This window comes from Serratia sp. Sp408, from assembly GCF_057180665.1.
Map to the genome: position 1 here is coordinate 1 of NZ_JBXUFT010000004.1, position 57,325 is coordinate 57,325.

Consider the following 57,325-nt stretch of genomic DNA (forward strand, 5'->3'; position numbering starts at 1 on the left):
CAGCTGTTCGCGGGTGGCGGCCACTTCGGCCTCGCCCAGCGGTGCGCCGTGGGAATCGTGGGTGCCGGCCTTGTTCGGCGAACCGAAGCCAATCACGGTTTTGCACATCAGCAGCGACGGTTTGTCGCTAACGCGGCGGGCTTCTTCAATCGCCGCCTTGATGGCGTCGCTGTCGTGACCGTCGACGCCGCGCACCACGTGCCAGCCGTAGGCTTCAAAGCGCTTGGCGGTGTCGTCGGTGAACCAGCCCTCGACGTGGCCGTCGATGGAGATGCCGTTGTCATCGTAGAAAGCGGTCAGCTTGCCGAGCTTCATGGTGCCGGCCAGCGAACAGACTTCGTGGGAGATGCCTTCCATCATGCAGCCGTCGCCCATGAAGGCGTAGGTGTGGTGGTCAACGATATCGTGGCCCGGTCGGTTGAACTGCGCCGCCAGGGTGCGTTCGGCGATGGCGAAGCCGACGGCGTTGGCAATGCCCTGGCCGAGCGGGCCGGTGGTGGTTTCGACGCCAGGGGTATAGCCGTATTCAGGGTGACCCGGGGTTTTGGAGTGCAGTTGGCGGAAGTTTTCCAGCTCGCTCATCGGCAGGTCATAGCCGGTGAGGTGCAGCAGGCTGTAAATCAACATGGAGCCATGGCCGTTGGACAGCACGAAACGGTCGCGGTCAGCCCAGTGCGGGTTGGTCGGGTTGTGGTTGAGGTAGTCACGCCACAGGACTTCGGCGATATCCGCCATTCCCATAGGGGCACCCGGGTGGCCGGATTTTGCTTTTTGCACGGCGTCCATGCTGAGTGCGCGGATGGCGTTGGCAAGTTCTTTACGCGAAGACATAACAAAGTGCTCCCAAAAAATTACAGTTCAGCGGCCAGCATGTCTTCCAGCTTCTGCTGGTCAACGGCGAACAGGCGAATGCCCTCGGCCAGTTTTTCTACCGCCATGGCATCCTGGTTGTGTAACCAGCGGAATTCCGCTTCTGCCAGCGGGGCAGGTTGGTGGAAGCCTTCGGTAGACGGCGTCAGCATGCGTTCGATCGGCTGGTCGCTGTTTTTCAATTGCTCCAGCAGGTTCGGTGCGATGGTCAGACGATCGCAGCCAGCCAGCGCCAGAATCTGCTCAACCTTGCGGAAGCTGGCGCCCATGATCACGGTCTGATAACGGTGTTGTTTGTAGTATTCATAAATGGTGCGCACGGATTTCACACCAGGATCCTGCTCGGCGTCATAGTCGCTGGCCGGTTGTTTGGCCTGGTACCAATCGTAAATACGGCCAACAAACGGCGAGATCAGGTATACGCCGGCTTCGGCACAGGCACGCGCCTGGGCAAAGGAGAACAGCAGCGTCAGGTTGGTATTGATCCCTTCCTTTTCCAGCTCTTCCGCTGCCTTGATGCCTTCCCAGGTGGAGGCCAGCTTGATCAGAATGCGGGATTTGTCGACGCCCTGTTCCTGATACATGGCAATCAGTTTGCGCGCTTTGGCGACGCACATACCGCGGTCGAACGACAGACGCGCATCCACTTCGGTAGAAATGCGGCCCGGCACGCTTTTCAGGATCTCCACGCCGATATTTACCGCCAGCTTGTCGCAGGCGTTGATCAGTTGCGTTTCTTTATTGCCACCCTGTTGGCGGGCATATTCCAGTGCTTCGGTAATCAGTGGCTTATATTGAGGCAGCGCAGCGGCTTTCAGGATCAGCGAAGGGTTGGTGGTGGCATCTTCCGGTTCGAACTGGCGAATGGATTCGATATCGCCACTGTCGGCAACCACCACGGTCAGCTGCTTGAGTGCGTCTAATTGGTTCATGTATAGCTCCTTGATTTACCCTGCATATTTCGCAACGTAGCGGCATTGGCTACCCGCAGTTCCGAGTCACTGACCGTGTCCGGAAGGCGCTGGTTAGCGTCTTTGCCGTGCCTTGAAAGGTCGGGAGAACCCTGCTTTTCCTGGTCACGGCGTGCCTTGGCGTTATCTGTCGGTTTCCGGTGGGACTTCGCTGGCTGCCTGACTACGTTTCGACGTCATAAGATAGAAATGAGAACGTTTGTCATCATAGGGTGAACACACTGCATCATACGACAGGCAAATAAAATGCGCTTTTTCTGATTGTTGCGATGGATAAGAACAATGAATCCCGAGCAAAGGCAGGCAGGGCGCGGTGGTGCTACACCGGCCTGCATGCCGACAGCGCTTTCAGCGCGAACTGTTTACCTGTTCGTAGTCACCGATTTTAGCCACTTTGGGGGCGGAGCCGCCACCTTCAAATTCTGAATTCAGCCAGGCGTCGACGATACTTTTTGCCAGTTCTACGCCGATCACCCGTGCACCCAACGTGATGATCTGGGCCTCGTTGCTTTTACGCGCGCGCTGCGCGGAATAGGTGTCGTGGCACCGTGGCGCTGGTCGGAATCGGCGATATGAACGAAAACAGCTATATGGTCAAGCTGGGGTGGTTTACGCCACACGAAATTATCGACGCCAGCCTGAACCAGGGCGTGATCGGCGATATTGTCGGTTATGATTTCTTCAATGCGCAGGGGCAGCACGTTGACACGGTAATGAACGATCGGGTGATTGGCCTGAGCATCGACGAACTGCGTAAAATCCCCTGTGTGATTGCCATTGCTGCCGAAAATACCAAAGCGTTGGCAATGCTCGGCGCACTGCGCACCGGCGCAATTGATATCATTGCCAGCAGCGCGCTCAACGTCCGCACCATCCTGAACATGTCGCAATAAGCGGCACGTCCCTGCATAAAAAAAGGGTTCAGCGTCATGCTGAACCCGTCGCCTTTCCAACCGATTATTTGCTCAGATTGACGTCAATCGCCTGATAAAACGCGTTGCCGGTGTCGGCTACGTCCCACACGGCAAGGATGACGTGCGAACCGGTGCGATCTGCAGGTATGTTGCACTGGTGAGTCACCTTGGCCGCCGGGATCGCGCCGCCGTCGTTGAATTGACAGAACGGCGTCAGATCAAACGCGGCACGGGTAAGGGGTTGTGATGCATCCCACCCCTGGCGGGTAATAAAGTAACGCCAGCTGGTGGTGCTGTGGCGTGCGGTCAGATTCCAGGTGAAGGAGTTCGGGCCGCTGTGGAGGTTCAGCTTGTTCCAGCGGGTTGGCGTTTGCTGATCCAGTTCGAAGAAGGTGGATTTGTCGGCGCTGGCAATGTGGCCGTCTGCCGGCCCGCTCTGCGGGAAGCCTTTCAGACCTTCCACGCTCTGCGGTTCATATTGTACGCTGCCGCACTGGGTATTCAGCTGCAGCTTGCACTGATACGAACGGCTGGCTGGCGACTCGACATAACCGTGCGCGCTGGCCTGGTGGGAGGCGCCAAACATCGCTGCGCCAAGCAGGCCAACGGACAGTAGGGTACGGGAAGTTGCGTTCATAATGACTCCTGTTGGAATGTGTTTTAAATTGGGTTTATTTCCACCGGCGGTGTTTTTTGCCATGGACAAATTAAAAAGGCAGATAACTGGCCGGCTTGTTATATTTTTACCATTGGTTAAAAACGGCCAGAGAGGAATGTTTTATACGCTATCAACTGAATTTATTAAGGTGATTTTATTTGCTGGCTGCTTCAAGTTTATTTTATCGGCAAGGTGAGATGATTGGCGCCATGATGAAATTTGTTCACAGAAATAATGAATACTCTTTCAAATGGCGGGGTTGTTAGTGGGGTATATTTCTCGTGATGGTATTTTTGCTTTATTTGAACGATTTTTTGCATGCCAACGCCTTTGGGAATTTAGTGTCATTTTTCTTGTTATTATTTTAAAGAGGAATTTGTATGACTAGATTATCCCTGGATGCGATTAAAATAATCAGCACCATTAAAAGTACCGGTTCGTTCTCGATGGCGGCGGAAGCGTTGCATAAAACGCCGTCTGCCATCTCGTACCGCGTTGCCAATATTGAAAGTAAGCTATGCGTGAAGCTTTTTCATCGCAATGGCCCGATGGTGACGCTGACCGATGAAGGGGAGTTCCTGTTGCAAGAGGGCGGCTGGATATTAAACGCGGTGCAGGATCTGGAAAGTCGCGTCAGAAATATTCCGAAGCTGGACAGTCACATTCGCATCGTGGTGGACAAACTGTTCCCATTGGACACCATCACCCAGGATATCCGCGACTTTATTGGCCATTTTCCCGGCGCCAATATTTCACTGCAACGTGAGGCGCTGAACGGTACCTGGGACGCGCTGAAAGATAACCGCGCCGACCTGATCGTCGCCATTGGCCAAATCCCCGACAGCGTGCAGGCGAAAACGCTGATGCTCGGCAAGCTGAACTTTGTGCTGTGTGTTTCACCCTCGCATCCTTTTGCGGCACAGAAAAAACCGGTCAGCAAGAATCAGCGGCTCAATGATATTGTGGTCACCATCGCCGACAGTAGCCATCAATTGCCAAAACGCAACATCGGCATTTCGCCGTTGCAGCGACAATTGGCGGTGTGTGACGTGGAAAGCAAACTGGCGTTGCTCAAGCGTGGCATCGGGCATGGTTTCCTGCCGCCGACGCTGATCGAAAAAGAGCTGGCCAGCGGTGCATTGGTTGCGGTGCCGGTGGAGGTGCAAAAGGGCGACGAGATGATCTGGCTGGCCTGGCACCCGGCCAGTAAAGGGACCGGGTTCAACTGGTGGCATGAGCGGCTGACGCGTAACAGCGATATCTTCAGTCTGATTGGGCGCGAAGTGGTGCGCGATGGCGGTTACCCTTGGTGCCACAGCTAACCGCAGCGTCAAGATAACTGACCTGATTACGGGCAGGGCGCGGTAATCAATGGCGTTTTGCCCGAAAAGTTAATCGTCAATATCGTTGCGGCATTATTTACCATTATGCCAAGTTGATGTTTTTATACGTTGGTTGTTTTTTATTGTGATATTTTTCGCCAATTATGTCGTTATTAATTCATTTGCGTTGTAAGAGGTTTGTTTATTAGTTTTAACCTATTGGCGGTGGTCGGCGTGTAATAAAAACAGGAGGGGAGCAATGTCCAGCTTAGAGCCAGACGGGGTTAGCTTATTCATTTTACACGTGTGCGAATATTTGCAGCCGGCAATGAATGCCATATTGGCAGGCAGTATGGCGTTATTACAGGGGGCGTATAAAAACGTGGCTGTCCGCCGGCGTTTGTTAAACGCCGGGATGTGCGCATTGCTGGCATGGACGGTACGTGATGCATTGTCATTGGTGGGCTGGGAATTGCAATGGGCGAATATCGCCAGCGTATTAATCGGCTTTCTCGGTGCGGATTATATCAGCGGGTTAATTAAAAAACTGATTGGTAAAAAAACGGGGGTTAAAAATGTTAAGTGAAGCGCAACCGACGCGGTTTTCCGTCCGTAGCGAACAGCGGCTGCAAGATGTTCATGCCGATCTGATTCGCGTTATGCGATTGGCGCTCAATTACTCGCTGGTGCCGTTTGCCATTACCGAAGGGCGGCGCAACATCGAACGGCAGCGTGAGTTGGTGCGCACCGGTAAAAGCCAGACGCTGAACAGCCGCCATCTGACCGGGCATGCGGTGGATGTGGTGGCAATGCCGGCGGGCGTGGTGTCTTGGCAGTGGGACTATTATGCGCAGATCGCCGTGGCGGTACGCCGCGCCGCGCGCGAGTTGGGTATCCAGGTTGAATGGGGCGGCGCCTGGCAATCGCTGAGGGACGGGCCGCATTTCCAACTGGCAGTCAAGGATTATCCGGCATGAGCGGCGGGTGGCAAAAACTGCTGCCGGGTGCGTTGCTGACCCTGTTGTTGCTGGCCGCAGGCCTGTGGGGATACGGCTCGTTGCAGTCGCACCGGTTGGCGCTGGCGCAGCAGCGGTTGGCCGACCAGCGGAAAACCGTGGCGCAGCAGGCGTTGCTTATTACCACGCTGCAAACCCAGGAAGCGCAGAACCGCGCGTTGATGGCGAGGTTGCAGCAGCAGGAGCAGCAGTTGCGCCAGCAAAGCGATAATCATCGGAGGAAATACCGTGAAGCGATTAAACATGATGCCTGCGCTGGCCGCGCTATGCCTGACGCTGTGCTTGAGCTCCTGCGCCCAGCCAACGCCGCCATCCCCGGTGGTGCTGTTGCCCCCTGAGGCGGTGTTTACCCCATGCGAGCAACCGCAGCTGTCGGGCGACACCTGGGGAGAGGCGGTGGATTATACCCTGGCGTTGCAGGCGGCGCTGCGGCTCTGCGCCGGCCGGGTGGCGGCGCTCAATCTGTGGCGTACCGGATTGCCAGCACAATAACCACGGTTTTATTCTGTTTCGTCCTGTGTTACTTGTTTTTAGCCGTTAGAAGAGAATTTCGATCAAGGTTATGGCGCGCTTCAAAGTTTGTGACGATTCTCTCACTATACTGGTTTAGCCAAAAAGTCTTACCTCAACATAAAAGTAAAAAAGCAAAGGAACCCATAATGGACGAACAGCTCAAACAGAGTGCTCTTGATTTCCATCAGTTTCCGGTCCCAGGGAAGATCCAGGTATCGCCAACCAAACCCCTGGCAACGCAACGCGATCTGGCGCTGGCCTATTCGCCGGGCGTCGCCGCACCCTGCCTGGAAATCGCGGCCGATCCACTGGCGGCCTACAAATACACCGCGCGTGGCAATCTGGTGGCGGTGATCTCCAACGGGACGGCGGTGCTGGGGTTGGGCAATATCGGCGCGCTGGCCGGCAAGCCGGTGATGGAAGGCAAGGGCGTGCTGTTCAAGAAGTTTTCCGGCATTGACGTGTTTGACATTGAGGTCGATGAGCTCGATCCCGACAAGCTGATCGACGTGATTGCCGCGTTGGAGCCAACCTTCGGCGGTATTAATCTGGAAGATATCAAAGCGCCGGAATGCTTCTATATCGAGAAGAAACTGCGCGAGCGCATGAAGATCCCGGTCTTCCATGACGATCAGCACGGTACGGCGATCATTACCACCGCGGCGGTGCTTAACGGTTTGCGGGTGGTGAAGAAAAACATTTCCGACGTGCGGCTGGTGGTGTCTGGTGCCGGCGCCGCATCGATCGCCTGCCTCAACCTGCTGGTGGCGCTGGGTCTGCGTCAGCAGAACATCACGGTGTGCGACTCCAAGGGCGTGATTTACAAAGGTCGCGATGCCAAAATGGAAGAAACCAAAGCGGCATATGCGATTGACGACAACGGCCAGCGCACGCTGGCGGACGCTATCCCGAACGCCGACATCTTCCTTGGCTGTTCCGGCCCTGGCGTGCTGACGCAGGAAATGGTGAAGACCATGGCCAGGGATCCGCTGATCATGGCGCTGGCCAACCCGGAACCGGAGATCCTGCCGCCACTGGCCAAGGCGGTACGTCCGGACGCCATCATTTGTACCGGTCGTTCCGACTATCCCAACCAGGTCAATAACGTCCTGTGCTTCCCGTTCATTTTCCGCGGCGCGCTGGACGTTGGCGCGACGACCATCAACGAGGAAATGAAGTTGGCTTGCGTACACGCCATCGCCGATTTGGCGCTGGCTGAACAGAGCGACGTGGTAGCGTCGGCCTATGGCGATCAGGATCTGTCGTTCGGGCCGGAATACATCATTCCCAAACCGTTCGACCCGCGCCTGATCGTCAAGATTGCGCCGGCGGTGGCCAAGGCGGCGATGGAGTCCGGCGTGGCGATGCGGCCGATTGAGGACTTCGATGCCTACGTTGAGAAACTCAGCGAGTTCGTTTACAAAACCAACCTGTTCATGAAGCCGATTTTTTCGCAGGCGAAGAAAGAGGTGAAACGCGTGGTACTGGCGGAGGGCGAGGAAGAGCGCGTACTGCATGCCACCCAGGAGCTGATTTCGCAAGGGTTGGCGTTCCCAATTCTGGTTGGGCGCCCGAGCGTGATCGAAATGCGCTTGAAGAAACTGGGTCTGCAAATGATCCCGGGCAAGGATTTCGAAGTGGTCAACAACGAATCCGATCCGCGCTTCAAGGAATATTGGGGTGAGTACTACCAGATAATGAAACGCCGTGGCGTGTCGCAAGAGCAGGCGCGGCGGGCGGTGATCGGCAACCCGACGCTGATCGCCGCCATTATGCTGCATCGCGGTGAGGCTGACGCGATGATTTGCGGCACCATTGGCAGTTACCATGAACATTATGATGTGGTTAAAAACGTGTTCGGCTTCCGTGAAGGTGCGCACGTCGCCGGGGCGATGAACGCCTTGCTGCTGCCAAGCGGCAACACCTTTATCGCCGATACCTACGTCAATGACGATCCTACGCCGGAGCAGCTGGCGGAAATCACCCTGATGGCGGCAGAAACGGTACGCCGCTTCGGCATTGAACCGAAGGTGGCGCTGTTGTCGCACTCCAGTTTCGGTACCTCCGACTGCCCGGCGGCGCGCAAAATGCGTAAAACGCTGGAACTGGTCAACGCCATGGCGCCGGAGCTGGAAATCGACGGCGAGATGCACGGTGATGCTGCACTGGTGGAAAGCATTCGTCACGATCTGATGCCGGACAGCCCGTTAAAAGGAGCGGCCAATGTGCTGATCATGCCAAACATGGAAGCCGCGCGCATCAGCTACAACCTGCTGCGGGTGTCTTCTTCGGAAGGGGTGACCGTGGGGCCGGTGCTGATGGGGGTTGCCAAGCCGGTGCATATCCTGACGCCTATCGCCTCGGTGCGCCGCATCGTCAATATGGTGGCGCTGGCGGTGGTCGAGGCGCAAACCACGCCATTGTGATAGCACAACGGTGAAGATAACGACGGGGCGAACGGCGGTTTGCCCCGTTTTTTTTTAGCGGCTAGCCAGCTGTTCGGCAATCGCCCGGATATCTTTTGGCGTCGTACGGCAACAGCCGCCGATCAGGCGTGCGCCGATCTGCTGCCAGTCGCCAGCCTGTTCGCTCAGGCTACCGTGCTCGCCGCCACAGGCGTGCCAGGTTTTGCTCACCGCGTCATAATGTTCGCCGGAATTGGGATAGATCAGCAGCGGGAGTGAGGTCAAGGTCGCCAGCGTCTGCAGCGCAGGCGTGACGTTTTCCAGTGCGATGCAGTTGACACCAATCGCCAGTACCTGCGGGTTGTGGTTCAGCAGGGCGATAACCTCGGTCAGCGGCGTACCGTCGCTGAGGTGATGGCTATCGCGCAGCGTAAAGGAGAACCAGGCGCCGAGCGACGGGAAATCACGCAGCAGCGTCAGCAGCGCGTGCAGTTCATCGAACGACGGCAGCGTTTCGCACGCCAGCAGATCGACGCCGGCCTGGGCCAGCGCGGCAATGCGCGGCCGGTGGAAGGCGATCATCTCTGCCGCTGGCAAGCGGTAGTCACCGCGGTATTCCGAGCCGTCGGCAAGAAATGCGCCGTACGGCCCAACCGAACCGGCAATCAGCAGCGGTTCGGCCTGCGGCCGCTGTGCCAGATAATCGCGACGCGCCTGTTGCGCCAGCTGCACGCTTTTGGCAATCAGTGCCAATGATTGTTGTTCATCCAGCCCTCGGCGTAAAAATCCCTGCGGCGTAGCCTGATAGCTGGCGGTGATGGCGCACTGCGCGCCGGCGTTGAAATAGTCCAGATGAACCTGATAAATCAGCTCGGGATTCTCGATCAGCACCTTGGCAGACCACAGCGGATCGCTGAGATCGCAACCGCGGGTTTCCAGCTCGGTGGCCAGCGCGCCGTCTAAAATCAGCGAGCGGCCATCGGCCAGCAGTGGGGCGAGCGGGTTATTAACCGACATGTTCTTCTCCTGCATTCAGTAATGATTTTTTCCCGGCGGCGCGGCGGGTCAGATAGTACCCGCCGTAGCACACGGCGACAAACGGCAAGCCGCAATACAGTGCGATACGCTGCTCGGGGTCAAATGCCAAACCGATGCAGGCCAGCAGACACAGGGTAAAGCCGGCGATTGGCGTCAGCGGATAGCCGGGAGCGCGGTATTTCAGGCCGGAAATCGGTTTGCCGCTGCGTAAATACTCACGGCGGAAAGCGTAATGCGCAGCGCAGATGCTCAGCCAGACGGCCACCACCGCAAAGCCGGAAATGGCCGACAGGGCAACGAACACCGTGTCCGGCGCGATCACGCTGGTCAGCAACGCCAGCACGCCACCGAGCATGCTGAAAGTCAGGGCATTGAACGGAATGCCGCGCCGATTGACGCGTGAAAAATAGGCCGGCAGGGTGCGTTGATTGGCCAATGACCACAGCATGCGGCCAGAGGCGTATAGACCGGAGTTGGCGGCGGACAGGATGGCGGTCAGGATAACGAAGTTGAAAATATCGGCGGCGTAAGGCACGCCAATGCGTTCAAACACCAGCACGAACGGGCTCTTTGCCACGCCGGCCTGCTCCATCGGCAGCAGCGCAGCCAGCACAAATACCGTGCCGATAAAGAACACCATCAGGCGGATCACCGTAGTGCGGATTGCCCATGGCACCACCTTTTCCGGGTTTTCGGTTTCGCCCGCGGCGATGCCGATAAGTTCGGTACCGGAAAAGGCAAAGTTGACGGCCACCATGGTCATCAGGATCGGCAGCGTACCGTTGGGTAACCAGCCTGAGGCGGTCAGATTGTGCAGGAACGGCGCAGGGGTACCGTCCTTCATCGGGATAATGCCGAACAGCGCCGCCCCACCGAGTACGATGAATGCCAAAATAGTGATCACCTTGATCAGCGAAAACCAGAATTCACTTTCGGCAAAAAAGCGGGTCGTCACCACGTTCAGCAAGAAGATGGCAATACAGAATACCAGGCACCACAGCCAGACCGGCGATTGCGGGAACCAGTACTGCATGCAGAAGCCGGCGGCGGTCAGGCTGGAACCGAGTGCCACCGTCCAGGTCAGCCAATACAGCCACGCCACGGTGTAGCCGGTGCCCGGTCCCAGATAGCGGGAGGCGTAAACGTGGAACGCGCCGGTTTCCGGCATGGCAACGGATAGCTCACCGAGACACAGCATCACCAGATAAACCACCAACGCACCGATCATATAGGCCAATAGCGTGCCGAGCGCGCCGGTGGTGGAAATGATATAGCCGGTGTTGAAAAACAGCCCGGTGCCGATCACGCCGCCCAGCGACAGCATCACCAGATGCCGGGCTTTCATGGTGCGTTTGAACTGCCCTTCAGCAGGCGTAGGTGATTGCTTCATATTGTATCCGTATAGACGTCTAAGCAGCTAAATGGCTAATCGTTATACCCGCTCTGCGTAATGAAATCAATGCATAGTGCCCGGGCAAGGGCGGATAGTTGTTTGTAAATGATAATTGTTATCTATAATGGCCGGACGTTTTGCAAAAAGGTGACAAGATGAAATTGTGGGTTTTTGTTGCGGCGCTGATGCTGGCGGCCTGTAGCCATTCACCGGTGAACTCGCCTGCCAGGCCGATTGATGCAGCGGCGCTGCCGGGAAAAATAACCGATTTACACACCGGCCAGAGCTTGACGCCGGCACAGCTGCTGGAGCGGCTGGCGGCGGCGCCGCGATTGATCGTCGGCGAGAAGCACGACAATCCCGATCACCATCGCGTTGAGCTGTGGCTGATACAACGCCTGCCTCAGCAGCGGCCGCAGGGCAGTCTGTTATTGGAGATGATCAATCCCGACCAGCAGGCGCGGGTCGATGCGTTACAGCAGCAATGGCAAAACGGTAAAACGACGTCGCACGACGATTTGCCGGCTCAGTTGGGCTGGAAGGCAGGCTGGCCATGGTCGCAGTATGGCGCATTGGTAACCGCCGCGTTGGCGGCGCCGTATCCGCTGATGTCGGCCAATCTGGATTGCAGTGAAATCATGGCGTTTTATCAGCATCCTCAACTGCCGCCAGGGGTGGTTTCAACCTCGGCGGCAGTGCGCCAGGCGCTGGCGACCACCATCGAGCAGGCACATGGCGGCAAACTTGACGCGCCGCAGTTGCAGGCGATGGTCGCCATCCAGCAACAGCGCGATCGGCGGATGGCGCAACGGTTGCTGGCGGCGCCCACTCCGAGCCTGCTGATTGTCGGTGCCTATCATGCATCAAAAGTGGTGGGGGTGCCGCTGCACATTGAAGATATGCAGCCGGCGGTGAAACCGGCGGTATTGATGCTGGTCGAACCGGGCGCTGAGGTGAGCAAGGCCCACGCGGATTATCAGTGGGTGTTACCGGCTGCGCATTAGCGCCTGGCCTGTACCAGCCATTTATCCAGTTCGTTGGCGAACAGCTGGCGATCGCGCTGGCTCAGGGCATTCGGGCCACCGGTCTGAATGCCGCTGGCGCGCAGGGTATCCATAAAGTCGCGCATGTTAAGCCGCTCGCGAATGGTGTCCGGCGTATAGCGTTCCCCGCGCGGATTCAGCGCTACCGCGCCTTTTTCCACCACTTCAGCCGCCAGCGGGATATCGGCAGTGATCACCAGATCGCCGGCGGCGCAACGGCGGACGATTTCGTTGTCCGCTACGTCAAAACCGGCGGCGACCTGCAACGTGCGCAGGTATTTTGACGGCGGCGTGCGCAGCGGCTGGTTGGCCACCAGCGTGACCAGCGTGGCGGTACGATCGGCTGCACGGAACAGCACTTCTTTGATCACGTTCGGACAGGCGTCCGCATCAACCCAGATCTGCATGTTTATTGCTCCTCCAGCCAGTCGCGTACCGGCAGAAAATCACGGTACAGCGCCGCTTCCGGGCTCTCTTCCGCCGGTTGGTAGTTGTATTCCCAGCGTACCAGTGGCGGCATTGACATCAAAATGGATTCGGTACGGCCGCCGGTTTGCAGGCCAAACAGCGTGCCGCGGTCCCACACCAGATTGAATTCGACGTAACGGCCACGGCGATAGAGTTGGAACTGGCGCTCCTGCTCGCCCCAGGCCATAGACTTGCGTCTGGCGACGATCGGCAGGTAGGCGTCGAGGAAGCCGTCGCCGACCGCGCGGGTAAAGGCGAAACAGTGGTCGAAATCCGGCGTATTCAGATCGTCATAGAACAGTCCGCCGATGCCGCGCGCTTCATTCCGGTGCTTGATAAAGAAATAATCGTCGCACCATTTTTTGTATTGCGGATAAACCTGCTCGCCGAACGGAGCGCACAGCTGCTGGGCGGTGCGGTGCCAGTGCACCGCGTCCTCTTTGAAGCCGTAATAGGGCGTCAGGTCAAAACCGCCGCCAAACCACCAGACCGGCGCTTCGCCCGGCTTTTCGGCGATGAAAAAACGCACGTTGGCATGACTGGTGGGAATATAGGGGTTGAGCGGATGGATCACCAGCGACACGCCCATCGCCTGGAAGCTGCGGCCGGCCAGTTCGGGGCGATGCGCGGTGGCGGAAGCCGGCAACATTGCGCCGGAAACGTGTGAAAAGTTCACCCCGGCCTGTTCGAACACCGCACCGTTGGTCAGCACCCGGCTACGGCCGCCACCGCCTTCTGCCCGTGTCCAGCGGTCTTCAGTAAACTCGGCGCCGCCGTCGGCCTGCGCCAATTGCTGGCAAATGCGCTCTTGCAGTGCCAGCAGGAAGGATTTTACTTCAGCGATGTCAGGTAAACTCATAGGGGGTGTTCACAGCCTTATACCAATTCCGATAAGCCGCCAAGTATACCCGCAATTCGCCGCGCTGGCAGCGCCTAGCGAGGTTTAGGCTGGTGGGCGTCGTAATATTCGAAGAAATTGACGATGCCATCGGCAATGGCGCGGGCGATTTTTTCGCGGAATGCGTGGGTGCCCAGCAGACGCTCTTCCTCGGGATTGGTGATAAAGGAGGTTTCCACCAGGATCGACGGTATTGATGGCGATTTCAATACTGCAAACGCCGCCTGCTCGGTGCTTGGGCTGTGTAAATGGTGTACCGGGCGAATCTGCCCCAGCACATGGCGGCCAAGCGTCAGGCTGTTATTGATGGTATCGGTCTGTACCAGATCAAACAGCACCTGCTGTAGATAATTATCCTGTTGCCGATACTTGCCGCCGGCGACCTCATCGGCGGCGTTTTCGCGTTTCGACAGGTAGCGGGCCATTGCGCTGCTGGCGCCGCGGTTGGAGAGCGCAAACACCGAGGCACCGCTGGCGCTGGGGCTGGTGAAGCCGTCGGCATGGATGGAAATGAACAGGTCGGCCTGATGTTGATGGGCAATCTCCACCCGTTGATACAGCGGAATAAATTCATCCTCTTCCCGCGTCAGACGCGCGTCGAGCTGGCGATGCTGCAGGAAACGGCGTACGTGATTGGCTATCTCCAGCACCACGTGTTTTTCCTGCGAACCTTCGTGCCCCACCGCGCCGGAGTCAATGCCGCCGTGGCCGGGGTCGATCATCACCAGCCGTTTACTGCCGGGCGCTTTGGCTGCCGGTTTGCCGTGCGCATTGTGCCGCAGCGCAGCGGGGGAGCCCGCGGCTTGGCTGGCGTGAGGTTTAGCACCCACCAACGCCAGCGCCAAACCGGAAAGCAACAGTTGGCGGCGAGTCGGGGAAACGGCTAACGGTTTAAAATGCCGAAAAGGATTCATCCTATTTTTCATTACGTTGCGCTCCTTCGAAGGGATAGTTTTGCAACGTTATATCGTATTAAAATGCGTTTATCGACTTGATAACTATTTCCATTTATTAACATTGTTACCGCGAATTATCAGTTTGATATTGCGTAAGTGAATAATCACGCGATAATCAGATAAACATCTTAATTAACAGCGGCGAACAACGATGGAAATTCGCGTATTTCGACAAGACGACTTTGAAGAAGTCATCACTCTCTGGGAGCGGTGTGATTTGCTGCGGCCATGGAACGATCCGGAAATGGATATCGAGCGCAAGCTGCATCATGACGCCGACCTGTTTTTGGTGGCAGAAGTGGGCGGTGAAGTCGTGGGATCGGTGATGGGAGGGTATGACGGCCATCGTGGTTCTGCCTATTACCTCGGCGTGCATCCCGACTACCGTGGGCGCGGCATTGCCAATGCGCTGATCAACCGGTTGGAAAAGAAACTGATGGCGCGCGGTTGCCCGAAGATTCAGCTGATGGTGCGTGAAGATAACGATACCGTGATCGAAATGTACGAAAAGCTGGGCTATGAGATCCAGGGCATTACCAGCCTGGGTAAACGGCTGATTGAAGATCAGGAATATTGAGGGGATGCGGGCGGATTAGCCACCGCCCGCCGCAACGATTACCGTATTTTCTTCAGGCTTTTCACGTCGACTTCGACGTTGCTCCAGTCTTTGTCCACTTTCCCTTCCAACTGAACTTTATCTTGCGGGGTGATGGTTTGACCGTTCCAGCGTTTGTTGTCGATCTCGACAGTCAGCGTGCCGCTGGCATCGCGGAAGGTGTAGGTGTCGTCGCCGACGCGTTGTTCAATGTTGCCTTGCAACATCACCCAGGTGTCGTCGCTCATTGATTTCACTTTATCCACCGTGGTCAGCGCCGCGCTTGGGCCAGAAAAGCCGCCTTGCTGGCTGACCGTCGTCTGGGTTTGCTGTGCACCTGGGCCGCTGAAACCACCTTGTTGTGCCAGTACCGGGGTGCTGCACAGGGCGAACAATGCCGCCAGAGTCAGTTTTTTCATCGTTAAGCTTCCTTATCTTGGTCAGTGAATCATTAACCCCGAGCACCGGGGTTGCTTGCTTAGTGGGTTAATTAAAGCACATGGATATTAAGAGCTTCTTAAGCCTGCTCATTGAAAAGCTAAAACAGTGCACCCATCTGTGGAGAATAGACGTATTAACAAGGAAGCGGCAGTGAAGTCAGCCCCGATATTTTCCCCCGACGATTACGATCAGCACGGCCTGCTGCGGTTGCCGCTGTGGTTTTGGGGGGTGTTGATCCTGCAGGCACGTACCTGGCTGCTGTTTGTGATGGCTGGCGCGTCACGCCAGCAGGGAGAGAGCATGTTGCAACTGTTCTATCCCGACACCCAACGCTTTTGGTACGGCATCGCACTGGGGCTGCCGGCGGCGCTGGCATTTTTGCTGAGTGGGCGACGCGCGCAGTGGCCACGGCTGTGGCGTAGCTGGCGTTGGGTATTGATGGCGTCGTTGTTGGCAGCGCTGGGCGGCTCGCTGACAGGCGTCTGGCAGCAGGACGGTAATGCGCCGGGGCTGGACGGCATGCTGGCGTTGTTGGACGTGCTGGCGTTCGCCTACCTGCTGCTGAATGTTCGGTTGAAGGCCTGCTTCGCGCCTGGCGTTGAGCGCGACTGATCTATCGCTTTGCGGCACTTTTCGCATTTTACATACTCCAAGCTGGCAACCGATGGCGAAGTGCGAGCAGTTGTGAGAGGCTGATTGGCAGCACGACGCTTATAAATTGAACCGGCCTATGCCATTAAAGTTAAGGAATTATGAGATGAATATTCGCCCACTGATATTAGGGCTGCCGCTGATCCTGACCGGCTGTTCGACGATGTCCAATTTCTCATGGTCGAGCCTGTCGCCTCTTAACTGGTTTGGCAGCAGCCTTGAAGTGAGCGGCAAGGGCGTTGGCGAGATCAATGCCGGCACGCCGATGTCGGAAAGCGCAGTCAATGACGGCCTGAACGGCGACTATCGTCTGCGCAGCGGCATGGGAACCAGCAACGGGCAGATCGTCGCGTTCTATCAGGCAATGGACGGCGATGACATCAAACTGGTGATCAGCGGCGAACCGAAAGGGCACGTACAGCGCGTTGACATCATGGATCCTGAAGTTGCCACCGAATGGGGCAGCAAGCTCGGCACGCCGTTCAGCGATATGTACAGCAAGGCCTTCGGTGCCTGTAAACCTGCTACCGGGGATGACGCCGGCAACGTGGAGTGCGTCGCCAGCCAAAGCAAATACGTGACGTACATTTTCAGTGGTAAATGGGCCGGACCGCAGGACATCATCCCGCCTGATGACACCTTGAAAAGCTGGACGGTCAGCAAAATCATCTGGCACGCCAAAGCGCAATAATGCCACCCTGTCGCCCGCCGGGTAAGGCGGGCCTCGCCGATTTTCTTTGCGTTCGGGCAAGGTAATCGAGTCAGCTTACGGTATGATAACCGGGTGTATGTCCACCGTCGTTGCAGTTGCAGCCAGCAACGCAGTCATTCAGTAACCGGCATCTGCGCGTGGGGCGTAGCCGGGCACCCGATCAAGGAATAAGGAAAACAACATGACACAGGTTCAGAGCGGCATCCTGCTGGAACATTGCCGTTTTGCCATTTATATGGAAGCCATGGTTCAGGGCGAGTTCGCCGATTTGCGTCAGGGCTGCAAACAGTTTTGTCAGACGCTGAGCGAACTGCAACAGCAATTCCCCGACGCGCGCCTGGGGGCGGTAATCGCCTTTGGTTATGACGTTTGGCACGATCTTTCCAGCGGTCAGGGTGCGGCGGAACTGAAGCCTTTCACTGCGCTGGGCAAAGGCCTGGCACCGGCCACGCAGCGCGACCTGCTGATCCATATCCAGTCCCTGCGTCATGATGTCAACTTCACGCTGGCGCAGGCGGCGCTGGCGGCGTTCGGCAACACTATCCGGATCGAAGAAGAAACCCACGGTTTCCGCTGGGTTGAAGAACGCGATCTGAGCGGTTTTATCGACGGCACCGAAAACCCGCAGGGCGAACAGCGCGCCGAAGTAGCGGCAATCGCCGAAGGCGATCCGGACGCCGGCGGCAGCTACGTGCTGGTACAGCGTTACGAACACAATCTGCGCCAATGGTCGCGTTTCACCACCGAACAGCAACAACAGATCATCGGCCGCACCAAGCATGACAGCGAAGAGCTGCCGCCGGAGGCGCGCCCTGACACTTCGCACGTCAGTCGCGTCGATCTGAAAGAAGACGGCAAAGGCCTGAAAATCCTGCGCCAGAGCCTGCCATACGGTACCGCCAGCGGCAAACACGGCCTGTATTTCATCGCCTATTGCGCGCGCTTGCACAATATCGAAAAGCAGTTGCTGAGCATGTTCGGCGAACTGGACGGCAAGCGTGATGCGATGCTGCGTTTCAGCCGTGCGGTGACCGGCAGTTATTACTTTGCCCCTTCACTGACGCGTTTACTGTCACTTTAAGGCCGCTTCTCTGTTGATAGCCGCCGTCTCGCCGCGGGGCCGCATTTGCCGGCGACGTGGCGAACCCCGCCAGCGCGCCGCGCTGCCCCTGCCTTATAGCATTTGATGCTTGAAAATCACTAAACGGTATATAAAAGCGTTACAGGTCTGCACCAAGTTATAAATACACTGGTCATCATCAGGGCGAAGCCCGACGGAATGACTCAGTTAGCGAAGGTGCAGAATGAAACAAACGCGGGTTAAAAATCTCATGCTGAAAGGTTGGCTGGCCGCTGCGCTGTTGGCCAGCGGTACCGTTTCGGCCGCTGAATTACTCAACAGCTCCTATGACGTTTCCCGCGAACTGTTCACCGCGTTGAATCCTGGCTTCGAGCAGCTGTGGAACCAGCAGCATCCCAACGATAAACTGACCATCAAACAGTCGCATGCCGGCTCGTCCAAGCAGGCGCTGGCCATTCTGCAAGGCTTGCGCGCCGATGTGGTGACCTATAATCAGGTTACCGACGTGCAGATCCTGCACGATCGCGGCAAGTTGATCCCGGCCGACTGGCAGGCGCGTCTGCCGAACAACAGCTCTCCTTTCTATTCCACCATGGCGTTCCTGGTGCGCAAGGACAACCCAAAAGGTATCCACAGCTGGGACGACCTGGTGCGTGATGATGTCAAATTGGTGTTCCCGAATCCGAAAACCTCCGGCAATGGCCGCTATACCTATCTGGCCGCCTGGGGCGCTGCCAGCCAGGCTGACGGCAACGATCAGACCAAAACCCGTCAGTTTATGACCCGCTTTCTGAAAAATGTGGTGGTGTTCGATACCGGCGGCCGTGGCGCCACGACCACCTTCGTCGAACGCGGTCTGGGCGACGTGCTGATAAGCTTTGAATCCGAAGTTAACAATATCCGCCAACAGTACGGCGAAGATAAATATCAGGTGATCGTACCACCGGTGGATATTCTGGCCGAGTTCCCGGTGGCGTGGGTCGATAAAAACGTCGAGCGCAACGGCACGGCGCAGGCGGCCAAAGATTATCTGAACTACCTGTATAGCCCGGCCGCACAGCAGGTGATCACCAGTTTCTATTACCGGGTTTATGACCAGCAGGCGATGGATGCCGCCAAAGACAAGTTCCCGGCGACCAAACTGTTCCGCGTCGAAGATCAGTTCGGCGGCTGGCCACAGGTGATGAAAACGCACTTCTCGACCGGCGGTGAGCTGGATCGGCTATTAGCAGCAGGGCATAAGTAATGTTGTCGTCGTTGTCCAGTAAACGGGTACTGCCCGGATTTGGTTTGAGCCTGGGAAGCAGCCTGTTTTATACCTGTCTGATCCTGCTGCTGCCACTGAGCGCGCTGGTAATGCAACTGGCGCAGATGAGCCTGGCGCAATATTGGCAGGTGATCTCCAACCCGCAGGTAGTGGCGGCGTATAAGGTCACGCTGCTGGCGGCAGGCGTTGCCAGCGTATTCAACGCGGTGTTCGGCATGCTGATGGCCTGGATCCTGACCCGCTACCGTTTCCCTGGCCGCACGCTGCTGGACGGTCTGATCGACCTGCCGTTCGCCTTGCCGACGGCGGTGGCCGGCCTGACGTTGGCTGGGCTGTTTTCTACCACCGGTTGGTACGGACAGTGGCTGGCGCATTTTGATATCAAGGTGACGTTTACCTGGCTGGGTATCGCCGTTGCCATGGCCTTTACCAGCCTGCCATTCGTGGTGCGCACCGTGCAACCGGTGCTTGAGGAACTGGGACCAGAATACGAAGAGGCGGCTGAAACCCTTGGTGCAACCCGCTGGCAGAGCTTTCGCCGCGTGGTGTTGCCGGAAGTGGCGCCAGCGCTGTTGGCCGGTACGGCGATTTCCTTCACCCGCAGTCTGGGGGAGTTCGGTGCGGTGATCTTCATTGCCGGCAACATCGCGTGGAAAACCGAAGTGACCTCGCTGATGATCTTCGTCCGACTGCAAGAGTTCGATTACCCGGCGGCGAGCGCGATTGCCTCCGTGATTCTGGCGGCGTCGCTACTGTTGCTGTTTAGCATCAACACCGTGCAAAGCCGCTTTGGCAAACGCATTGGGGGGCACTAATGGCTGACATCTCTGCCTTCAACGGCGTTGAGCGCCCGCGGGTGAACTGGGGCAAGTGGACACTGATCGCCATCGGCGCACTGTTCTCGCTGCTGCTGTTGGTGATCCCGATGATTTCCATCTTTGCCAGCGCCTTTTCCGAGGGCTTTGGCGAAATGTGGCGCAATCTGGTCGAGCCGGACATGCTGCACGCCATTTGGCTGACGGTATTGATTGCGCTGATTACCGTGCCGGTAAACCTGATTTTTGGCACCTTGCTGGCCTGGCTGGTAACGCGTTTTACCTTCCCGGGCCGCCAGCTGTTATTGACGCTGATCGATATTCCGTTTGCCGTGTCACCGGTGGTGGCGGGGCTGATTTATCTGCTGTTTTACGGCAGCAATGGCCTGCTGGGTGGTTGGCTGGATGCGCACGATATCCAACTGATGTTTTCCTGGCCCGGCATGGTGCTGGTGACGGTGTTCGTGACCTGTCCGTTTGTGGTGCGCGAGCTGGTGCCGATGATGCTTAGCCAGGGCAGCCAGGAAGACGAAGCGGCGATCCTGCTTGGTGCTTCCGGCTGGCAGATGTTCCGCCGGGTGACGCTGCCGAACATTCGCTGGGCGCTACTGTACGGCGTGGTATTGACCAACGCTCGCGCCATCGGCGAATTTGGCGCGGTGTCGGTGGTATCTGGTTCGATTCGCGGTGAAACCTATAGCCTGCCGTTGCAGGTGGAATTACTGCAACAGGATTACAACACCGTCGGTTCTTTCACCGCCGCCGCGCTGTTGACCATCATGGCGATAGTGACCCTATTTTTGAAAAGCGCTCTGCAATGGCGTCTGGAACGACAGAACGCACGTCTTGAGCGGGAGGAAAATCATGAGCATTGAGATTAACAATATCAACAAGTATTTCGGGCGTACCAAGGTACTGAACGACATCTCGCTCGATATCCCTTCCGGTGAGATGGTGGCGCTGTTGGGGCCATCGGGCTCCGGCAAAACCACGTTACTGCGTATTATCGCCGGGCTGGAAAGTCAGAGCGGCGGGACGCTGGGTTTCCACGGCACCGATGTTAGCCGGGTACACGCCCGCGATCGTCGCGTCGGCTTTGTCTTCCAGCATTATGCGTTGTTCCGCCATATGACGGTATTCGACAACATCGCCTTTGGTCTGACGGTGCTGCCGCGCCGCGAGCGGCCCAACGCGGCGGTAATCAGGCAAAAAGTGGAACAGCTGCTGGAAATGGTGCAGTTGGCGCATCTGGCCAACCGTTATCCGTCGCAGCTGTCCGGCGGCCAGAAGCAACGCGTGGCGTTGGCGCGCGCGTTGGCCGTAGAGCCACAGATTTTACTGTTGGACGAACCGTTCGGCGCGCTGGACGCGCAGGTACGCAAAGAACTGCGTCGCTGGCTACGTCAATTGCATGAAGAGTTGAAGTTCACCAGCGTGTTCGTGACGCACGATCAGGAAGAGGCGATGGAAGTCGCCGATCGCATCGTGGTGATGAGCCAGGGTAATATCGAACAGGTCGGTTCGCCGGAACAAATCATGCGTGAACCGGCCAGCCGCTTTGTGCTGGAATTTATGGGCGAGGTCAATCGCCTGAATGGCGAGATCCGCGGTTCTCAGCTGTTTGTCGGCGCACACCAGTGGCCGTTGGCGTTCCAGCCGATGCATCAGGGCAGTGTCGAGCTGTTCTTGCGTCCGTGGGAAATGGAAGTCAGCAGCGAAAGCAGCGCCCGTTGCCCGCTGCCGGTGCAGGTGTTGGAAGTCAGCCCGCGTGGCCACTTCTGGCAATTGACGGTACAGCCGATTGGCTGGCATCAGGATCCGATTACCGTGGTACTGGCAGAAGGCAATGAAACCCCGGTGCGCGGCGGTCGTTACTATGTCGGTAGCCTGAATGCGCGTCTGTATGCCGGCGATCATCTGCTTCAGCCTGTTGCATTAGCCAAAAGCGCCTGATAATTTTTAGCAGCCAATAAATATTATCCAGAGGCAACCCACGGGTTGCCTTTTTACATTACGCAACGCACACCAACACACAGGCAACGATTGTGACAACGCTGGAACATTACATCGGCAATACCCCACTGGTAAAACTGCAACGTCTGGCCGCCGGGCTTGACAGCGAAATCTGGCTGAAGCTGGAAGGTAACAATCCGGCTGGCTCGGTCAAGGATCGCGCTGCGCTGGCGATGATCGAACAGGCAGAGCTGCGCGGCGAGATAGCACCGGGTGATACGCTGATTGAGGCGACCAGCGGCAACACCGGCATTGCGCTGGCGATGATCGCTGCCATGAAAGGCTATACGCTGAAGCTGCTGATGCCGGAAAACATGAGTCAGGAACGTCAGGCCGCGATGCGCGCCTACGGTGCCGAGCTGATCCTGGTCAGCCGTGAGCAGGGCATGGAGGGCGCGCGCGATCTGGCGCTGGCGATGCAGCAGCAGGGGCAGGGCAAGGTGCTGGACCAGTTCAATAATCTGGACAATCCGTATGCGCATTTTACCACCACCGGGCCGGAAATCTGGCGGCAGACCGAACAGCGCGTTACGCATTTTGTCTCCAGTATGGGCACCACTGGCACCATCACCGGCGTCGGTGGCTACCTGAAGAGTCAGGATCCGCAGATACAAATCATCGGCCTGCAACCGGCGGAAGGCAGCAGTATTCCGGGTATTCGTCGCTGGTCGCCAGCCTATCTGCCGGGGATCTACCGACCGGAACTGATCGATCAGGTATTGGACATCAGCCAGAGCGAGGCCGAAGACACCATGCGCCAGTTGGCGCAGCGTGAAGGTATTTTCTGCGGCGTCAGTTCCGGTGGTGCGGTTTCCGGCGCATTGCGCGTTGCCGCCGCCAACCCGGGTAGCGTGATCGTGGCAATCATCTGCGATCGCGGCGATCGTTACCTGTCGACTGGCGTTTTCAACTAAGCCGTCTCACGGCGCATTATTTGCCCTTTCCCTCCTGGCGCTGCCCTGCGCCGGGAAATCCGACTATTATCTCCATTATCCCGTCGCGATTAACCATCAGTCGTTGTGCTAACGCCTGTGCGCGCTGAATCAGTGCCTATGTCTCATTCGCCTGATGCCGACGGCGCAACTGTAAGGATTGAGTAAAACCGGCTGCGAAATGGACAAATAGGCGGGAAAATGGGGCAAATACCTGAAGGGGCGATAAATGAAGATTTTACTGGTCGATGATGACCTTGAACTTGGCACCATGCTGAGTGAATACCTGACGGCGGAAGGGTTCAACGCCTCGCTGGTGCTGACCGGCAAAGCCGGGGTCGAGGGCGCGCTGTCCGGCGAGTATACCGCGATGATCCTGGATATTATGCTGCCGGACATGAGCGGTATTGACGTGTTGCGCGATGTGCGTAAAAAAAGCCGCCTGCCGATCATCATGCTGACCGCCAAGGGCGACAACATTGACCGAGTGATTGGCCTGGAAATGGGCGCCGATGATTATGTGCCAAAACCGTGTTATCCGCGTGAGCTGGTGGCACGCCTGCGCGCGGTGCTGCGCCGTTTTGAAGAACAGCCGGCCGCGGTCGATGACGATGCGCCACTGGTGCTCGGTGAACTGGCGCTCAACCCGTCGACCCGCAGCAGCGAATGGCGTGGCCAGGGGTTCGATCTTACCGCCTCTGAATTCAATCTGCTTGAGCTGCTGTTGCGCGCGCCGGAACGGGTGGTGTCAAAGGACGAACTGTCGGAAAAAGGGCTGGGTCGGCCACGTGAGGCCTACGATCGTAGCGTAGACGTGCATATCAGCAATATCCGCCAAAAACTGGCCGCGCTGACGGGTAATACGCTCAGTATCGAAACGGTGCGCAGCATCGGCTATCGGATCCGCTGATGGTGATGCGCGGAAGGCTATTCTGGAAGATTCTGCTCGGCTATTGGCTGATTTTCATCTTTATGATGCAGGCGCTGTGGGTGTCATTTGCCCTCTACGGCAACCGCGAACCACCGGAAAATACCCTGGCCCGGCGGTTGGTTAACATGCAAATCACCTCGGCAGCCAGCCTGCTGCGCAATGGCGGTATTCAGGCATTGGACGCGATGAGCGAGAACTGGCCGGACGAAGACCGACGCTTTATGACGGTCACGCCTGCAGCCGCGCCGCCGAGTGGCCAATTGCACGGCGCTCTGCAGCCGGGTCGCATGCCGACTAAAATTGTCGAATGGGTGCAGGGCGCCGATGGACAGGGGTATGTACTGACCTATGACGTCGAGGGGTTGCGTGCACAGTATCGCATGGATAAGCGCTGGCATATTTTCCACATTCCGGCGCCGATGCTGTGGATTGGTGGATTGGGCGGATTGCTGTTCAGCGCGCTGCTGGCGTGGAACCTGACGCGGCCGATGCGTCAGCTGCGCGCAGGCTTCGATCGCGTGGCGCAGGGCGATCTGTCCATTCGCCTGTTCCCGACCATGCGGCGCCGGCATGATGAGCTGTCGGACGTGGCGCGTGACTTTGATACGATGGCCGAACGGCTCGACCTGCTGGTCAGCGCACGCGAGCAGCTGCTGCACGACGTTTCCCATGAGCTGCGCTCACCGTTGGCACGTTTGCAACTGGCGATAGGCCTGGCGCGGCAGAATCCGAATAACGTTGAAAATTCGCTGCAACGCATCGAGCATGAGGCAGGGCGGTTGGATAAGATGATTGGCGAGCTGCTGGCGCTATCGCGGGCGGAAAACAACGCTTTGCCGGACGAAGAGTACTTCGATCTTTATGGGCTGGTGGAGGCGGTAGTGAATGATGCGCGCTATGAAGCGCAGGTGCCTGGCGTCGAAATCGCCTTGCAGGCCAACAGCGAAGTGGAATACACGGTCAAGGGCAATGCCGAACTGATGCGTCGCGCGGTGGACAATATCGTGCGCAACGCGCTGCGATTTTCCAGCGCCGGTCAGCGCGTGACGGTCAGCTTGACGCCTGCCGATCAGCTGTTCCAGATTGTGGTCAGCGATCGGGGGCCGGGGGTAGAAGCGTCTAAACTGTCGAGCATTTTCGATCCGTTCGTGCGGGTGAAATCCCCGTTGTCCGGCAAGGGCTACGGGCTAGGGCTGGCGATCACGCGTAAAGTGGTGCTGGCGCACGGCGGCCAGGTGGAAGCGCGTAACGGCGAGCAGGGGGGGTTGGTGATTACCCTGCGTATCCCGCGTTGGCAATCATAGACTATCTTAGTTGCCATGTTGCACGAGGGCAGTGCTCTCCCTCGTCAGGTACTGCGTGTACGCTCCGAGGACTGCGCGCTGTCCATGTGCAAACTGCCTGCGCCGATAACGCCTATTACTCGCGGTGTAAGCAAAGGATTTTAAACCGCAGCTAGGCAGCAAGCGGGTGAAACTCGAGAGCTTACTCCGCAAGTGACGGGAGCGAGCACTGGCGGCATGAAAGACGATAGGATAAAGAAACGGCGCCGAGTGGCGCCGTTGTTGCTTGTTAGCGTGACGTGCGCATTACTTCTTGATGCGAATGATCGGTGTTTCACCGACGGTAACGCTGCCGGACAGTTTGATCAGCTCTTTGATCTCGTCCATGTTGGAGATAACGACCGGCGTCAGGGTAGACTTGGCCTTTTCTTCCAGCAGTGGCAGGTTGAATTCGATGACCACATCGCCTTTCTTGACGCGCTGGCCTTCTTCGGCGATGCGCTTGAAGCCTTCGCCTTTCAGTTCAACCGTATCGATACCGAAGTGGACGAACAGCTCGATGCCGCTGTCGGATTCGATCGAGAAAGCATGGTTGGTTTCGAAAATTTTACCGATAGTGCCGTCCACCGGGGCAACCATTTTGTTGCCGGCTGGCTTGATGGCAATACCGTCGCCAACGATTTTTTCAGCGAACACTACGTCCGGCACATCTTCGATATTGACGATTTCGCCAGAAAGCGGGGCGACGATTTCGATGGTGCCCGTGTCTTTCTTGTCATCAGAAACCAGAGATTTCAGTTTATCGAACAAACCCATGATCTTCTCCTAAGCATTAAATTGGGCGGCGTTCCAGTGTCGTGGAAGTTTAGCAGAGCGTTTTCTCTTCGATGAACTTATTAACGCAGTTCATCAGATCTTGTGCCGTTGGCTGAGCCAAGGCCTGCGCTGCCAACGCCTTCACATCTTCGAAATTGGTGTTGCGAATAATTTTCTTGATGCGTGGGATTGAAATCGCACTCATGCTGAACTCATCCAGCCCCATGCCCAATAACAACAGTGTAGCACGTTCATCGCCAGCCAGTTCACCGCACATGCCGGTCCACTTGCCTTCTGCGTGAGATGCATCAATAACCTGTTTAATCAGGCCAAGTACTGATGGGGACATCGGGTTATAGAGATGAGAAATCAGCTCGTTGCCGCGATCTACCGCCAGAGTATACTGGGTTAGATCGTTTGTCCCAATACTAAAGAAGTCGACTTCTTTTGCCAGGTGGTGAGCAATGACCGCCGCAGCCGGTGTTTCCACCATCACGCCTACTTCGATTGTTTCGTCAAACGCCTTGCCTTCTTCACGCAGCTGGGCCTTCAGGGTTTCCAGTTCGCCTTTCAGATCGCGCACTTCTTCTACCGAAATGATCATCGGGAACATGATGCGCAGTTTGCCGAAGGCGGAGGCACGCAGGATGGCGCGCAGCTGGGCGTGGAGAATTTCACGGCGATCCATCGCGATACGGATGGCGCGCCAGCCGAGGAACGGGTTTTCTTCCTTCGGCAGATTCATGTACGGCAGATCCTTGTCGCCGCCAATGTCCATGGTACGCACGATAACCGCCTGCGAGCCCATGGCTTCGGCCACGGCCTTGTAAGCCTGGAACTGCTCATCTTCGGTTGGCAGCGATTCGCGGTCCATGAACAGGAATTCGGTACGGTACAGGCCAACGCCTTCTGCGCCGTTGCGTTCGGCGCCTGCGACGTCGCGCACGGTGCCGATGTTGGCGCAGACCTCAACCTGATGCCCGTCGAGGGTAATCGCCGGCAGGTCTTTCAGTTTGGCCAGATCGTTTTTCTCGGTGATGTACTGGTTCTGAGCGGCCTTCAGCTGATCGATAACGTCAGCGGTCGGGTTAACGTAAATCTTGTTGTTAACCGCGTCCAGAATCAGGTAGTCGTCGTTTTTTACCTGCTTGGTCACGTCGGTAGTGCCAACGATGGCCGGCAGTTCAAGCGAACGCGCCATGATCGAGGTGTGGGACGTCCGGCCGCCGAGGTCGGTGATAAAGCCCAGCACCTTGTCCAGGTTAAGCTGCGCAGTCTCGGACGGCGTCAGATCGGAGGCAACCAGGATCACTTCGTCCTGGATCGAGCTCAGATCGACGATGGCCAGACCCAGAATGTTTTGCAGCAGGCGCTTGCCGATGTCGCGTACGTCGGCCGCGCGTTCTTTCAGGTATTCGTCGTCCAGCTCTTCCAGCGCTTTTGCCTGACCTTCGATCACGGTGTAGGCTGCGGCGTCTGCGGATGCCAGATCGTCTTTGATGAGGGCTATGATTTCCTGCTCAAGCTCTTCGTCTTCCAGCAGCATGATGTGGCCTTCGAAGATCGCTTCTTTCTCTTCACCGAAGGTTTCGCCTGCTTTGGTTTTGATCGCTTCCAGTTGCTCGGACGCTTTGGCGCGACCTTCCAGAAAACGCGAGACTTCCTGCTCTACAAGGTCTGCAGAGATTTTCTTCCGGTTGATGACAATCTCATCTTCTTTCAGTAGGAGAGCCTTACCAAAAGCGATACCCGGTGATACTAAAATGCCTGAAATCATAACCCTACCTTACTCTTGACTGGTGTTAACTAAAAAGACGGGCCGATTACTCAAGCTCTGCCATCAGTTTAACCAAGTGCTCAACGGCTTTCTGCTCGTCTTCACCTTCAGCAGAAATGGTTACTACGGTCCCTTGGGTCAGCCCCAGAGTTTGCAGCTTAAACAGGCTTTTGGCGCTGGCGCTTTTGCCGTTAGAGGTCACGGTGATTTCAGACGCGAAGCCTTTGGCTTCTTTAACGAACTGCGCGGCAGGGCGAGTGTGCAGACCATTCGGAGCGGTAATAGTAACTTCTTGCTGGAACATTGATGTTTCCCCAACTTATTGGATTGTTGTGGAGCTAAAGTTTAGCCTACCGGCGGCACTTTAGCTTGTCTGGTTAGCGCCTGACTATGGTACAGGGGCGAGCATTGATGCAACAGAAAACGACGTTTTAGCCATTTCAGATCAAAAAACCGTAGCCAAATGGCGTCGTTTCAATCAGCTCTCCATTATGCCGTGTTTTATGTCCGAGCGACAAATCAGTAAATCGATTCAGCTCAAACAAGGGGTGGAGGGCGATTAATTTTGCGCATCGAAATAATTGTCCGGTTAAATACTAAAGCCCGCAGCTAAAATCAATCTTTCACTGCTATAAACTTTGATCCAGACCACAAAAAAGCACCCCGCAAGGTGCTTTTTTAGCTTTTTGTGCACTGCCTGGCGCTACTGTTGCAATTCCTGTTCTGTAAACAGATCTGCAAACAGGGCAGTACTCAAATAGCGTTCACCGGAAGAAGGCAGGATAACCACTATCGTTTTGTCGGTAAAGTCGGGTTCCTGCGACAGCTTGACCGCCGCTTCGACCGCTGCGCCGGAGGAGATGCCGGCCAGAATGCCTTCTTCTTCCATCAGGCGGCGCGCCATGCTGATGGCCTCGTCGTTGGTGATTTGCACCACGCGGTCGACCAGATCCAGATCCAGGTTGCCGGGAATAAAGCCCGCGCCGATGCCTTGAATCTTGTGCGGACCCGGCTTCAGTTCTTCACCGGCCAATGCCTGGGTGATAACCGGCGAATCGGTAGGTTCAACCGCCACGCTGACGATGGCCTTGCCCTTGATTTTCTTGATGTAACGGCTGACGCCGGTCAGCGTACCGCCGGTACCTACGCCGGAGACAAACACGTCAACGTCGCCATCGGTGTCTTCCCAGATTTCCGGGCCGGTGGTTTTTTCGTGAATTTCCGGGTTGGACGGGTTGCTGAACTGCTGCAGGATAATATAGCGATTCGGATCGGTGGCGACGATTTCTTCCGCCTTGGCAATGGCGCCCTTCATGCCTTTGGCACCTTCGGTCAGCACCAGATTGGCGCCCAGCGCTTTCAGCAGTTTGCGCCGCTCGATGCTCATGGTTTCCGGCATGGTCAGCGTCAGCTTGTAACCGCGAGCTGCCGCCACGTAGGCCAACGCGATGCCGGTGTTGCCGCTGGTCGGTTCAACCAGTTCCTTGCCAGCGGTGAGGATACCGCGTTTTTCTGCGTCCCAAATCATATTGGCACCGATACGGCATTTGACGCTGAAGCTTGGGTTGCGTGATTCAACCTTGGCGAGAATACGTCCGTTGCCGATTCGATTCAGACGAACCAGCGGCGTATGGCCGATTGTTAATGAGTTGTCTTCATATATCTTGCTCATAGCCCGTCCTTTAACTCTATGAAAATGTAGGGAACATCGAAAGCATACGCTAACGGCCCCGGCAGGGAAGTAAGGAATTGGTATATCTATATGTTATTAGGAAATAAGTTTTAAGCACAACAACAAGGGCGCGAAATGCGCGCCCCGTCGAACAAAACAGCGAATATGACGCGATCAATGCTGTACAAACTGACCGCGATAGCGATCGACCCACATGGCGGTCGCGCCGCACACTGCCACCGGCAGAATCACCAGATTGAGGATCGGTATCATGGTAAACAGACTGACCAGCGCGCCGAATTGCAGATTATGGGTTTTGTGCTGACGCAGCGCGCGACGCATATCGGCAAAGCTGACCTTATGGTTGTCGAAAGGGTAGTCGCAATACTGAATCGCCAACATCCAGGCGCTGAACAGGAACCATAGCACCGGCGCGATGGTCTGGCCGACGCCCGGCACAAAATACAGCATAAACAGCACTATCGCTCGCGGCAGGTAATAGGCCAGTTTGCGCCATTCACGTGCCATGATGCGCGGTAGGTCTTTCACCACGCCGAAAATACCGGTGTCCGGCAGCGGTTTGCCGGTCAGGCTGCCTTCCAGCTGTTCGGCCAGCAGGCCGCAAAACGGCGCCGCGATCAGATTGGTGATGGTGCTGAACAGGTAGCCGGCCACCAGCACCACGGAAATAACGGTGATTGGCCACAGAATATAGCTGAGCCACTGCAGCCAGTCCGGTACGTATCCCATCATCAGCGGGATCCAGTCGCCGAGCTTGCTGAACAGCCACCAAAAGGCCGAACCCATCAGTAACACGTTTACCAGCAACGGCAATACCACGTAACGCTTGATCCCCGGGCGCGAAATCAGTCGCCACCCTTCGGCAAAATAGTGCACGCCGCTGGCGGGTCGAGAAGTTTGCTGCGAATAGGACATATCTTAAGTTATCTCTTTGTCAGAACAGGCATCGTTATCATATCGGGATGATTTTCTGCTGGCTAGCGTGCTGTTGGCTGAAAAAACGACAAAAAAAGGCAGTATAATCATCTTTATTGTCATAAAGTTCAGCACGGACTTGCACTTGTCTGCCTGGGCAAATAGAGTTAAAGAGTGAATGTTTGCCGCGGTGGCAATGTATTGGAACAACAGAGATAGCAATGATGCAGGATTTGCGTCTGATATTAATCGTTGTTGGCGCGATCGCCATAATAGCGTTGTTATTACATGGTCTTTGGACCAGTCGTAAAGAACGCTCTTCGCTTTTCCGCGATCGCCCAGCCAAACGTTCTAAAAAAGAACGTGAAACAACCCCGATCGACGATCTCGATGAAGGCGTGGGAGAAGTGCGTGTGCGCTCCGCTCACCCGCAGGACGAGCCGTCGTTTGGTCATCTTGATGCCGCTCGCGAAGAACCCGTGGTTGCGCCAACGCCTGCTCCGGCAGTCGAACCCGCGCCACGAGCCGTTCAACCGGCTGCTCATCAGCCGCCGCCGCTGTCTCAGCGTCCGGACTATGATGACATCCTGTTGGACAACTACGCGCAGGATCAGGAAGAGGAGCAGCCACAGCAACAGCCTGCGCCACGTCGTGAACCGCGCGTTGACGATCTGCCGCCGGTAGAGCCGACCTTCCAGCATGCAGAACCGGCCCCACAGCCGCAGACCACGCCGGAACCACAGCCTGAAGAACCTGTTCAGCCCGTTGCTGCCGAACCGGCCAGGTTGAAGGAAACCGTATTGGTACTGCACGTTGCGGCGCATCAGGGTGGCGTGATTGGCGGCGAAGTTCTGCTGCAAAGCGTGCTGCAAGCGGGCTTCCAGTTTGGTGAAATGGGCATCTTCCATCGCCATATCAGCCCTGCAGGCAGCGGCCCGGTGTTGTTCAGCCTGGCGAACATGGTCAAACCGGGGTCGTTCGATCCTGATACCATGTCCGATTTCTCCACCCCTGGCGTGTCGATGTTCATGATGGTGCCGTCCTACGGCGACGCCAATCAGAACTTCAAACTGATGCTGCAATCGGCCCAGCGTATCGCCGATGACGTGGGTGGTGTGGTGCTGGACGACGAGCGTCGTATGATGACTCCGCAAAAGCTGGAAACCTATAAAGCGCGCATCCGTGAAGTGTTGGAAAACAACGCCTGACGGTTATCGGTAGCGCTGACCGAATAGTCTCTCAAGACCCCCGCTTGCCGGGGGTTTTTCTCTTTGATGGTGAGCCATGGAACCAAACAACAAAAAAATCAATCAACTGCGTACCTCACTGCGCCATCATGAATACCTCTATCATGTGCTCGACGCACCCGAAATTCCGGATGCCGAATACGATCGTCTGATGCGCGAGCTGCGCACGCTCGAAGAGGCGCACCCGGAGCTGATCACCGCCGATTCCCCTACGCAGCGGGTAGGGGCGGCGCCGTTGACGGCCTTCGACCAGGTACGGCATGAAGTGCCGATGCTGTCACTGGACAACGTGTTCGACGAAGACAGCTACCTGGCGTTTTACAAACGGGTGCAGGACCGGCTGAAAAGCAGCGAGCCGCTGACGTTTTGTTGTGAACTGAAGCTGGATGGTTTGGCGGTCAGCCTGTTGTACGAAGACGGTGAACTGGTACGCGCGGCAACGCGCGGCGACGGTACCACCGGTGAAAACATCACCGCCAACGTGCGCACCATCCGCGCCATTCCGCTGCGCCTGATCGGCGACAATATCCCGCGTCGCGTCGAAGTGCGTGGTGAAGTGTTTATGCCGCAGGCCGGGTTTGAAAAAATGAACGACGAAGCGCGCCGCAAGGACGGCAAGGTATTCGCCAACCCGCGCAACGCCGCCGCCGGCTCGCTGCGTCAGCTCGATCCGCGCATTACGGCGAAACGCCCGCTGACCTTCTTCTGTTACGGCGTCGGTCTGCTGGAGGGCGGCGAACTGCCGCGCAGCCATTACCAACGTCTGATGCAGTTCAAAGCCTGGGGATTGCCGGTCAGCGATCGCGTCCGGTTATGCACCGGCAGTGACCAGGTGCTGGCTTTCTACCGGCAGGTGGAACAGGAGCGCAGCCAGCTTGGGTTTGATATTGACGGCGTAGTGGTGAAAATCGACGACATCGACCTGCAGGAGCGTTTGGGCTTTGTGGCGCGTGCGCCGCGTTGGGCCACCGCCTTCAAGTTCCCGGCACAAGAGCAAATCACCGTAGTGCGGGAGGTAGAGTTTCAGGTCGGCCGTACCGGGGCAATTACCCCGGTAGCACGACTGGAGCCGGTGCTGGTGGCTGGCGTAACCGTCAGCAACGCGACCTTGCATAACGCCGACGAGATCGAACGTCTTGGCCTGCGGATCGGCGATACGGTGATCGTGCGCCGTGCCGGTGATGTGATCCCGCAGGTGGTCGGGGTGGTGGAGGATCGCCGCCCGCCAGATGCGCGTGAAGTGGTGTTCCCGCAGCACTGCCCGGTGTGCGGTTCCGACGTGGAACGGGTTGAAGGCGAAGCGGTAGCACGCTGCACCGGCGGCCTGATCTGCGGTGCCCAGCGCAAAGAGGCGTTAAAGCATTTTGTTTCACGCCGGGCGATGGATGTCGACGGCATGGGCGACAAGATCATCGAACAGCTGGTAGAAAAAGAGTATGTCAAAAATCCGGCGGGTCTGTTCCGCCTGACCGCCGGCATGTTGACCGGGCTGGATCGCATGGGTCCGAAGTCGGCGCAGAATCTGGCCAGTGCGTTGGAAAAGGCTAAGCAGACGACCTTTGCCCGTTTCTTGTACGCGTTGGGCATCCGCGAGGTGGGTGAATCCACCGCCGCCAACCTGGCGGCGCATTTCGGCTCGCTGGACAAGCTGCGTGCAGCGGACGTCGAGGCGCTGAAACAGGTGCCGGACGTGGGGGAAGTGGTCGCCAAACACGTAGTGAACTTCTTCGCCGAAGCGCTAAACCAGCAGGTGATTGACGAACTGGTCAGCGATGATATCGGCATTCACTGGCCAGCGCCGGTGGTGGTGGCAGTCGAAGAGATCGACAGCCCGTTTGCCGGCAAGACCGTGGTGTTGACCGGCTCGCTGAGCCAGCTGTCGCGCGATGAAGCCAAAGATCGCCTGACGGCGCTGGGGGCAAAGGTCAGCGGCAGCGTGTCGAAGAAGACCGATCTGGTGATTGCCGGCGAAGCCGCCGGTTCCAAGCTGGTGAAGGCACAAGAACTGGGGATTGCGGTGATCGACGAGGCGGAAATGATCCGCCTGTTGGGGCAATGATGGAAAAGGAAAACCTGATCGAAATTGCCAACACCGTGATGCCGTTTGGCAAATACCAGGGCCGGGTGCTGATCGACTTGCCGGAAGAATATCTGCTGTGGTTCGCTCGTAAGGGGGAATTCCCCAACGGCAAATTGGGGATGCTGATGGAAATGACGCTGGCGATTAAAATCGAAGGGTTGGACTCGTTGGTCAAGCCGTTAAAGCGCAGTTGAACGCGGTGGGGTGGCCTCCACCGCTGGTCGCGTCAGGCGGTTTGCGCCTGCTGTAGCCGTTGCTGCTTTTTCTGATACCGGCGCGCCAGTACCGCGCAGGTCATCAACTGCACCTGATGGAACACCATCAGCGGCAGCACCATAATGCCCACCGTGGCCGCCGGGAACAGGATGTTGGCCATTGGAATGCCATTGGCCAGGCTCTTTTTCGAACCGCAGAATACGATCGTCACTTCATCCGCCTTGCTGAACCCCAGCCAGCGCGCCATGGCGATATTCATCACCAGCACCATGGTCAGCAGGATGATACTGACGGCGACGATAAATGCCAGCGAACCGATCCCCACCTGCTGCCATATGCCGTGCGTCACCGCCTCGCTGAAGGCGGCATATACCACCAGCAGGATCGAGGTTTGGTCAGTCTTGCCGATCAGCTTACGGTTGCGTTCAATCCACTTGCCAATCAGCGGCCGCGACAGATGGCCGACAACGAACGGCACCAGCAGCTGCAGCACAATGGTACCGACCTGTTGCAGGCTGCCGGTTTCACCATGTACGTTCATCAACAGGCCAACCAACAGCGGCGAAACGAAAATCCCCAACAGGCTGGAAGCCGATGCGCTGCACACCGCTGCCGCGACGTTGCCGCCGGCCAGTGAGGTGAAGGCGATGGCCGACTGCACGGTGGCCGGCAAGATGCACAGATAGATAAAGCCATCGTACAGTTGCGGGCTGACGTCGACCGGCGACCACCATTTGAACAGCACGCCGAGCAGCGGGAAGATAATGAAGGTGCTGAACATCACCCACAGATGCAAACGCCAGTTGCTGCTGCCGGCGAGGATCGCCTCGCGTGACAGCTTGGCCCCATGCATGAAAAACAACAGCGCAATGGCGGCAACCGTCAGGCTGTTCAACCAACCGACAAACTCGCCGCGAGCCGGCAGAAACGATGCCAGCAGCACGGTGGCGATCAGCGTTAGGGTAAAACGATCGGGTAAAAATCTCATCTCGGTGTTCTCGCGATAAATATCATGGGGGATATTCTCGCGCGGCGACATATAATAATAAAATTGATTTATTTAATTCATTTATGAATATTGCGCATGAATTATTCACTCAAGCAGCTCAAGGTATTTGTCGCCATTGCTCACCATCGCAGTTTTAGCCGTGCCGGGGAGGCGATCGGCCTGACGCAGTCGGCCGTCAGCCACAGCGTAAAAGAGCTCGAGGCGGAAATCGGTGTGCGCCTGCTCGATCGTACTACGCGGGAAGTGTTGTTGACCGACGCCGGGCAGCGCTTGGCGAACCGGGTTGAACGCCTGCTGGATGATTTGCAGGCGTCGCTGCTGGATGCGCGCAGTTTTGGTGTGCAGCGCAGCGGTACGGTGCGCGTGGCCTCGAGCCAAACCATTTCGGCGCACCTGATGCCACAATGCATCGCCGCCGGTGAACGGCAGTATCCGGAGATCCGCATTCTGTTGCGCGATCAGGCGCAGCAATCGGTATTGCACAGCGTGCGCAACGCCGAAGTGGATTTTGGCATCGTGGTTGATCCGCTACAGGCGGTGGATCTGCAGTGTGAGCCGATTCTGCACGAGCCATTTTTATTGCTGTGCCGTGACGATCATCCCTTTGCCGACTTGACGTCGGTGCCGTGGACGGCGTTAAACGGCTGCCGGCTGGTGTTGCAGGATTATGCTTCCGGCAGTCGACCGCTGATCGACAGTGCGCTCGCCAGCAAGGGATTGGCGTTGAGGTGGTGCAGGAAATTGGCCACCCGGCCACGCTGTTCCCGATGGTGGCGGCGGGGATTGGCATCAGTATTTTTCCCGCCCTGGCGTTACCGCTGCCGGAAGGCGGCCGGCTGCGGGTCAAGCGGATGGAGCCGGAGATCAATCGTGCGCTGATGCTGGTACGGCGCAAAAATCGTTCGCTGTCGCCGGCGGCCGATGCCATCTGGCAGGTAGTACATCAACAGGCGGCGTTGTTGCAACAGCTGCGCGGGGAGCCGGCCGGATAAAACATTGGCGACATGAGGGCGCAAGAACGGCCAACCCAGAGCAGGCTTAGTCAATCACCCGTAGCCGAGGCCACAGCTGCAGCCAGCGTTTGGCCGCCAGCCGCTGTTGAAACGCCGCGGCATCGCCGCTTTTGGCATTGAAGGTCACGCTGTCGCTGAACAATGCCTGCAGGCCAAAGGGGGCGATCAACGTGATGCTGTCATCGGCGTTTAGCCGTGCGCCAACCGCCGTTTCTATTTCGATCCAGAAGCTGATGGCGTCTTCGCTGTCGCGATACGGCGCCCGGCCGCAGCGCTGATGCATCCGCGCCTGATTTTTTACCGACCATGGTTGCGGCAGCCATTGCTGCAAGCGGGCCTCCAGCATTCTGTCGCGTTCCGCCTGCGGGCGCGCGGCGTCGAAATGAATCACGTCGATATCATTCAGCGGCGTGGCGGCGGCATGACTGTGTCGCCAGTCCCATACCAGATTGCGCACAAAACCGGCGCCCAGACACCAGTCGTTGAGGCCGAGACGGCGTACGGTGCGCAGTGCGGCCATACGTTGCACATCCTGTTGTAACCAATCGATAATCTGTTGTTGCTGGCTCATAGCGCCTCCTTTGCTGGCGCTACTCTACCACGTGATCGGCCTCAGGCTACTGTCCGATATTTTTGGGCAATAAAGAAATCAGCGCCGCCAGCTTGGCAGAGATTTTTGCCACCGGTCGCATCAGATAAATGGCCTGTTCCTCGCCACGCGGATCGCCCATCAGTGCCAGCAGGCGGTTGGCCTGCACGTCGTCGCCAACCACCCAGTTGGGCAGAAAGGCAATGCCCATCCCGCTGAGCGTCGCCTGACGCTGGGCGCTAAAATCATCGCAGCGCAGCACGATGTTGCACTGGTTCAGTAATGGCGCATCGAGAATCTGTGCCCAGCAGGCCGGTTGTTGCTTGTGGAAACGGCCAATCAGCCGATGTTGCGTCAACGCCGCCAGGCTGTCCGGCCGGCCGAAACGCGCGACGTAGTCCGCACTGGCGCACATCATCCAGCGCTGAGTGCCGATGCGGCTGGCGTACAGCGTGCTGTCCTTCTGTTCACCGATGCGTACGGCGGCGTCCAGCAGTTCGCGTTTCGGATCGGTCTGCCGTTCGGTGAGATCCAGTTCTACCGACAGTTTCGGATGGCGCTGGGTCAGCGTCGGCAGCAGTGGTAGCAGGGTGGTTTTGCCGAAGGTCGGTAAACAGCTGAGGCGTAGCACTCCCTGTGGCGCTGTGTTCAGTGACGTCAGTTCGGCCCGCACGGCAATAATGTCCGCCTGCAAGGCAATTGCGCGGTTTTTCAGCATGTCACCGGCGTCGGTCAATATCAGACCACGGGTGGAGCGGATAAACAGCACCACGCCGAGCTGCTGCTCCAGCGTATCGATATGCCGTACCAGCGACGAGGGCACCATACCCAGTTTGCGGGCGGCGGCAGAAAAGCTGCCTTGCTGAGCGATCTCAAGGAAAATCGGCAAGTGTTCGACGTATTGGGCATCATTCATCTTTGCATTATATGCAAAAGCGTTTCTTATGAATACCAGGTTCTCTGTTTAGCGCACTGGCGATACTCTTTGGCTTGCAAGCGGTCGTTTTGGCGATTGTCCTGCCGGGTGCACCGTGATGAAAATAGATAAATACCCTGTGCATCCAGTCATTTTTGACCCTGTGTCTTGCACACGGTCGTGATTGCTCCAACACCAGACATTGCGTTCGAATTGACGGTGGCGTGATAATAATGATTAGCCTTGCTAACTCATTGTTTCTTTTGCCACTGTCCCGGTCCTGATGACCGGTTTTTTGTTGCTATTAGCTGAATCGTTACAACACGAAACATCAACGGCAACATTTTTGCATGCGCGAAGGCAGTCAATTCGCGTTGGTGGAGGAGTATTGCATGAACCAGAACCAAGAGTGTGCCTGTGCGCAGCATCTGGCGCAGGGCTTTGCCAGACAGTCGGCGAGCGTCGGCGAGGGGGAAATTTACCAGATTTCACTGATGAGCGCGCTGATTGGCGGGGTGTACGAGGGAGACGTCACCATTGCCGAACTGTTGCGCCACGGTGATTTCGGCCTCGGTACCTTCAACCATCTGGACGGTGAACTGATCGCTTTCGATCGAGAAATTCACCAACTGCGCGCCGACGGCAGCGCTCGCCCAGCCAGCCCGGATCAAAAAACGCCGTTTGCGGTGGTGACCTTTTTCACTCCGAGCGTGACCCAACACTTCGACCGACCGATCAGCAAAGCCCAGCTACACCAGTGCATTGACGAACAGGTGGCATCGCCAAACCTGTTCTGTGCACTGCGCGTCGACGGCGAATTCAACCACCTGGAAACCCGCACCGTACCGCGTCAGCAGCGGCCTTACAAACCGATGCTCGAAGCCATTGAAGCGCAGCCGACCTTCGCCTTTCGGCGGCGTCGCGGCACGCTGGTCGGTTTTCGTTCGCCGGACTATATGCAGGGCATTGGCGTAGCCGGTTACCACGAGCACTTCGTCACCGACGATCGCAGCGGTGGCGGACATGTGCTGGACTACCAGCTCGACCACGGTCGCCTGCAATTTGGCGTTATCACGCGTCTCAATCTCCAATTGCCGCACGATGCGGATTTTCTGCGCACCAACCTCTGTCCCGAGGATCTGGATCGCGCCATTCGTTCTGCCGAAGGCTAAACAGGCCCGCCGCCGTGCTGGCGGTCGATTTTACGGTAGTCGATTTTTTTATTGATGAGGTGGAACCATGAGTAAGCTAAATACGGACGAGAACTGGCAATGCGGCGCCGATCTGGTGGTGAAAAATCTTGAGGCACAGGGGGTGAAACACGTTTTTGGCATCCCGGGTGCCAAAATTGACCGAGTGTTTGACTCGCTGGAAGACGCGCCGTCGATTCAGATCGTGGTGGTGCGGCATGAGGCCAACGCTGCGTTTATGGCGGCGGCGGTGGGGCGCCTGACCGGTAAGGCCGGAGTGGCGCTGGTCACTTCCGGGCCGGGCAGTTCCAACCTGATCACCGGGCTGGCGACCGCCACCTCCGAAGGCGATGCGGTGGTGGCATTCGGTGGCGCGGTCAAACGCGCCGATAACCTGAAGCAGACTCACCAGAGCATGGACACCGTCAGCATGTTCCGGCCGGTGACCAAATACTGCGCCGAAGTGCATGCCGGTTCGGCGATTTCAGAAGTGATTGCCAACGCGTTTCGTACCGCCGAATTTGGCCGTCCGGGGGCGGCGTTTGTCAGCCTGCCGATGGATATCGTCAATGAACCGGTCAGCGCGCCGGTATTGGCAGGCTGTCGGGTTCCCCACCTGGGGGCGGCAGCGAGTGACGACATTCAGGAGGCGGTAACGCTGATTCAGCAGGCCAAATGCCCGGTGCTGCTGCTTGGCCTGCAGGCCAGCCGGCCGGAAAACAGCGACGCGGTGCGCCAACTGCTGTCTCGCACCCGTATGCCGGTGGTCGGTACCTATCAGGCCGCCGGGGTGATCGACGTTAACCACTTTGCGCGTTTTGCCGGTCGTGTCGGGCTGTTCAACAACCAGCCGGCGGACCAGCTGTTGCAGCAGGCGGATTTGGTGATAAGTGTCGGCTATGGCCCGATTGAGTACGATCCCTGCATGTGGAACAGCCAGCGTCGGTTAAAACTGGTGCACATCGACGTGCAACCGGCGGATATCGATAGCTGTTATCGCCCCGACATCGAACTGATCGGCAACATCAGCGCCACCATTAATGCGATGACCGAAAGGTTTGCCGGCGCACTGTTGATTCCGCCGGCGGTAGAAACCATTCTGACCGATCTGGGGCGTCAGCGCACCGAGCTGGCGGAGCGCGCGGCGCGTCGGGACGGTATGCCGATCCATCCGCTGCGCATCGTCAAGGAGTTGCAGGATATCGTCAGCGACGACGTCACGCTGTGCGTCGATATGGGCAGTTTTCATATCTGGATCGCGCGTTATCTTTACAGCTTCCGCGCGCGACAGCTGCTGATTTCCAACGGTCAGCAAACGATGGGCGTCGCGTTACCATGGGCGATTGGCACCGCGCTGGTGCGGCCGGGCGATAAAGTGCTGTCGATTTCCGGTGACGGGGGGTTTATGCAGTCGAGCATGGAGCTGGAAACCGCGGTACGGCTTAATGCCAATATCGTGCACGTTATCTGGGTCGACAATGCCTATAACATGGTTGAAATGCAGGAGTTGAACAAGTATCGGCGCAAATCCGGCGTGGAATTTGGCCCGATCGATTTCAAAGCCTATGCGGAATCCTGTGGTGCGGTAGGCTTTGCGGTGCAGAAGGTTGAGGAACTGCGGCCGATGTTGCGTAAGGCAATGGAAATTCAGGGGCCGGTGGTGGTGGCGATCCCGGTGGATTATGCTGATAACTACCGGCTGATGGAACAAATGAACTTCAGTCAGCTGATATAACCCGCACGATGCCCTCTCCAGCGCGGTGAGGGCATTATCCCGTCTTTTTGCGCAGTTTTGCTTGCTCAATATTTATTCTTTACTTCGCTAACTCCCTGTTTTATTGGTATCCATTGGGATACCACTGGGGAAATGAGATGACGAGCATAAAAGTAAGATTTACCTTGGCTCTGTTGGCGCTGGCGACCGCCGGCAGCATACAGGCCAAAACGCTGGTGTTTTGTTCTGAAGGATCGCCGGAAGGTTTCAATCCGCAGTTGTTTACTTCTGGCACCACGGTAGACGCCAGTTCGGCGGCGATTTACAACCGGCTGGTGGACTTTAAAACCGGCACCGTGGAATTGCAGCCCAGCCTGGCAGAACGTTGGGAGGTCAGTGCTGACGGCAAAAACTACACCTTCCATCTGCGTCAGGGGGTCAAGTTCCACAGCAATAAGTACTTTACGCCGACCCGCGATTTCAACGCCGATGACGTGATCTTTTCGTTCATGCGGCAAAAAGATCCCCAACATCCTTATCACAAGGTATCCAACGGCGCTTACACCAACTTTGAATCGATGGAGTTTGGCAGTCTGATCAACGCGATCGTCAAGGTTGACGAGCATACGGTACGCTTTGAGCTTTCGCGCGCCGAAGCGCCGTTTATTGCCGATTTGGGCATGTATTTTGCCACCATTCTCTCCGCCGAATATGCCGATGCGATGCTAAAGGCCGGCACCCCGCAGCGGGTGGATAACGATCCCATCGGCACCGGGCCGTTCCAGTTGCAGCAATACCAGCATGACGCCAAAATCCTCTATAAAGCGTTTGACGGCTACTGGGAAGGCAGGCCGCAGATCGACCGGTTGGTGTTTTCGATCACCCCGGATGCGGCGGTGCGCTATGCCAAATTGCAGAAGAACGAATGCCAGGTGATGCCGTTCCCAAACCCGGCCGATCTGGCGCGCATGCGGGCGGATAACAACATTACGCTGATGGAAAAGTCAGGGTTGAACATCGGTTTTCTGGCATTTAACACCCAGAAAAAACCGCTGGATAACGTCAAGGTTCGCCAGGCGCTGGCGTTGGCGGTGAACAAACCGGCGATCCTCGAGGCGGTATTCCACGGTGCCGGCCAGCCGGCAAAAAACCTGCTGCCGCCGACCCAGTGGGGCAGCAATACCGCGCTTGAGGATTATCCTTACTCGCCGCAAAAGGCCAGACAACTCCTGCAGGAAGCCGGTTTGGGGCAGGGGTTCTCCATTGATTTATGGGCGATGCCGGTGCAGCGCCCCTACAATCCGAATGCCAAGCGCATGGCGGAGATGATCCAGTCAGACTGGGCGAAAATCGGCGTGCGTGCCACGATTGTGACCTTCGAATGGGGGGAGTATCTGCAGCGTATCAAGAATGGTGAACACCAGACCGCGTTGATGGGCTGGACCACCGCCAACGGTGACCCGGACAACTTCTTCGGCCCGCTGTTTACCTGCGTTTCCGCCAACGGCGGTTCAAACTCGGCCAAATGGTGTTACCCGCCGTTTGATCGGCTGATCTTGCAGGCGCGTAAAGAAACCGACCATGCCAAACGGCTAGCGATGTACCAGCAGGCGCAGGTAATGATGCATCAGCAGATGCCAGCGCTGATGATTGCGCATTCGACCATTTTTGAACCCGTGCGCAACGAGGTGAAAGGGTATGAAATCGATCCGTTCGGCAAGCATATTTTCAAGCAGGTATCGCTGGGGCAGTGAAGCCACCGCGGGTTGACGACGAGCTTGCCAATCGTTGCGCCGCAAGGGGGCACGCCGGTTGTCGGTTATCCTGATGGGGTGCATTAGCCCGTAAAAAAGCCGGTCGGAGGCCCGACCGGCTTTTACTTTTCACCCTTTTCAATCAACCGTCAGAAATGGGTATTGACGCTTAAATAGTAGGTGCGACCCGGTTCGTTATAGGTCGCGGCGCCGGCGCCGGCAATATTGATCGCGCCGGTGGTCGGGTTGCCGACGTTTTGCGCGTTGCCAGCACGGAACTGACGTTTGTCGAACAGGTTTTCGATGCCGGCGGTGACGTCAACGTTTTTGCTCAGCGTATAGGTGGCGCTGGCGCCAACGATGGCATACGGGCTGACCTCTCGGGTTTCCGTGCCGGTGGTCGGTTCCCCTTTATAGTTGTACTTCTTCGGCTTCTGGCGACCGTACCAGGTCAGGGTCGACTGCATCGACAGATCTTCCGTGGCCTGCCAGCTCAGGGTCGAGTTGATGGTGAACTTCGGGATCACCGACAGGTAATCACCGGTGGTTTTGTTCTCGTTCTCGATCATGTAAGTGGCGTTGTTGGTCCAGGCTATGGTATCGCTGACCGGGATGTTCAGCGTACCTTCCAACCCTTGAACTACCGCTTTGGGCACGTTTTCCCAGCGATAGATATCGGTTTTACCGTTGCTGGTCTGGCCGACCGGCGTGTAACCGGCTTCAATCTTGTTGCGGTAGTCGTTACGGAAGTAGGTCACGCCGGCCAGCCAGCCGCCGTTATGGAACTCCAGCCCGATCTCTTTGTTAACGCTGTTTTCCGCTTTCAGGTCATCGTTGCCGACCAGGTAGCAGCCGATGCCCGTGGAACTGTTGGCACAACCCTGACCCTTGCTGTACAACACGTAATTTTCATTGGTCTGGAACAGGTTAGGTGCTTTGTAAGCGCGCGCAATGCCCATTTTCAGCGTGAAGTACTCGCCCAATTCCTGCGACAGGTTGAGTGACGGGCTCCAGTTATCGCCGGAAACCGAGTGACGATCGTAGCGCATGCCTGGCGTCAGCATGGTGGTGTCGGTCAGTTCGATATTGTCTTCGGCAAACAGCGAGAAAATACGCGCAGAAGAGTAGGGGCTACGATCCGCACTGCTGATGCCGTCAATGTCGCCGCCTTGCAGCGCCTGGCTGACTACCGAGCTGCTCTTCATCTTCTGCTGGTTCCACTCGGCACCGAAGGTGGCGGTTTGTGGTACCCACATATCGAAAGGCAGGCTGATTTCACTGTGCAACAGCACATCATCCAGATCGCTGTTGCTATAACCGGCATCACTTTCATTGAAGATCCCCTCGGTACCGCCGGCCAGACCTTCGTTCAAGCGCGAATTACGGGTGTTCTCGTATTGTACGTAGTTGTTGGTGCTGACCCCGTTGTCCCAGGCCCCCTGATATTTCACGGAGTAGGTTTCACGGTACATGCGGTTGGTCTCTTCGCCGTACATGCTTTTTACCAAATTATTGCTATTGGTGTTCTGGGTATCGCCGGCGTACAGGTTGCCCTGACGACCATAGCCGTACTCAAACTCCAGCGATTGCAGGTAGGCGAAATCCCAGTGCAGCAGGGCGTCGATATTTTTGTCGATCACCCCTTCGCGGCCAGCTGGCAGGCTGTCGGAATAAATACCGACGCGCTCGGACTGGTGACCCTGGTTGATATCCCAGGCGTCGGCCTGCGTTTTGCTGTAGCCGCCGAACAGGCGAAAGCTCAGGGTGTCGCTCAGCGGGCCGGAGAGGCTAAAGTCGGTACGTTTGGTGGAACCTTCCTGCTTGTGTTGCGGCACGTTGAAATAGGCATTCAACGCACCGTGCAACTCCTGAGTCTGTTTCTTGGTGATGATGTTGACCACGCCACCCGCCGCGCCATTACCGTAACGCGCCGCCGCCGGGCCGCGCAGCACTTCGATGCGCTCGATCATTTCCGGCGGCACCCAGGCGGTGTCGCCACGGGTGTCACGCTCGCCGCGCCACCCCTGGCGTACCGAGTTGCGGCTTGAGGCCGGCTTGCCGTCGATCAGGATCAGGGTGTTTTCCGGTCCCATGCCGCGGATATCGATCTGGCGGTTGTTGCCGCGCTGCCCGCTGGTGGAGTTGCCGGTCAGGTTAACGCCCGGCATGGTGCGGATCAGTTCGTTGATGTCGCGCGCCGGGGGACGTTTTTTGATTTCGGCGGCGGTGATGGTGGAAACACCGGGGGCCTGCAGGTTCTGCTTGGCGGCGGTGACCAGAATGGTGTCTTCGGCGGGTTTTGCCTGATTATTGTTGCCGACGCTGGTGGCTTCCGCTTCGGCGCTGGGGCTGGTTTGCTGTGCGGCATGTGCAATTGCGGACGTGCCTAATCCCAACCCGATGACTGTGGCTAGGGAATAACGAGATAACTTGCGAGTCATTTTTAATTTCCTACCGTGTTGTCGCCCCCGTGCGCCAGCGCTGAAGCCGGCAGGGGGAGCCGGTTGTCGTTTTTATATCGTCATTAATGGTGTGGATCTGACTACGCCGGAGACGCGACCAGCAGCCGATCCGATGCGAATTCAGGTACCCGTCCCTGTTGAAGAATACCTGCCTTCTTTACGAGCCTTTACACACTATTGCAAATGAAAATAATTATCAATAGTATTCGTTCTACCGTTCGTTTGCATTCGGGAGAGCGTCAGCCGCTATCCGCTGCTGCCTCACCCGTTATGCCAACTACCAAGTGAGTGGGTGTCTTGAAAACTGAACAGCAGTCAGCAAGCAGTACGTTATTAGCAAGCAAACAAGCAGGGAGCCATGGCTGGTGGCTGGAGATTGCCCGACGCGGTACGCCGCTGGTTGAGCCGAGCGACAATGGCCGATGGAAGGTAACGTTTTTGTGGCGCGATCCCCAGGGATGCGAGATGACTTCAGCCCACCAGCGCGTCTGGATCAACATCAATTGCCTGACCGATCACCATCAGCCGAATCCGCCGCAGAGTCTGCAACGCCTGAGCGGCAGCGACGTATGGTACTGGCAAACCGAATTGAGCGCCGACTGGCGCGGCAGCTACTGTTTTATTCCCTGTCTGGATCATCGCCCGCTGCGGGCAGAGGGCGGCGATGCGTACGCCATGATGCACGCGATGCGCCACTGGTGGCATCAGGTATTTGCCAGTGCCACGCACGATCTGTTGAATCCCTACCGTTCCTGGTGCAGTGCCGGCGGCAATGTGGTTTCCGGGCTGCATATGCCGTCAGCGCCGCCGCAGTCGGCCTGGCACGATTTCGACAATTATGAGGTAGCCAGCGCCCGCTGCGTGCCGGCGCCGCCGGCGCGTCTGCAGCGTCATACCTGGCATAGCCAGCGTCTCGGCAATAGCCGTAACATCTGGGTCTACACCACCGGCGACAGCAACCCGGCGCAGCGGCCGCTGGCGATATTGCTCGACGGTCAGTTTTGGGCGCAGCAGATGCCGGTCTGGGATCCGCTGATGAAACTGACGCAGCAGGGCCAGTTGCCGGCCGCGGTATATGTGCTGATCGACATTATCGATTTGCCGCACCGCAGTCGCGAGCTTGGCTGCAATTCGCAGTTCTGGCTGGCGTTGCAGGAAGAGCTGATGCCGCAGTTGGCCGAATGGGCGCCGCACCGCGCGGATGCCGCCAGTACCGTGGTTGCCGGTCAGAGTTTTGGCGGTCTTGCTTCCCTGTATGCCGGGTTGAACTGGCCACAGCGTTTTGGTGCGGTGATCAGCCAGTCCGGTTCTTTCTGGTGGCCGCGACGCGATATGTTGCAACTGCCTACGCCGCCGGAAGACGCCTGCTGGCTGACTCGCCAGGTTGAAAGCGGCCTCGGCAATCATGGCGCGCTGAAGGTGTTTATGGAGGCTGGCGTGCATGAATCGCTGGTGCATCAGGTCAGCGGCCAGATGGCGACGCTGCTGAGCCAGGCTGGGCATCGGGTGCAGTATCGGGCGGTGGCCGGCGGCCACGACGCGCTGTGCTGGCGCGGCGGCCTGCTCGACGGTTTGCAGGCCCACTGGCGCGAGCCGTTTGTCACCGGCCATCAGGCCACACCAATTGCCACTTCTGGGATGATGCAAGGAGCCCGTGATGGAAACCCTCAACCCGTTCGATGATCCACAACAATGCTGCCTGATCGTGCGCAACGCCGAACAGCAATACAGCCTATGGCCGGATTTCTGCGCACTGCCGCCCGGCTGGAACAGCGTATTCGGCCCGGCACCGCGCGCGCAGTGCGTCAGCTGGCTGGAAGATAATTGGCAGGACATGCGGCCCGCATCACAGCGTCAGGCGTGACGGGCTGATGCCCGTCGTATCACGGGCTGCCTGCCGGCGTTGCCCCGTTCAGCGACAGTTTGCATCTGGATAAGGATGGCTTTCATTGCCGTCTCGATGCTGCCCGCAGTCGTCAGGGTATACCAACCATAGGAATCAGTACGGTGTCAGAAACATCAACTTTACCGGCCGACCACGCGCTGTGCGTCGACATGCCGTTGGTCGCGGCGCAACCGGGTATTTGGGTTGCCGATCAGATTTCACCGCATGGCAATGCCTATGCGGTAGCGCATTATATTGAGCTTAACGGCGAGCTGGACCCGAACTGTCTGCTGCGCGCCATCGCATTGGGATTGAACGAAGTGGACACCCTGCGACTGCGTTTTGACGAGTGCGACGGGGTACCGCGGCAATCGTTTGATGCGGGCATGGCGATTGACGCGCCGGAATATCTCGATCTGACCGCTTCGGCGGATCCCGCCGCCGCTGCCACAGCGCTGATGCAGCGCGATCTTGCCGGCGAACTGCGCGTCAGCAGTGGAAAACCACTGTATCGTCACCTGCTGATGCGGGTGGCAGAGCGCCGCTGGTACTGGTATCAGCGCTATCACCACCTGCTGGTGGATGGCTTTAGCTTTACCGCCATTGCCCGGCGCATCGCCAATATCTATAGCCGTTTGCGCCATGACCAACCGCTGGAACCTACGCCGTTTACGCCATTTGGTGATGTGGTGGCTGAATACCAGGCTTACCGTCAGTCTGCCGGCTGGCAGCGTGATGCCGATTTCTGGCGTAATAAGGCGCGCCAACTGCCGCCGGCGGCCACGCTGTGCGCGCAACCGCTGGCGGGGCAGGTGCCGACCACCCGCATTCATCGTCTGAGTCAGATCTGCACGGCGGCGGCGTTCGCGCCGCTGGTGGATGCCGGGCGCGAGCAACAGCTGAATGCGGCGGATATGGCGATCGCCCTGTTGGCGCTGTGGGTGTCGCGCCTTAGCGGTCAGCCGAGCTTCAGCGCTGGATTTATCTTTATGCGCCGTACCGGCTCGGCCGCGCTGTGCGCCACCGGGCCGGTGATTAACGTCTTGCCGATGGAACTGCACCTCGATCCGCAAGCCACCTTGGCGGATGCGGCGGCGAAAATCAGTCGCGAACTGAAAACGCTGCGTCGTCACCAGCGTTATGACGCGGAGCAGGTACAGCGCGATCTGGGGCACGTAGGCGATGCCCAGCCGCTGTATGGCACGGTGTTCAACTTTAAGATGTTCGATTACCAGCTCGACTTTGACGGTATTGCCGGCATCACCCACGATCTGGCTTCCGGGCCGGTACGCGATCTGGAAATTGCCCTGTTTATCGACCAGGACGGCCAATTGAAAGTGGAGTTGCTGGCGAATGCCGAACGTTACCAGCGCGATGAGTTGGCGGCGCATTTGCAGCGACTGCCGCTGCTGATGCGTCAGTTTGGCGAGCAGCCGCAGTTGCCGGTCGGCGAGGCGGATTTGCTGACCGCCGACGATCGTGCGCTGCTGAGCCGCGTCAACGATACCGCACATCCGCTACCGACACAGACGTTGAGCGGCCTGCTGGCGCAACAGGCGCGCCAGACGCCGGACGCACCAGCGCTGTCTGACGCACATTTCCGCTTCAATTACCGTGAAACCCGCCAACAGGTCAGCGCGCTGGCGCGCCAGTTGAGCGCACAGGGCGTGCGGCCGGGCGACATCGTTGCCGTGGCGTTGCCGCGTTCGGTGTTCCTGTCGCTGGCGCTGATGGCGATTGTCGAAGCCGGCGCCGCCTACCTGCCGCTGGATACCGGTTACCCGGACGAGCGTCTGCGCATGATGCTGGAAGACGCCGCGCCGCGGCTGATCGTCACTAATCCGGCACAGCAGGCGCGCTTTACCGGTCAGGGCGAGATCCTGCTGTACGATGCGCCGCTGGCGGCCGACCATGCGGCCGACGTGATGGTGAACGGGCCGACGCCACATCATCCGGCTTATATTATCTTTACCTCGGGGTCTACCGGGCGGCCGAAGGGGGTCTTGGTCGGTCATCAGGCTATCGTCAACCGCCTGTTGTGGATGCAAAACCACTATCCGTTGACGGCGGACGACGTGGTATTGCAGAAAACGCCGTGCAGTTTCGACGTGTCGGTATGGGAATTCTTCTGGCCGCTGATGGTGGGCGCGCAGTTAGTGATGGCGCCGCCGGAAGCGCACCGCGATCCACAACGCTTGCAGCAGTTGATTGCACGTCATGGCGTCACGACTCTGCATTTCGTACCGTCGATGCTGGCGGCGTTCGTCAGCGCGCTGGACAGTGACCAGGCGGTTGCCCAGTGCGCTCGGCTGCGCCAGGTATTTTGCAGCGGTGAGGCGCTGCCGGCCGAGCTGTGCCGTCTGTGGCAAAGTCGCACCGGCGTGCCGCTGCACAATCTGTATGGCCCGACCGAGGCGGCGGTGGACGTCAGTTGGCACCCGGCCTGGGGCGAGTCCCTGGCGGCGGTGAGCGGTGCCAACGTGCCGATTGGCCTGCCGGTGTGGAATACCGGTTTGCGCATCCTCGATGCGCGTCTGCGGCCGGTGCCACCGGGCGTGGCTGGCGATCTGTATCTGACCGGCGTGCAGTTGGCGCACGGCTATCTGGGGCGGCCTGAATTGACCGCCAGCCGTTTTGTCGCCGATCCGTTCGGTGATGGCGGTCGCATGTACCGCACCGGCGACGTGGCCCGCTGGCTGCCGAATGGCGCGGTGGAATATCTGGGCCGTAGCGATGACCAGTTGAAAATCCGCGGACAGCGCATCGAACTCAGCGAGATCGACCATGCGTTGCTGTCGCTGCCGGGGGTACGGCAGGCGGTCGCCCATGCGCTGGTGCTGGACGGTACGCCGACGGATACCGGCGGCGATGCGCGTCAGCTGGTAGGCTACCTGGTGGCGCAGCCGGGCGTTAGCCTGGCGCTGGATGCGTTGCGCAGCGCGTTGAGCGAGCGGTTACCCGCGCATATGGTACCGGTTGCGCTGGTAGAGCTGGCCGAATTGCCGCTGAGCGCCAACGGCAAGCTGGATCGCAAGGCGTTGCCACAGCCGCAAAGCGGTTGCCGCAGCGCCGGCCGTGACGCGGAACCGGGGTTGGAAAGCGCCATTGCCGCGGTCTTCGCTCGTTTGCTGCAACGCGAACAGGTTTTTGCCGATGATGATTTCTTCGCATTGGGCGGCCACTCGTTGCTGGCGATGCGTCTGGCGGCGGAATTGCGGCGCGATCTCGGCAAAGCGGTGTCGGTCGGCCAGGTGATGGTGGCGTCGAGAGTGGAACAGCTGGCGCAACTGCTGGCGGAAGAGCGCACGCAGGAAGAGGCCGACCGCTGTGGTTTCGAACGCGTGCTGCCCCTGCGCATTACCGATGGCCCGACGCTGTTCTGTCTGCATCCGGCCTCCGGTTTTTCCTGGCAGTTCAGCGTGCTGCCACGCTATATCGACCAGCACTGGTCACTGGTCGGCATTCAATCGCCACGGCCGGACGGCCCGCTGGCGGTGAGCGAAGACATGGATCAGGTTTGCGATGCGCATCTGGCCACGGTGTTGGCGGTGCAACCACATGGCCCGTACCACTTTATCGGTTATTCGCTGGGGGGCACGCTGGCGCAGGGTATTGCCGCGCGGCTGCAGGCGCGTGGCGAACAAGTGGCATTTCTCGGCCTGCTGGACACCTATCCGCCGGAAACCCAGAACTGGGATGTGATGCTGGACGACAATGTGCTGAAAGAAGTCCAGCGCGAACGCGAGCAGTTCCTGGCGGTATCGCAAGACACGCTGGATCCGGCGCTGGGGGACGCCCGGGTAGCGATGTTTGACAATATCGAGGCCAACTACGCGGATTCGGTGCGCCTGCTGTCCCATACCCATACCGCCAGTTTCAGCGGGCAGGCGACGCTGTTTGTCGCCAAGCGCACTTTGCAGCAGGGGATGGATGTGCAACAAACCTGGGCGCGCTACGTGGATGCGCTGCAGGTACACGAACTGGACTGCGCGCACGTCGACATCGTATCGCCGGCATCGTTCAAGGTGTTGGGGCCGTTGCTCAACCGCGTGCTACGGGCATTATAACGCCCGTACGCGCGGAGTGAAGCGGGTGCCCGCCGACCGGTAAAAAGGGCTGAAGTATATTCAGCCCTTTTTTGCGTCTGTGCTGGCTTATTTGCCCAACGGCACCACCAGCGGCGTGTGCGACACCGGATCGTCAATGATCATGCATTTCAGTCCGTACACGTCTTCGATCAGTTCCGGCGTGACAATGTCTTTTGGCGCGCCTTCTGCGATCACCTTGCCGCCGCGCATGGCAATCAAGTGCGTTGCATAGCGACAGGCGTGGTTCAAATCATGCAGCACGACCACCAGGGTATGGCCATTGTCGCGGTTCAAGCGACGCATCAATTCCAGCAGATCGATCTGATGCGCGATGTCCAGCCAGGTGGTCGGTTCGTCCAGCAACAGCAGTGGCGTCTGTTGGGCCAGCACCATGGCGATCCAGACGCGCTGGCGTTGGCCGCCAGACAGGGTATCGACCGCCAGTTCGGCCAGTTCGGCCACGCCGGTTGCCTGCATCGCCTCGGTGACCGCCTGCTGATCTTCCGCCCGCCAACGGCTGAACAGACGCTGGTGCGGATAACGGCCGCGCGCCACCAGATCGAACACCGTGATATCGCCAGGCGCGATCGAGCTTTGCGGCAGCAATCCCAACTGGCGGGCTACCTCTTTGGTGGCGTACTCGCCAATCAGTTTGCCGTTCAGCCATACAGCGCCAGCCTGTGGTTGCAACAGACGGCTGAGGGTACGCAGCAGCGTGGATTTCCCGCAGGCGTTTGGGCCGATAATCACCGTCAGTTCCCCCTGCGGGATGGACACTGAAAGGTTATGCGCCACGGTTTTTTTGTCATAGCCCAGCGTCAGGTTTTCGGCGCGCAGCGGCGCGGATAAAGGCGTTTCAGCATTCATTTTTTTCGCGACTCACGGATTAATAGCCAAATCAGATAGATGCCGCCGATGCTGACGGTCAGTGCGCCGACCGGCAGTTGATACGGCATAAACAGCCGCTGTGCGGTTACGTCGGCCGCCAGCAGCAGCAGCGCGCCGGTCAGCGCGGTTAACAGCAGCACCTGACGGTTGGCGCACAGGCGGCGGGCAATTTGCGGCGCCACCAGCGCAATAAAGGAGATCGGACCGGCGACGGCGGTGGCCGCAGCGGTCAGCAATACCGCAATCAGCAGCAGTAAAATGCGTGAACGTTCAACCGCCACGCCAAGCGCGCAGGCGGCGTCATCGCCCATTTCCAGCAGGCGCATGCGGCGTGACAACGCCATCAGCAGCAGTGCACAGACGGCGATCACCAACATCACCGGCTGGCTTTTGGCCCAGGTGACGCCGTTAAGCGAACCGGCGCTCCATAATCCGGCGGTCATCGCCGATTCCAGCGAGGCGGTGATAATCAACCAGGTATTGGCGCCCACCAGCAGCGCGCGCACCGCAATGCCGACGATAATCAGCCGGAAGGCCTCGATGCCATTGCGCCATGCCAACAGGTAAATCAGCGCCGCGGTTAACAGGCCACCGATCAACGCGCCGGAGGTGATGCCAAGTACGCCACCGTTGAACAGCACCACCGCTACCAGCACGCCGCTGTAGGCACCGGTATTGAAACCGATAACGTCCGGGCTGCCGAGCGGATTGCGCAGCAACGACTGGAAAATGGCGCCGCTGATGCCGAGTGCGGCGCCCAATATCAGCGCCATCGCTACGCGTGGCAAGCGCCATTGGCTGACGATCACCGTTAAATTGGCCGGTCCTTCGCCGCGCAGTGCGTCGATCACCTGTAACGCGCTGAGCGACAGGGTACCGGAACCGAGCGCGTAAATGGCCAGGCTGGCGCAAGCGAACAGCAGCGCCAGCGGGGTCAGCGTCGCGCGTGACAGGCGGGCAGGGTGCGACGGGCGCATCAGACGGGTAGCATGCAGCGACATCAGCAACTCCTGCGGAACATGTGGCGCTGGCGAACCAGGGCGATCAACACCGGGGCGCCGAGCAATGCGGTTACGATCGAGACCCGCAGTTCGCCGGCCACCAGGAAGCGACCGAGCAAGTCGGCGCCGAGAAGCAGAATGGGGGTCAGTACCAGCGTCCACGGCAGGATCCAGTGCAGTTCCGAACCGGCCAGACGGCGCGCGACGTGCGGCATCATCAGGCCGACGAAGGCGATTGGCCCGACGGCGGCGGTGGCGCTGCCGCACAGCAGGGTGATCGCCAGCAGGCCGAGCAATTGGGTGCGCACGATACCGGTGCCCAGCGCGGTGGCCAGTTCGCTACCCATGCTCAGGCTGTTGAGCGCCTTGGTCATCCACAGGGCGATCAGCGTACCGAGCACAATTGGCAGGGTGACGGTGCGTACCACCTGCATGTTCTGGATATCCAGCGAACCGGCCTGCCAGAAGCGCAGTTGATCGAACGTTTGAGGGTTGAGCAGCGCAATGCCGGAGGTCATGCCTTCCAGCACCGCGCCGAGCGCGACGCCTGCCAGCGTCAGGCGAATCGGGTTCAATGTACTACGCCCCAGCGCGCCGACCAGCGCCACCAAGAGCGTCGCGCCCAGCGCGCCGGCAAAGGCGAACCACAGGTATTGGTCGATGTCGGCGGCGCCAAACAGCGTAATGCCGAGCACCACGGCAAAGCCGGCACCGGCATTAACGCCGAGAATGCCAGGGTCGGCCAGCGGGTTGCGCGTCAGGGTTTGCATCAGCGCGCCGGCCAGCCCGAGCGCGATACCGGCCAACAGCCCCACCAGCGTGCGCGGCAGTCGTGCATTGGTGACGATCGTGCAGTCGACGCCGCTGCATTGGCCATTGAGGGCCTGCAGCACGGTAGTGAAGGGAATTGGCTTTGCGCCCAGCGACAGGCTGAGCGCCATCATCAGCAATAGCGTCAGTAATGCCAGTACCAGGCCGTACAGCCTGCGGCGGAAAGCGCGTGTGGTGCCGAATATCAGGCGCTCCTGCGAGGGATGTGAGGAGTGCGAACCATTGTGTGTAAGCCGGAACATGGCAACCCATTATTCAATTGAATATAAATGATATTTATTATCATTATTGATTGTATTCATCTATGGTAGCATGACTCGCTGGCGCAATGCAGCAGCAAGCACGCAATCCCTTTTAAAAGTTGTGGTGATAGACAAATGAGTAAGCCCTCGATTTTGCTTGATTTTGGTCTGCTCAAGACCAATCGGGCGTTCCGTGCCGTGTTCTGCGCACGTTTTATTTCCATTTTGGCGTTGGGATTGATGGCCATCGCGATACCGGTGCAGATTCAGGCGTTGACCGGCTCAACGCTGCTGGTCGGTCTGGCGGTTACCTTGGCCGGCAGCGGCATGTTTGCCGGGCTGTTGATGGGCGGTGTACTGGCGGATCGCTACGAACGCCGTCGCCTGATCCTGTTTGCGCGTTCAACCTGTGGCATCGGCTTTGTCGGCATGTGCATCAATGCCGCATTGCCAACCCCATCGCTGGTGGCGATCTATCTGTTATCGGTGTGGGATGGCTTCTTTGGCGCCGTCGGCGTGACGGCGCTGCTGGCTGCGACACCGGCGTTGGTTGGGCGGGAAAACATTGTCCAGGCCGGCGCCATCAGTATGCTGACGGTGCGTTTTGGATCGATCCTGTCGCCGGCGGTGGGCGGGTTGGTGATAGCCCATGCCGGCGTGGCGTGGAACTACGGTCTGGCAGCGTTGGGCACCTTGCTGACGCTGGTGCCACTGCTACGCCTGCCGCAGCTGATGCCGCCGCCACAGCCGCGCGAGCACCCGCTGAAAGCGCTGGCAGGTGGCTTTGCCTTTCTGTTCCAGAATAAAGTGATCGGTATGGTGGCGCTGATCGGCGCGCTGCTGACCATGGCCAGTGCGGTGCGTATCCTCTACCCGGCGCTGGCGGGCGACTGGCTGGTCGGCGCTTCCAGCCTGGGCCTGATGTATGCGGCGGTACCGCTCGGCGCGGCGATTGGCGCCTTTACCAGCGGTCGGGTGGCGCATCTGGCACGGCCTGGCTGGATGATGCTGATGACTGCGATAGCGGCGTTCGTCGCCATTGGTTTGTTTGGTTTGATGCCGTGGTACGGGGCGGCGCTGGCGTGCCTGGTGGCATTCGGTTACCTGAGCGCGGTGAATTCGCTGCTGCAATACGGGCTGATCCAGAGCCTGACGCCGGACGCCTTCCTCGGGCGCATCAATGGGCTGTGGACCGCGCAGAACGTGGTGGGTGATGCCCTGGGCGCGTTGCTGCTGGGGGCGATGGGAGCGTATATGTTGCCGGCGATGACCTCGACCAGCTTTGGCTTTGGCGCCGCGGTGCTCGGCGTGCTGCTGGTGTTCGCCATGCGTGGATTACGTCTGGTGACGCTCGACAAACCGCAGGTGACGCAAGCCTGATGTCAGCGAGCTCAAGCTGCGCCGGATAGCCCGAATCGCCTGACGGCAAGGCGATTCGGGCGCTACCCGCCAGTCTGGCTAACGTGAGTGGATGAACAGTTTTTCTAATCGCGTCAGCAAGTTGCTGGCGCTGTAGTAATCCAGACGAAAGGTATCATTGCCCAGCGCGTAGACCCGCTTGTTTTGCACCGCAGGCAGGTGCGTCAGGAAGGTATTTGCCATCAAGCGCTCGGCGTCGCCGTCATCGTTGGCGAACAGCAACAGCGTTTGGCCGTTAAGACTACCCGCGAGATTTTCCCCGCTCAGTTGAATAATGTCCTTGCGCACGCCCTGGCTGGTGCTGCCGTGGACGTTGGACGGTGGCTGTGCCAGCGTGAAGCCCAGTTGTTGCAGCATTTCACCCTGCGATGACTCGGCGGTCCACAGGTTGGCGGCCTTGCCGTCGTGGCGAAACACCAATGCGCTGACCGGCTGCGGCGGCAAGGTCATCCGCTGTTTCAGCGCTTGCTCGCGCGCGGCGAAATCGGCGGTCAGCTTGGCAGCCTCGGCGTCGCGCCCGGTGGCATAGCCCAGGTCTGTAGCCAGTTGCTGCCAGCTTTTGTCATCATAATTGACCACCAGCACCGGCGCGATGGCCGATAACTGATCGTATAAGCGCAGGGCGGAATCGCCGCCGGTGGCGGACATCACGATCAGATCCGGCGCTTCGCCGGCTATCGCTTCGGCGTTGGGTTCGCCGATATACAGGCGTTTGACACCGCGCTGTGCGGCGATATCCCCCCATTGCCGGAAGAAGCCTTGTTGGTCGGCCAGCTTACCGTTGGGGCTGGTGGCGCCACTGGCGATCACCGGCGCGCCAATCGCCAGCAGGGTACCGGTGACCGTAACGCTGGTCGAGACAATGCGCGTTGGTGCCTGTGAGAGAGTGACGACGCCATGGGCAGTGTCAATGGTGCGCGGCCACTGGGGAGAGGCGGCGTGCGCAGCGGTGAAGGCGAATAAGGCCAGCCCCAAAAGCAGGATATTCTTCATGTCGGCGTGTTCCTGTCGATTAAATACTAATGCTTATCATTTATCTAGCTAATGCCACACTGTTTATACCATGATTGTGATGGGAAAGAAGTGTTTACGTTTATTGACATAGTAAAATCCGGAGGGTAATTTAGCGCCCGTAAACATAAATGATAATCATTATTATATTGGTTATTATTAGCAAACAATAGAGGGCGTACCGATGGATACAGCCATGAATGGTGCCAAAAACATGCAATCGCACAGCAGTGAAGGGGGTTACCTACCGCCGGATCTCGCTGCCGGTTTCTTTTTCACTTCTCCTTTCCGCAGCCTGAGCACTCAGGGGTGTTTTGCCAAAGTCAGTTTGCCGGCGGTGGGTGGCGACGACGTGAACGGCGAATTTCAGCAGGTGGTGCGCCATGCCTTTGACGAAGCTCGGCTGGCGGGCATCAAGCAGCCGGTGCTGTGTGGCGCCATCCCGTTCGATACCCGACAGCCGTCGTCGTTGTTTATCCCTCGCCAAACCCGCTGGTTCGATCGTAATGCCTTTATGGCCGCGCAAGGGATAGAGCACGCTGCGGCACCGGATATCGCGCATAAAACCGAAGTGCCGGCACAGGCAGCATTTATGCAAATGGTCAGCGATGCGGTGACGGCAACCCGTGCAGGCACGCTGGATAAGGTGGTGCTGTCGCGCCTGTTGGAGATTGAAACCTGCCAGCCGGTCGATCGCCATGCGCTGATGACGCGCATCATTGCGCAGAACCCGAACGGTTTTCACTTCCACGTACCGCTGGCAGACGGCGCATTGCTGGGAGCCAGCCCCGAGCTGCTGCTGCGTAAGACCGGCGCGCAATTTTATTCCAATCCGCTGGCCGGCTCCGCCCGCCGCGAGGCCGATCCACAGCGCGATCGCGAGGTCAGCCAGCAGTTACTGAGCTCCACTAAAGACCATAAAGAGCACCGTTTTGTTACCGAAGGCATGCGTGCAGCGTTAAGCGGCCGTTGCCGTTACCTGCATATTCCCAACGCGCCGGAACTGTTGAGTACCACGACGCTGTGGCACCTGTCGACGCCGATTGACGGCGAAGTGGATCCGCGGCAGGAAAACGCGCTGTCGCTGGCCTGTCTGCTGCATCCGACGCCGGCGCTGTGCGGCACGCCGACCCGGGTGGCGCGTGACCTGATTGCCGAGCTGGAGCCGTTTGATCGCGGCGTATTTGGCGGCATCGTTGGCTGGTGTGACGCCGAGGGCAACGGTGAATGGGTGGTGACCATCCGCTGCGGAACCGTCAGCGGCAATCAGGTACGCCTATTTGCCGGTGCCGGCATTGTGCAGGACTCTTCACCAGAGTCCGAATGGCATGAAACCGGCACCAAGCTCAGCACCATTCTGCGCGCCTTTGGCCTGAATCAAGG

51 protein-coding genes and 3 pseudogenes (1 of these 54 cut by a window edge) are annotated in these 57,325 nt (G+C 58.2%); 31 read left to right on the forward strand and 23 right to left on the reverse strand.

Translation table 11 applies throughout. The features are described from left to right. The 3 genes and pseudogenes from AC2AXP_RS14005 to AC2AXP_RS14015 all read right to left on the reverse strand — a co-directional run. Window positions 1-831 (reverse strand): transketolase family protein (locus tag AC2AXP_RS14005; RefSeq protein WP_484381762.1); only part of this gene is annotated, 831 nt, incomplete at its 3' end. A 20-nt stretch (window positions 832-851) separates the two neighbouring features. Continuing rightward, entirely contained in the window at window positions 852-1,802 is a 951-nt protein-coding gene (tal, locus tag AC2AXP_RS14010) for a transaldolase (RefSeq protein ID WP_004960055.1), read from the reverse strand. Between the two features lie 387 nt (window positions 1,803-2,189). Further along, window positions 2,190-2,396 (reverse strand): annotated as a pseudogene (locus tag AC2AXP_RS14015) (RpiB/LacA/LacB family sugar-phosphate isomerase); the annotation flags it as partial. Between AC2AXP_RS14015 and AC2AXP_RS14020 the strand changes: the two are divergent. Continuing rightward, window positions 2,381-2,734: pseudogene (locus AC2AXP_RS14020) on the forward strand (sugar-binding domain-containing protein); the annotation flags it as partial. The pseudogenes AC2AXP_RS14015 and AC2AXP_RS14020 sit on opposite strands and share 16 nt — an antisense overlap. A 64-nt stretch (window positions 2,735-2,798) precedes the next feature. Here AC2AXP_RS14020 and cbp21 read toward each other — a convergent pair. Continuing rightward, on the reverse strand, window positions 2,799-3,392 hold the full coding sequence (gene cbp21, locus AC2AXP_RS14025) for a chitin-binding protein/chitosanase CBP21 (protein WP_039991854.1): 594 nt from the start codon (window positions 3,390-3,392) through the stop codon (window positions 2,799-2,801). 401 nt (window positions 3,393-3,793) lie between these two features. Here cbp21 and AC2AXP_RS14030 point away from each other — a divergent pair, with 401 nt between their 5' ends. From AC2AXP_RS14030 to maeB, 6 genes are all read left to right on the forward strand, one after another. Continuing rightward, on the forward strand, window positions 3,794-4,735 hold the full coding sequence (locus AC2AXP_RS14030; RefSeq protein WP_484381763.1) for a LysR family transcriptional regulator: 942 nt from the start codon (window positions 3,794-3,796) through the stop codon (window positions 4,733-4,735). A 259-nt stretch (window positions 4,736-4,994) separates the two neighbouring features. Next, the gene (locus AC2AXP_RS14035; RefSeq protein WP_088499752.1) at window positions 4,995-5,321 is read left to right on the forward strand and encodes a phage holin, lambda family; all 327 of its coding nucleotides are present in this window, start codon (window positions 4,995-4,997) and stop codon (window positions 5,319-5,321) included. Further along, entirely contained in the window at window positions 5,311-5,712 is a 402-nt protein-coding gene (gene chiX, locus AC2AXP_RS14040; protein ID WP_039992619.1) for an L-Ala D-Glu endopeptidase ChiX, read from the forward strand. The genes AC2AXP_RS14035 and chiX overlap by 11 nt, the downstream gene beginning before the upstream one ends. Then, complete coding sequence (locus AC2AXP_RS14045; RefSeq protein WP_273872324.1) at window positions 5,709-6,089, forward strand: DUF2570 family protein; 381 nt, start codon at window positions 5,709-5,711, stop codon at window positions 6,087-6,089. Before chiX ends, AC2AXP_RS14045 begins: the two co-directional genes overlap by 4 nt. After that, the gene (gene lysC, locus AC2AXP_RS14050; protein WP_127913627.1) at window positions 5,980-6,243 is read left to right on the forward strand and encodes an Rz1-like lysis system protein LysC; all 264 of its coding nucleotides are present in this window, start codon (window positions 5,980-5,982) and stop codon (window positions 6,241-6,243) included. Before AC2AXP_RS14045 ends, lysC begins: the two co-directional genes overlap by 110 nt. 167 nt (window positions 6,244-6,410) lie before the next feature. After that, window positions 6,411-8,690 (forward strand): NADP-dependent oxaloacetate-decarboxylating malate dehydrogenase, encoded by a 2,280-nt coding sequence (maeB, locus tag AC2AXP_RS14055; protein WP_004960082.1) that lies wholly within the window; start codon window positions 6,411-6,413, stop codon window positions 8,688-8,690. A gap of 54 nt (window positions 8,691-8,744) precedes the next feature. Here the strand turns inward: maeB and mmuM are convergent, their stop codons facing one another. Both mmuM and mmuP read right to left on the reverse strand, forming a co-directional pair. Then, entirely contained in the window at window positions 8,745-9,686 is a 942-nt protein-coding gene (gene mmuM / locus AC2AXP_RS14060; RefSeq protein ID WP_484381764.1) for a homocysteine S-methyltransferase, read from the reverse strand. Next, complete coding sequence (gene mmuP / locus AC2AXP_RS14065; RefSeq protein ID WP_198773510.1) at window positions 9,676-11,097, reverse strand: S-methylmethionine permease; 1,422 nt, start codon at window positions 11,095-11,097, stop codon at window positions 9,676-9,678. The genes mmuM and mmuP overlap by 11 nt, the downstream gene beginning before the upstream one ends. Before the next feature lie 158 nt (window positions 11,098-11,255). On the opposite strand from mmuP, the gene AC2AXP_RS14070 reads away from it, so the two are divergent. Continuing rightward, entirely contained in the window at window positions 11,256-12,104 is an 849-nt protein-coding gene (locus AC2AXP_RS14070) for a ChaN family lipoprotein (RefSeq protein ID WP_484381765.1), read from the forward strand. Here the strand turns inward: AC2AXP_RS14070 and AC2AXP_RS14075 are convergent. The 3 genes from AC2AXP_RS14075 to amiA all read right to left on the reverse strand — a co-directional run bounded on the left by AC2AXP_RS14075 (window position 12,101) and on the right by amiA (window position 14,435). Continuing rightward, a complete protein-coding gene (locus tag AC2AXP_RS14075; protein ID WP_198773508.1) occupies window positions 12,101-12,550 on the reverse strand; it encodes a YaiI/YqxD family protein in 450 nt (149 codons plus the stop codon). The two genes, AC2AXP_RS14070 and AC2AXP_RS14075, sit on opposite strands and share 4 nt — an antisense overlap. Before the next feature lie 2 nt (window positions 12,551-12,552). Then, window positions 12,553-13,470, reverse strand: a complete 918-nt coding sequence (gene hemF / locus AC2AXP_RS14080) for an oxygen-dependent coproporphyrinogen oxidase (protein WP_273872319.1) — start codon at window positions 13,468-13,470, stop codon at window positions 12,553-12,555. A 74-nt stretch (window positions 13,471-13,544) separates the two neighbouring features. Next, on the reverse strand, window positions 13,545-14,435 hold the full coding sequence (gene amiA, locus AC2AXP_RS14085) for an N-acetylmuramoyl-L-alanine amidase AmiA (RefSeq protein WP_004960100.1): 891 nt from the start codon (window positions 14,433-14,435) through the stop codon (window positions 13,545-13,547). A gap of 181 nt (window positions 14,436-14,616) precedes the next feature. Here amiA and AC2AXP_RS14090 point away from each other — a divergent pair, with 181 nt between their 5' ends. Continuing rightward, the gene (locus AC2AXP_RS14090; protein WP_004960106.1) at window positions 14,617-15,042 is read left to right on the forward strand and encodes a GNAT family acetyltransferase; all 426 of its coding nucleotides are present in this window, start codon (window positions 14,617-14,619) and stop codon (window positions 15,040-15,042) included. Window positions 15,043-15,080: 38 nt separating this feature from the next. Here the strand turns inward: AC2AXP_RS14090 and AC2AXP_RS14095 are convergent, their stop codons facing one another. Beyond that, window positions 15,081-15,479 (reverse strand): YgiW/YdeI family stress tolerance OB fold protein, encoded by a 399-nt coding sequence (locus AC2AXP_RS14095; protein ID WP_484381766.1) that lies wholly within the window; start codon window positions 15,477-15,479, stop codon window positions 15,081-15,083. Window positions 15,480-15,651: 172 nt separating this feature from the next. On the opposite strand from AC2AXP_RS14095, the gene AC2AXP_RS14100 reads away from it, so the two are divergent. The 10 genes from AC2AXP_RS14100 (at window position 15,652) to AC2AXP_RS14145 (ending at window position 25,207) form a co-directional block, all read left to right on the forward strand. Then, window positions 15,652-16,113, forward strand: a complete 462-nt coding sequence (locus AC2AXP_RS14100; RefSeq protein WP_039991857.1) for a DUF2919 domain-containing protein — start codon at window positions 15,652-15,654, stop codon at window positions 16,111-16,113. 145 nt (window positions 16,114-16,258) lie between these two features. After that, window positions 16,259-16,843: an RpoE-regulated lipoprotein gene (locus AC2AXP_RS14105; protein ID WP_039991858.1), complete on the forward strand. Its 585-nt coding sequence runs from the start codon at window positions 16,259-16,261 to the stop codon at window positions 16,841-16,843. A 202-nt stretch (window positions 16,844-17,045) separates the two neighbouring features. Next, window positions 17,046-17,945, forward strand: a complete 900-nt coding sequence (locus AC2AXP_RS14110; RefSeq protein ID WP_004960116.1) for a Dyp-type peroxidase — start codon at window positions 17,046-17,048, stop codon at window positions 17,943-17,945. A 223-nt stretch (window positions 17,946-18,168) separates the two neighbouring features. Next, entirely contained in the window at window positions 18,169-19,191 is a 1,023-nt protein-coding gene (locus AC2AXP_RS14115; RefSeq protein ID WP_004960118.1) for a sulfate ABC transporter substrate-binding protein, read from the forward strand. A 2-nt stretch (window positions 19,192-19,193) separates the two neighbouring features. Beyond that, entirely contained in the window at window positions 19,194-20,027 is an 834-nt protein-coding gene (gene cysT, locus AC2AXP_RS14120) for a sulfate/thiosulfate ABC transporter permease CysT (RefSeq protein ID WP_039992621.1), read from the forward strand. Further along, window positions 20,027-20,902: a sulfate/thiosulfate ABC transporter permease CysW gene (gene cysW, locus AC2AXP_RS14125; RefSeq protein WP_198773504.1), complete on the forward strand. Its 876-nt coding sequence runs from the start codon at window positions 20,027-20,029 to the stop codon at window positions 20,900-20,902. Before cysT ends, cysW begins: the two co-directional genes overlap by 1 nt. Next, window positions 20,892-21,980: a sulfate/thiosulfate ABC transporter ATP-binding protein CysA gene (cysA, locus tag AC2AXP_RS14130; RefSeq protein WP_484381767.1), complete on the forward strand. Its 1,089-nt coding sequence runs from the start codon at window positions 20,892-20,894 to the stop codon at window positions 21,978-21,980. The genes cysW and cysA overlap by 11 nt, the downstream gene beginning before the upstream one ends. A 92-nt stretch (window positions 21,981-22,072) precedes the next feature. Next, window positions 22,073-22,954: a cysteine synthase CysM gene (cysM, locus tag AC2AXP_RS14135; protein WP_004960132.1), complete on the forward strand. Its 882-nt coding sequence runs from the start codon at window positions 22,073-22,075 to the stop codon at window positions 22,952-22,954. 247 nt (window positions 22,955-23,201) lie between these two features. Beyond that, window positions 23,202-23,882, forward strand: coding sequence for a response regulator transcription factor (locus AC2AXP_RS14140; protein WP_004960136.1), 681 nt, complete (start codon window positions 23,202-23,204; stop codon window positions 23,880-23,882). A 5-nt stretch (window positions 23,883-23,887) separates the two neighbouring features. Further along, window positions 23,888-25,207 (forward strand): ATP-binding protein, encoded by a 1,320-nt coding sequence (locus tag AC2AXP_RS14145; protein ID WP_198773516.1) that lies wholly within the window; start codon window positions 23,888-23,890, stop codon window positions 25,205-25,207. Between the two features lie 285 nt (window positions 25,208-25,492). Here AC2AXP_RS14145 and crr read toward each other — a convergent pair whose 3' ends face one another. From crr to cysZ, 5 genes are all read right to left on the reverse strand, one after another. Beyond that, the gene (gene crr, locus AC2AXP_RS14150; RefSeq protein WP_004936467.1) at window positions 25,493-26,002 is read right to left on the reverse strand and encodes a PTS glucose transporter subunit IIA; all 510 of its coding nucleotides are present in this window, start codon (window positions 26,000-26,002) and stop codon (window positions 25,493-25,495) included. Between the two features lie 49 nt (window positions 26,003-26,051). Continuing rightward, window positions 26,052-27,779, reverse strand: a complete 1,728-nt coding sequence (gene ptsI, locus AC2AXP_RS14155; protein ID WP_004960143.1) for a phosphoenolpyruvate-protein phosphotransferase PtsI — start codon at window positions 27,777-27,779, stop codon at window positions 26,052-26,054. 46 nt (window positions 27,780-27,825) lie between these two features. Further along, a complete protein-coding gene (gene ptsH, locus AC2AXP_RS14160; RefSeq protein ID WP_004960145.1) occupies window positions 27,826-28,083 on the reverse strand; it encodes a phosphocarrier protein Hpr in 258 nt (85 codons plus the stop codon). 399 nt (window positions 28,084-28,482) lie between these two features. Further along, the gene (gene cysK / locus AC2AXP_RS14165; RefSeq protein ID WP_088499750.1) at window positions 28,483-29,451 is read right to left on the reverse strand and encodes a cysteine synthase A; all 969 of its coding nucleotides are present in this window, start codon (window positions 29,449-29,451) and stop codon (window positions 28,483-28,485) included. Between the two features lie 174 nt (window positions 29,452-29,625). Continuing rightward, window positions 29,626-30,387 (reverse strand): sulfate transporter CysZ, encoded by a 762-nt coding sequence (gene cysZ, locus AC2AXP_RS14170; protein ID WP_004960154.1) that lies wholly within the window; start codon window positions 30,385-30,387, stop codon window positions 29,626-29,628. A gap of 221 nt (window positions 30,388-30,608) precedes the next feature. On the opposite strand from cysZ, the gene zipA reads away from it, so the two are divergent. The 3 genes from zipA (at window position 30,609) to AC2AXP_RS14185 (ending at window position 33,908) form a co-directional block, all read left to right on the forward strand. After that, window positions 30,609-31,595 carry a cell division protein ZipA gene (zipA, locus tag AC2AXP_RS14175; RefSeq protein WP_039991859.1) on the forward strand — a complete coding sequence of 329 codons (987 nt, stop codon included), beginning with the start codon at window positions 30,609-30,611 and terminating at the stop codon, window positions 31,593-31,595. Between the two features lie 76 nt (window positions 31,596-31,671). Beyond that, window positions 31,672-33,693: an NAD-dependent DNA ligase LigA gene (gene ligA / locus AC2AXP_RS14180; protein WP_484381768.1), complete on the forward strand. Its 2,022-nt coding sequence runs from the start codon at window positions 31,672-31,674 to the stop codon at window positions 33,691-33,693. Next, entirely contained in the window at window positions 33,693-33,908 is a 216-nt protein-coding gene (locus AC2AXP_RS14185) for a DUF3820 family protein (protein ID WP_039992624.1), read from the forward strand. The genes ligA and AC2AXP_RS14185 overlap by 1 nt, the downstream gene beginning before the upstream one ends. A gap of 32 nt (window positions 33,909-33,940) precedes the next feature. Here AC2AXP_RS14185 and AC2AXP_RS14190 read toward each other — a convergent pair whose 3' ends face one another. Then, window positions 33,941-34,918 carry a bile acid:sodium symporter family protein gene (locus AC2AXP_RS14190; protein ID WP_039992626.1) on the reverse strand — a complete coding sequence of 326 codons (978 nt, stop codon included), beginning with the start codon at window positions 34,916-34,918 and terminating at the stop codon, window positions 33,941-33,943. A 96-nt stretch (window positions 34,919-35,014) separates the two neighbouring features. Between AC2AXP_RS14190 and AC2AXP_RS14195 the strand changes: the two are divergent. After that, a pseudogene (locus AC2AXP_RS14195) lies at window positions 35,015-35,931 on the forward strand (LysR family transcriptional regulator). A 46-nt stretch (window positions 35,932-35,977) separates the two neighbouring features. Here AC2AXP_RS14195 and AC2AXP_RS14200 read toward each other — a convergent pair. Both AC2AXP_RS14200 and AC2AXP_RS14205 read right to left on the reverse strand, forming a co-directional pair. Beyond that, window positions 35,978-36,523, reverse strand: coding sequence for a nucleotidyltransferase family protein (locus AC2AXP_RS14200; protein WP_004960166.1), 546 nt, complete (start codon window positions 36,521-36,523; stop codon window positions 35,978-35,980). A 46-nt stretch (window positions 36,524-36,569) separates the two neighbouring features. Then, window positions 36,570-37,457: a LysR family transcriptional regulator gene (locus AC2AXP_RS14205; RefSeq protein ID WP_198773502.1), complete on the reverse strand. Its 888-nt coding sequence runs from the start codon at window positions 37,455-37,457 to the stop codon at window positions 36,570-36,572. Between the two features lie 392 nt (window positions 37,458-37,849). Between AC2AXP_RS14205 and budA the strand changes: the two genes are divergently transcribed. The 3 genes from budA to AC2AXP_RS14220 all read left to right on the forward strand — a co-directional run bounded on the left by budA (window position 37,850) and on the right by AC2AXP_RS14220 (window position 42,115). Continuing rightward, on the forward strand, window positions 37,850-38,629 hold the full coding sequence (budA, locus tag AC2AXP_RS14210) for an acetolactate decarboxylase (protein WP_039991861.1): 780 nt from the start codon (window positions 37,850-37,852) through the stop codon (window positions 38,627-38,629). A 67-nt stretch (window positions 38,630-38,696) separates the two neighbouring features. After that, window positions 38,697-40,382 carry an acetolactate synthase AlsS gene (alsS, locus tag AC2AXP_RS14215; RefSeq protein ID WP_484381769.1) on the forward strand — a complete coding sequence of 562 codons (1,686 nt, stop codon included), beginning with the start codon at window positions 38,697-38,699 and terminating at the stop codon, window positions 40,380-40,382. Window positions 40,383-40,519: 137 nt separating this feature from the next. Beyond that, window positions 40,520-42,115, forward strand: coding sequence for an ABC transporter substrate-binding protein (locus tag AC2AXP_RS14220; RefSeq protein ID WP_484381770.1), 1,596 nt, complete (start codon window positions 40,520-40,522; stop codon window positions 42,113-42,115). Window positions 42,116-42,264: 149 nt separating this feature from the next. Here the strand turns inward: AC2AXP_RS14220 and AC2AXP_RS14225 are convergent, their stop codons facing one another. After that, on the reverse strand, window positions 42,265-44,556 hold the full coding sequence (locus tag AC2AXP_RS14225; RefSeq protein WP_004960186.1) for a TonB-dependent siderophore receptor: 2,292 nt from the start codon (window positions 44,554-44,556) through the stop codon (window positions 42,265-42,267). A gap of 318 nt (window positions 44,557-44,874) precedes the next feature. Here AC2AXP_RS14225 and fes point away from each other — a divergent pair, with 318 nt between their 5' ends. The 3 genes from fes to AC2AXP_RS14240 all read left to right on the forward strand — a co-directional run bounded on the left by fes (window position 44,875) and on the right by AC2AXP_RS14240 (window position 50,529). Then, window positions 44,875-46,260, forward strand: coding sequence for an enterochelin esterase (gene fes, locus AC2AXP_RS14230; RefSeq protein WP_484381771.1), 1,386 nt, complete (start codon window positions 44,875-44,877; stop codon window positions 46,258-46,260). Then, a complete protein-coding gene (locus tag AC2AXP_RS14235) occupies window positions 46,235-46,441 on the forward strand; it encodes an MbtH family protein (protein WP_004960192.1) in 207 nt (68 codons plus the stop codon). The genes fes and AC2AXP_RS14235 overlap by 26 nt, the downstream gene beginning before the upstream one ends. A 191-nt stretch (window positions 46,442-46,632) precedes the next feature. After that, window positions 46,633-50,529: an enterobactin synthase subunit F gene (locus tag AC2AXP_RS14240; RefSeq protein WP_004960194.1), complete on the forward strand. Its 3,897-nt coding sequence runs from the start codon at window positions 46,633-46,635 to the stop codon at window positions 50,527-50,529. An 87-nt stretch (window positions 50,530-50,616) separates the two neighbouring features. On the opposite strand, the gene AC2AXP_RS14245 is transcribed toward AC2AXP_RS14240, so the two are convergent. The 3 genes from AC2AXP_RS14245 to fepD are packed head-to-tail and all read right to left on the reverse strand — an operon-like array spanning window position 50,617 to window position 53,512. Then, window positions 50,617-51,417 (reverse strand): ATP-binding cassette domain-containing protein, encoded by an 801-nt coding sequence (locus AC2AXP_RS14245; protein ID WP_004960196.1) that lies wholly within the window; start codon window positions 51,415-51,417, stop codon window positions 50,617-50,619. Then, window positions 51,414-52,439 carry an iron-enterobactin ABC transporter permease gene (gene fepG / locus AC2AXP_RS14250; RefSeq protein ID WP_273872302.1) on the reverse strand — a complete coding sequence of 342 codons (1,026 nt, stop codon included), beginning with the start codon at window positions 52,437-52,439 and terminating at the stop codon, window positions 51,414-51,416. The genes AC2AXP_RS14245 and fepG overlap by 4 nt, the downstream gene beginning before the upstream one ends. Next, window positions 52,439-53,512, reverse strand: a complete 1,074-nt coding sequence (gene fepD / locus AC2AXP_RS14255; RefSeq protein WP_004960199.1) for a Fe(3+)-siderophore ABC transporter permease — start codon at window positions 53,510-53,512, stop codon at window positions 52,439-52,441. Before fepD ends, fepG begins: the two co-directional genes overlap by 1 nt. A gap of 135 nt (window positions 53,513-53,647) precedes the next feature. Between fepD and entS the strand changes: the two genes are divergently transcribed. After that, the gene (entS, locus tag AC2AXP_RS14260) at window positions 53,648-54,892 is read left to right on the forward strand and encodes an enterobactin transporter EntS (RefSeq protein ID WP_198773498.1); all 1,245 of its coding nucleotides are present in this window, start codon (window positions 53,648-53,650) and stop codon (window positions 54,890-54,892) included. Window positions 54,893-54,970: 78 nt separating this feature from the next. On the opposite strand, the gene fepB is transcribed toward entS, so the two are convergent. After that, the gene (gene fepB / locus AC2AXP_RS14265) at window positions 54,971-55,924 is read right to left on the reverse strand and encodes a Fe2+-enterobactin ABC transporter substrate-binding protein (RefSeq protein WP_004960201.1); all 954 of its coding nucleotides are present in this window, start codon (window positions 55,922-55,924) and stop codon (window positions 54,971-54,973) included. A 202-nt stretch (window positions 55,925-56,126) separates the two neighbouring features. On the opposite strand from fepB, the gene AC2AXP_RS14270 reads away from it, so the two are divergent. Next, on the forward strand, window positions 56,127-57,325 hold the 5' portion of the coding sequence (locus AC2AXP_RS14270; RefSeq protein ID WP_004960202.1) for an isochorismate synthase. It continues 4 nt past the right edge of the window; the window shows 1,199 of its 1,203 coding nt (coding positions 1-1,199); its start codon is at window positions 56,127-56,129; the stop codon falls past the right edge of the window.

Coding starts and splice junctions, on each gene's coding strand:
- tal (WP_004960055.1), bottom strand. CDS start 1,802: ATGAACCAATTAGACGCACTCAAGCAGCTGACCGTGGTGGTTGCCGAC.
- cbp21 (WP_039991854.1), bottom strand. CDS start 3,392: ATGAACGCAACTTCCCGTACCCTACTGTCCGTTGGCCTGCTTGGCGCA.
- AC2AXP_RS14030 (WP_484381763.1), top strand. CDS start 3,794: ATGACTAGATTATCCCTGGATGCGATTAAAATAATCAGCACCATTAAA.
- AC2AXP_RS14035 (WP_088499752.1), top strand. CDS start 4,995: ATGTCCAGCTTAGAGCCAGACGGGGTTAGCTTATTCATTTTACACGTG.
- chiX (WP_039992619.1), top strand. CDS start 5,311: ATGTTAAGTGAAGCGCAACCGACGCGGTTTTCCGTCCGTAGCGAACAG.
- AC2AXP_RS14045 (WP_273872324.1), top strand. CDS start 5,709: ATGAGCGGCGGGTGGCAAAAACTGCTGCCGGGTGCGTTGCTGACCCTG.
- maeB (WP_004960082.1), top strand. CDS start 6,411: ATGGACGAACAGCTCAAACAGAGTGCTCTTGATTTCCATCAGTTTCCG.
- mmuM (WP_484381764.1), bottom strand. CDS start 9,686: ATGTCGGTTAATAACCCGCTCGCCCCACTGCTGGCCGATGGCCGCTCG.
- mmuP (WP_198773510.1), bottom strand. CDS start 11,097: ATGAAGCAATCACCTACGCCTGCTGAAGGGCAGTTCAAACGCACCATG.
- AC2AXP_RS14070 (WP_484381765.1), top strand. CDS start 11,256: ATGAAATTGTGGGTTTTTGTTGCGGCGCTGATGCTGGCGGCCTGTAGC.
- AC2AXP_RS14075 (WP_198773508.1), bottom strand. CDS start 12,550: ATGCAGATCTGGGTTGATGCGGACGCCTGTCCGAACGTGATCAAAGAA.
- hemF (WP_273872319.1), bottom strand. CDS start 13,470: ATGAGTTTACCTGACATCGCTGAAGTAAAATCCTTCCTGCTGGCACTG.
- amiA (WP_004960100.1), bottom strand. CDS start 14,435: ATGAAAAATAGGATGAATCCTTTTCGGCATTTTAAACCGTTAGCCGTT.
- AC2AXP_RS14090 (WP_004960106.1), top strand. CDS start 14,617: ATGGAAATTCGCGTATTTCGACAAGACGACTTTGAAGAAGTCATCACT.
- AC2AXP_RS14095 (WP_484381766.1), bottom strand. CDS start 15,479: ATGAAAAAACTGACTCTGGCGGCATTGTTCGCCCTGTGCAGCACCCCG.
- AC2AXP_RS14105 (WP_039991858.1), top strand. CDS start 16,259: ATGAATATTCGCCCACTGATATTAGGGCTGCCGCTGATCCTGACCGGC.
- AC2AXP_RS14110 (WP_004960116.1), top strand. CDS start 17,046: ATGACACAGGTTCAGAGCGGCATCCTGCTGGAACATTGCCGTTTTGCC.
- AC2AXP_RS14115 (WP_004960118.1), top strand. CDS start 18,169: ATGAAACAAACGCGGGTTAAAAATCTCATGCTGAAAGGTTGGCTGGCC.
- cysW (WP_198773504.1), top strand. CDS start 20,027: ATGGCTGACATCTCTGCCTTCAACGGCGTTGAGCGCCCGCGGGTGAAC.
- cysA (WP_484381767.1), top strand. CDS start 20,892: ATGAGCATTGAGATTAACAATATCAACAAGTATTTCGGGCGTACCAAG.
- AC2AXP_RS14140 (WP_004960136.1), top strand. CDS start 23,202: ATGAAGATTTTACTGGTCGATGATGACCTTGAACTTGGCACCATGCTG.
- AC2AXP_RS14145 (WP_198773516.1), top strand. CDS start 23,888: ATGCGCGGAAGGCTATTCTGGAAGATTCTGCTCGGCTATTGGCTGATT.
- crr (WP_004936467.1), bottom strand. CDS start 26,002: ATGGGTTTGTTCGATAAACTGAAATCTCTGGTTTCTGATGACAAGAAA.
- ptsI (WP_004960143.1), bottom strand. CDS start 27,779: ATGATTTCAGGCATTTTAGTATCACCGGGTATCGCTTTTGGTAAGGCT.
- ptsH (WP_004960145.1), bottom strand. CDS start 28,083: ATGTTCCAGCAAGAAGTTACTATTACCGCTCCGAATGGTCTGCACACT.
- cysK (WP_088499750.1), bottom strand. CDS start 29,451: ATGAGCAAGATATATGAAGACAACTCATTAACAATCGGCCATACGCCG.
- cysZ (WP_004960154.1), bottom strand. CDS start 30,387: ATGTCCTATTCGCAGCAAACTTCTCGACCCGCCAGCGGCGTGCACTAT.
- zipA (WP_039991859.1), top strand. CDS start 30,609: ATGATGCAGGATTTGCGTCTGATATTAATCGTTGTTGGCGCGATCGCC.
- ligA (WP_484381768.1), top strand. CDS start 31,672: ATGGAACCAAACAACAAAAAAATCAATCAACTGCGTACCTCACTGCGC.
- AC2AXP_RS14185 (WP_039992624.1), top strand. CDS start 33,693: ATGGAAAAGGAAAACCTGATCGAAATTGCCAACACCGTGATGCCGTTT.
- AC2AXP_RS14190 (WP_039992626.1), bottom strand. CDS start 34,918: ATGAGATTTTTACCCGATCGTTTTACCCTAACGCTGATCGCCACCGTG.
- AC2AXP_RS14200 (WP_004960166.1), bottom strand. CDS start 36,523: ATGAGCCAGCAACAACAGATTATCGATTGGTTACAACAGGATGTGCAA.
- AC2AXP_RS14205 (WP_198773502.1), bottom strand. CDS start 37,457: ATGAATGATGCCCAATACGTCGAACACTTGCCGATTTTCCTTGAGATC.
- budA (WP_039991861.1), top strand. CDS start 37,850: ATGAACCAGAACCAAGAGTGTGCCTGTGCGCAGCATCTGGCGCAGGGC.
- alsS (WP_484381769.1), top strand. CDS start 38,697: ATGAGTAAGCTAAATACGGACGAGAACTGGCAATGCGGCGCCGATCTG.
- AC2AXP_RS14220 (WP_484381770.1), top strand. CDS start 40,520: ATGACGAGCATAAAAGTAAGATTTACCTTGGCTCTGTTGGCGCTGGCG.
- AC2AXP_RS14225 (WP_004960186.1), bottom strand. CDS start 44,556: ATGACTCGCAAGTTATCTCGTTATTCCCTAGCCACAGTCATCGGGTTG.
- AC2AXP_RS14235 (WP_004960192.1), top strand. CDS start 46,235: ATGGAAACCCTCAACCCGTTCGATGATCCACAACAATGCTGCCTGATC.
- AC2AXP_RS14240 (WP_004960194.1), top strand. CDS start 46,633: ATGCCGTTGGTCGCGGCGCAACCGGGTATTTGGGTTGCCGATCAGATT.
- AC2AXP_RS14245 (WP_004960196.1), bottom strand. CDS start 51,417: ATGAATGCTGAAACGCCTTTATCCGCGCCGCTGCGCGCCGAAAACCTG.
- fepG (WP_273872302.1), bottom strand. CDS start 52,439: ATGTCGCTGCATGCTACCCGTCTGATGCGCCCGTCGCACCCTGCCCGC.
- fepD (WP_004960199.1), bottom strand. CDS start 53,512: ATGTTCCGGCTTACACACAATGGTTCGCACTCCTCACATCCCTCGCAG.
- entS (WP_198773498.1), top strand. CDS start 53,648: ATGAGTAAGCCCTCGATTTTGCTTGATTTTGGTCTGCTCAAGACCAAT.
- fepB (WP_004960201.1), bottom strand. CDS start 55,924: ATGAAGAATATCCTGCTTTTGGGGCTGGCCTTATTCGCCTTCACCGCT.